A 57,671-nucleotide genomic window follows, 5' to 3' on the forward strand; every position below is an offset into this window, starting at 1 on the left:
CGACGGTCAGTTCGAAGGCATCGACATCGATCTCGCGGAAAGCCTCGTAAGGTCGCTCGGCGCGAAGGCGGAATACGTGAAGACGTCGTGGTCGAACCTGATGAACGATTTCGTCGCCAAATGCGATATCGCCGTGGGCGGCGTCTCGACCACGCTCGAGCGGCAGAAGCGCGCGTTCTTCACCGCGCCTTACATGGAGGATGGGAAGACGCCCATCGTGCGTTGCGACGACGTCGAAAAGTATCAGACGGTCGCGCAAATCGATCAGCCGAACGTGCGCACGATCGTCAATCCGGGTGGCACCAACGAGCGCTTCGCGAAGCAGTTCTTCCCGCGTTCGCAGTTGATCGAGTATCCGGACAACGTAACGATCTTCAAGCAGATCCTCGAAGGCAAGGCCGACGTCATGGTCACCGACGCCTCCGAAACCTTGCTTCAGCAGAAGCTCAATCCCGGCCTGTGCTCGGTGCATCCCGACAAGCCGTTCCAGTTCGGAGAGAAGGCGTATCTGCTGCCGCGCGGCGACGTGCCGTTCCAGCAGTATGTCGATCAATGGCTGCACCTCGCCCGTTCGTCGGGCGAGTTCCAGGCGGTGTACGACAAGTGGCTGAAATAACGCGTCAGGTCCTGCCGTCAGCGCACCGCGCGCACGAGCTCACCCGTGCGCTCGCCGATCCTGCGCAGCCAGCCCAGCGCGGCTTCCGATTGCGAATACACGCGCGCGAATCCGTGCGCCATGTCGCGGGCGTCGATCAATTCGACGCGGCCGCCGTTGGCGCCTAGAAAGCGTTCGAGTTCGAAGGCGTCGTCGTAGAGCGGATCGTAGGCCGCCGCGACGATGATCGCGGGCGCCGGCGTGCGCTCGAACGGCTCGGAGAGCGGAAACGCGCGCACGTCGTGATCGCGCGGCGTCTCGCCCGACAGAAACTGAGCCCAGTACCATTTCAGTTCGTCGTTCGTGAGGCCGGGCCCGTTCGCGTTGGCGACGCAACTCGGGCTTTCGAACTGGCGGCGCATCACCGGGTAGAGCAGCAATTGCGCGCTGACGAGGCCAGCCACGCGTTGATTCGCTTCGCGCGCCGCAACGACCGCCAGATGCGCGCCCGCGCTGTCGCCACCCACCGCCAGCCGGTCGGTCGCAAAGCCGAGCCGCGAGCGATGTTCCGCGAGCCAGATCAGCGCATCGATGGCGTCATCGCAAGGCGCCGGAAACGGATGCTCGGGCGCGAGCCGGTAATCGACGCTCGCCACCGCGCATTGCGAATCCTGTGTAAGCCGTTCGACGAGACCATCGTGCGTGTCGAGGTCGCCGACCACCCAACCGCCGCCGTGAAAATAGACGATGAGCGGCAGCGGTCCACGCGCCGCTCTCGGCTTGTAAACGCGCGCGGCGAGCGTGCGGCCTTCGAGCGGAATGGCGATATCTTCGGCGGTCACGGCGTCGCCGCGGGCCTGCGCGTATGCTTTGGCAATGTCGCTGAAACGCGCTCGCACCGCTTGCGCATCGGCGTTTGAGCTCAGCGGCGGATAAGTCTCCGCGATAGCGCGGTGGTAGCCCAGCAAAGCTGCATCGATGGTCATGCGTGTCTCCATAGCTTTTTGTCGAAGAAATTTTTGACGGGAAGAGGTCTGCACTTCGATTTCATGCGTCCGCCCGTTCGCTTTTTCGCATATTTAGAATCATCGCACTAGTGCGAAAAAACGGCATTTGTGTGTCAGGTCATTCCGAACGGATAAATCATCTGACTAGCAGACAATATATTCTCGGAATTTACCCATTTCTCCGGAGATAATTTCCTCTGAGCCTTATGGGACGGGGGTTACAACCTGAAACACTTTGTTACGGCGACCCGGAATCAATTCGCCCACAATCTGTTCAAACGGTTTCAACACGGATGTATTCGGGCGCGCTGTGCAAAAGCCGCGTGTCCGGTGGCGGATTTGGTCAAAGCTCTCTTGTTGGGGCATCCGTGTTGGGATCGTTCTTCGGATGGAAACATTCGAAACATCCCACGATTGGTCTCCTCGCGCTAACCCCGTAGCGTGTGGTTTTTAGCGGGCTCCAGGCCCGCTTTTTTTTCGTCTGGACAAACGTTTGCGGTTCCTGAGGACGCGGAGCAGCGACGTTTCTTCCAATCACAAAGGGAGCGCCACGGCGCTCCCTTTGTCGTTTCATGGCTGCTGCGCCCTGAACGTCACGCAGTTTTCGCTTCGGCGAGCTTCAGTTCATCGATCATGCGCGCGCGCATCACGAACTTTTGTGCCTTGCCGGTGACGGTCATCGGCAACTCGTCGACGAAGCGGATGTAACGTGGAATCTTGTAGTGCGCGATTTGTCCTTGGCAAAACTCGCGGATTTCCTCCTCGCTCGCCTGCTCGCCGGGCCGCACGACGATCCACGCGCACACCTCCTCGCCATATTTCTGGTCCGGTACGCCGAACACCTGCACCGACTGCACCTTCGGATGCCGGAACAGGAATTCCTCGATTTCGCGCGGGTAGATGTTCTCGCCGCCGCGAATCAGCATGTCCTTTAGCCGTCCGACGATATTGCAGTAGCCTTCGGCGTCGAGCGTCGCAAGGTCGCCCGTATGCATCCAGCCGTCGATGATCGCCTCGCGCGTCTTGGCTTCATCGCCCCAATAACCCTTCATCACCGAATAGCCGCGCGTGCAGAGTTCGCCAGTCTCGCCGACGGGGACGATATTCCCCAGCGGATCGACGATCTTCACCTCGAGATGCGGCTGGATGCGTCCGACGGTCGTCGTGCGCTTGTCGAGCGGATCGGTCGTCGAGCTCTGGAACGACACGGGGCTCGTCTCCGTCATCCCGTAGGCGATCGTGATTTCGCTCAGATGCATCTTCGACACGACGCGCTTCATCGTTTCGATGGGACACGGCGAACCAGCCATGATGCCCGTGCGCAAGCGGCTCAGATCGTACTTCGCGAAGTCGGGGTGATCGAGTTCTGCGATGAACATGGTCGGCACACCATGCAGCGCGGTGCAGCGCTCCTCGTGAACGGCGGCCAGCGTCGCGCCCGGATCGAACGCTTCGCCAGGGAACACCATCGTGCAGCCGGTCGACACGCACGCGAGCACGGCCAGCACCATGCCGAAGCAGTGATAGAGCGGCACCGGGATGCAGAGCGAGTCCTGCTCGGTGAGGCGCATCGCCATCGCGATATAACGCGCGTTATTGACGATGTTCCGATGCGTGAGCGTCGCGCCCTTCGGGTTGCCGGTCGTACCGCTCGTGAACTGGATGTTGATGGCATCGTCCGGAGCGAGCTTGGCTTCGAGGGCGTCGAGCTTCGTCGCGTCCACTTGCGCGCGGCCGGTGCGCATCACTTCGTCGAAATTGAGCATGCCGGGCGTCTTGCCGTCGCCCATGCGGATGACAGCACGCAGTTCCGGAAGCTTCGCGGCGTTGAGCGCGTTCGGTGCGGCGTCGGCAAGTTCCGGCGCGAGCACTTGCAGCATCTCCAGGTATTTCGACGTCTTGAACTGCTCGGCCGCGATGATCGCCTTGCAGCCGACCTTGTTGAGCGCGTACTCGAGTTCGGCCAGCCGGTATGCCGGATTGATGTTCACCATGACCGCGCCCATGCGCGCGGTCGCGAATTGCGTCAGCAGCCATTCGATGCGGTTCGGCGACCATATGCCGACGCGATCGCCCGCCTGAATGCCGAGCGCGAGCAGGCCGCTCGCGAGCACGTCGACTTCGTCCACGAATTCACGCCAAGTCCAGCGGATGTTTTGCTCGCGGAATACAACTGCGGGTCGCTCCGGAAATCGGCCCGCGGTTTCGAGAAGAAACCGCGCGACGGTCGCGTCGCTCAGGGGAATGTCGGTCGCGCCGCGAACATAGGAAACGCCGTCGCGCGGTTCGATCTGCGCGCCGGCCTGCGTCGGTTCAGTTGCCATCGATGGTCTCCGCCAATAGGAATCGCCGCCCGATGAAGGCTCAAATGGAGGCCATTGTGCATCGCGGAGTCGAATGGGGACATTGAGTGTTTCCCCGCAATGCCATTTGCGAGAACACGCAAAAATGTGCGCAAAATCAACGCGTTAGACGACATCAGCGGGCGCAGCACACAACCGATATGCAGATATGCGCGCGCGATTTGCCGATTTGGAGCATAAAAAAAGCAGCCCGAAGGCTGCTTTTCCTGAACTGCTGAACGCCGCCCGCGTAGGGCGTTGCGCACTCAATGCTTCGCGTGCGCCTTGCGCAGACGCTGGATCGCCGCGAGCTGAGCCGTCGCGTAGGCGAGTTCCGCTTGCGCGGTCGCGTACTCGAGCTCCGAGGTGTTGTTTTGAATCGCTTCCTCGGCACGCTTCTTCGCTTGCTCGGCTTTCGCTTCGTCGAGATCGGCGCCGCGGATGGCCGTATCGGCAAGAACGGTCACGATGCCCGGCTGGATTTCGAGAATCCCGCCAGCAACGAACACGAACTCTTCCGATCCGTCTTCCGCCTCGATGCGCACCGCGCCCGGACGAATGCGCGTGATGAGCGGCGTGTGGCCGGGCAGAATGCCCAGTTCACCCGCTTCGCCCGGCAGCGCGACGAACTTCGCCTGGCCCGAGAAGATCTGCTCTTCCGCGCTGACGACGTCTACCTTGATGGTTGCCATATGTGTCGACTCCTGTCGGTCAGTATTTCGAGGACGCCAGTGCACTGCATTGGCGTCCGCCTGAAAACACCCGACCTTTACTGGATCTTCTTGGCCTTTTCGAAGGCTTCGTCGATCGTGCCGACCATGTAGAACGCCTGCTCCGGCAGATGATCGCACTCACCTTCGACGATCATCTTGAAGCCGCGGATCGTTTCCTTCAGCGGCACGTACTTGCCCGGCGAGCCCGTGAACACTTCAGCGACGTGGAACGGCTGCGACAGGAAACGCTGGATCTTGCGCGCGCGCGAGACCGACAGCTTGTCTTCCGGCGACAGTTCGTCCATGCCCAGAATCGCGATGATGTCGCGCAGTTCCTTGTAGCGCTGCAGCGTCTGCTGCACGCCGCGCGTGATCGAGTAATGCTCTTCGCCGATCACGTGCGGGTCGATCTGACGCGAGGTCGAATCGAGCGGGTCCACTGCCGGATAGATACCGAGCGAAGCGATGTCACGCGACAACACGACGGTTGCGTCCAGGTGGCCGAAGGTCGTAGCCGGCGACGGGTCGGTCAAGTCATCCGCAGGGACGTACACGGCCTGAACCGACGTGATCGAACCGGTCTTGGTCGACGTGATGCGCTCTTGCAGCTTGCCCATTTCTTCAGCCAGCGTCGGCTGATAGCCCACTGCCGAAGGCATACGGCCGAGCAGAGCGGACACTTCCGTACCCGCCAGCGTGAAACGGTAGATGTTGTCGACGAAGAACAGCACGTCGAGGCCTTCGTCACGGAAGTGCTCGGCCATCGTCAGACCGGTCAGCGCGACGCGCAGACGGTTGCCCGGCGGCTCGTTCATCTGGCCGTACACCAGCGCGACCTTGTCGAGAACGTTCGAGTCCTTCATTTCGTGATAGAAGTCGTTCCCTTCACGGGTACGCTCACCCACGCCCGCGAACACGGAGTAACCGCCGTGCTCCTTCGCGATGTTGTTGATGAGTTCCATCATGTTCACGGTCTTGCCGACGCCAGCGCCGCCGAACAGACCGACCTTGCCGCCCTTCGCGAACGGGCAGATCAGGTCGATAACCTTGATGCCGGTTTCGAGCAGTTCCGTCGACGGCGACAGCTCGTCGAACGCAGGCGCGTGCTGGTGAATCGAGCGCGTCGTGTCCGCTGCGATCGGGCCAGCTTCGTCGATCGGACGGCCGAGCACGTCCATGATGCGGCCCAGAGTCGGCTTGCCGACCGGCACGCTGATGGGCTTGCCGGTGTTCTTGACCACCGTGCCGCGGCGCAGGCCGTCGGATGCACCCAGACAGATGGTGCGAACCACGCCGTCGCCCAGCTGCTGCTGGACTTCGAGCGTCAGTTCGGTGCCTTCCAGAATGAGCGCGTCGTAAATCTTCGGCATTTGCGCACGCGGAAATTCCACGTCGATAACGGCGCCGATGCACTGTACGATCTTGCCTTCTACCAAAGCAGTAGTACTCATCGCATTTCCTTTAGATACTGTGTTCTTTCACGCGGTCAGCAAAATCAGACCGCTGCGGCGCCACCGACGATTTCCGACAACTCTTTCGTAATCGCGGCCTGGCGGCTCTTGTTATAGACGAGCTGCAGTTCGTTGATCACGGTCTTCGCGTTGTCGGACGCGGCTTTCATCGCGACCATGCGCGCGGATTGCTCCGACGCCATGTTTTCCGCGACCGCCTGATAGACGAGCGCCTCGACGTAGCGGACCAGAAGCTCGTCGACCACGGTTTGCGCATCCGGCTCGTAGATGTAGTCCCACGAGGTCTTCGGCATGGCGCCTTCTTCGTCCTTCGCGTGGAGGTCATCCACCGACAACGGCAGCAGCTGCTCGATCACGGCTTCCTGCTTCATCGTGTTGATGAAGCGCGTGTACGCCAGGTACACCGCGTTGATCTTGCCTTCCGAGTACAGGTCGAGCTGCACCTTGATCGCGCCGATCAGCTTTTCCAGATGCGGCGTGTCGCCCAGTTGCGTGACTTGCGACACGACCTGCGCCTTCAGCCGGTTCAGGAAGCCCAAGCCCTTGCCGCCGATCGCCGACGCCTCGATCTTCACACCGCTCTGATCGAGTTCCTTGATCTTGCCCAGCGACGCACGCAGGATGTTCGTGTTCATGCCGCCGCACAGACCCTTGTCGGTCGTGACGAGGATCAGACCGGCCGTATTCACGCCCTTGTTCTCCACCATGAACGGGTGGCGATACTCGGGGTTCGCCTTGCTCATGTGCGAGGCGATTGCGCGGACCTTGTCGGCATACGGACGGGCGGAACGCATACGCTCCTGAGCGCGGCGCATCTTCGATGCGGCGACCATTTCCATCGCTTTGGTGATCTTGCGCGTGTTCTGCACGCTCTTGATCTTGCCGCGAATTTCCTTCATTCCAGCCATTGCTTACTCCTTGATCGAAGCCGCGCGGCGCCTTTGAACGCCGCGCGATGCCTCTCTATCCCGATCAATAAGCGCCCGACTTCTTGAAGTCCTTCAGCGCGGCATGCAATGCGCCTTCGTCGTCCTTCGACAAGTCTTTGTTGTCTTCGATGCGCTTAATCAGATCGCCGTGGCTCGTCTTCAGGAATTCGCGCATGCCCTTTTCGAACGGCAGCACTTGCGAGACTTCGAGGTCGTCGAGGTAACCGTTGTTGGCCGCGAACAGCGCAACCGACAGTTCCCACACTTGCAGCGGCTGATACTGCGGCTGCTTCAGCAGTTCCGTCACGCGGCGGCCGCGCTCGAGCTGCTTGCGGGTGGCTTCGTCGAGGTCCGATGCGAACTGTGCGAACGCCGCCAGTTCACGATACTGCGCGAGGTCGGTACGAATACCGCCCGACAGCTTCTTCACGACCTTGGTCTGAGCCGCGCCACCGACGCGCGACACCGACACGCCCGCGTTGATCGCGGGGCGGATACCGGCGTTGAACAGGTCGGTTTCGAGGAAGATCTGGCCGTCGGTAATCGAGATCACGTTGGTCGGAACGAACGCGGTCACGTCGCCGGCTTGCGTTTCGATGACGGGCAGCGCCGTCAGCGAGCCGCTCTTGCCCTTCACTTCGCCGTTCGTGAACTTTTCGACGTACTCTTCCGAGACGCGAGCCGCGCGCTCGAGCAGACGCGAGTGCAGATAGAACACGTCACCCGGATACGCTTCACGGCCCGGCGGACGGCGCAGCAGCAGCGAAATCTGGCGATACGCCCACGCTTGCTTGGTCAAATCGTCATAGACGATCAGTGCGTCCTGGCCACGATCGCGGAAATATTCGCCCATCGTGCAGCCGGCGTACGGCGCGAGGTATTGCATCGCCGCCGATTCCGAAGCCGAAGCCGCCACGACGATGGTGTAAGCCATCGCGCCGGTCTCTTCGAGCTTGCGCACCACGTTCATGATCGACGAAGCCTTCTGGCCGATCGCGACGTAGATACAGAACAGGTCTTTGCCCTTCTGGTTGATGATCGCGTCGACGGCCACCGCGGTCTTGCCGCACTGACGGTCGCCGATGATCAGCTCACGCTGGCCACGGCCGATCGGCACCATCGAGTCGATCGACTTCAGACCCGTTTGCACCGGCTGCGACACCGACTTACGCCAGATCACGCCCGGCGCGATCTTTTCGATCGCGTCGGTTGCTTTCGCGTTGATCGGGCCCTTGCCGTCGATCGGGTTGCCGAGCGCATCGACCACGCGGCCGATGAGTTCCGGTCCGACCGGCACTTCGAGAATGCGGCCCGTCGTCTTGACGATGTCGCCTTCCGAGATGTGCTCGTACTCACCGAGAATAACGGCGCCGACCGAGTCGCGCTCGAGGTTCAGCGCGAGGCCGAAGGTATTGCCCGGGAATTCGAGCATTTCGCCCTGCATCACGTCCGACAGGCCGTGGATACGCACGATACCGTCGGTCACGGAGATCACGGTGCCCTGGTTGCGAACGTCCGCGCTCGCTTCAAGGCCCTGGATCCGGCTCTTGATCAGCTCGCTGATCTCAGAGGGATTGAGTTGCATTATTCGCTCCTGATAGTCAATTCTGTTGCGTGCCAGCTTCAGACACGGTTGAGCGCCTTATTTGGTCATTTAGGCGGTCAGAGCCGTCTGCATGCTGGCGAGGCGCGCGCGGACCGAGGTATCGAGCACTTCGTCGCCAACCGTCACGCGAACGCCGCCGATCAGCGACTGATCGACGGAAACGATCGGTTTCAGCTTGCGCTTGAACTTGCGTTCGAGGCTTGCAACGAGGTCGTTCAATTGTTCGCCTTCGAGGGGAAACGCGCTCACGATGTGAGCGTCGGCAGCACCTTCACGGGCGTTCTTCAGCTCGTCGAACTGAACGGCGATTTCCGGCAGCAGCGGCAGGCGATGGTTCTCGACCAGCATGCCGACGAAGTTCTTCGCCTGTGCATTGCTCTGCGCGAGCGGCGACTTCACTGCGGCGAGCAGGAGATCGACGATTTGCTGACGATTCACCTTCGGGCTCGAAGCGACCGATTCCACTTCGGGCAGACGCGCAACCTGTGCCAGCTCCTCGACGAAGGTGGACCAGCCCGCGAGATCGCCGGTTTCGGCCACGCGGAACAGCGCTTCTGCGTAAGGACGAGCGATGGTTGCAAGTTCGGCCATGATCAGAGCTCGGTTTTGAGTTGATTCAGCAGAGCGGCGTGAGCCTTCTGATCGACTTCGCGCTTCAGAATCTGCTCGGCGCCTTTGACAGCCAGCGCCGCGACTTCCGAACGCAGCGATTCGCGAGCCTTCACGATCTGCTGGTCGGCGTCGGCCTTGGCCTGCGCGACGATGCGCGCGGCTTCGGCTTGCGCGTTGGCCTTGATTTCTTCTGCGACTGCGGCAGCGCGCTTTTCAGCGTCGGCGATACGTTGCTGGCCGTCGTTACGTGCTTGGGCGAGCTCCTGGTCGACGCGCTTGTGCGCTGCTTCGAGTTCCGCTTTGCCCTTGTCGGCGGCGGCGAGGCCGTCGGCAATCTTTTTCGAGCGCTCGTCGAGGGCGTTGATCAACGGCGGCCACACGAACTTCATCGTGAACCACGCGAGGATCAGAAACACGACCATTTGCGCAAACAGGGTTGCGTTGAGATTCACGGTGTTTCCTTAAACGTTGCTTGGTCGGAGGTGAAACGGTTAAAAGGCGCTCATCGGCTTGTTGAGCTCGATCAGCGCCTCACCCGTTCCGTTCAGCGTCCTGTCAAAAGATCAGGCGCAAACTTCCGAGGAACCTCAGCCTGCGAGCTTCGAGAGCAGCGGGTTCGCGAACGCAAACAGCATTGCCACACCAACGCCGATCAGGAACGCCGCGTCGATCAGACCAGCCAGCAGGAACATCTTGGTCTGCAGCGGGTTCATCAGTTCCGGCTGGCGGGCGCATGCTTCAATGTACTTGCCGCCCATCAGACCGATACCGATACAGGCGCCGATTGCACCCAGGCCGATGATGATGCCGATACCGATGGCGGTCAGACCTTGGATGTTGGCGATGAAAGCTTGCATGATCACTCCTTTGATTAAAGACTTTGGAACTGGATTTATAAAAAACGAAAACTTGAAACTCGAACGATTCCGGAACTACCGCGAGGCGTCAGTGCGAGTCATGCGCCTGGCCGAGGTACACCAGCGTCAGCATCATGAAAATGAACGCCTGCAGCAGCACGATCAGAATGTGGAAGATCGCCCAAACCGTACCCGCGACGATATGGCCGATGAAACCGAGCACCGATGTGTCCGCACCGAACGTCCACATGCTGCCCAGAAGGGCGATGAGGAGGAACAGCAGTTCGCCTGCGTACATGTTGCCGAAAAGCCGCATGCCGAGCGAAACCGTCTTGGCGACGAACTCGATGATATTCAGCGCGAGGTTCGGAATCCACAGGAGCGGATGCGCGCCGAACGGAGCGGACAGCAGTTCATGCACGAAGCCGCCGGCGCCCTTGATCTTGAAGTTGTAGTAGATCATCAGCACGAACACGCCGAGCGCGATGCCGATGGTGCCGTTCAGGTCGGCGGTCGGCACGATGCGATGATGCGGGAGCACGTTTTCGAGACCCAGCCAGCCGATGATGCGCGGCGGCAGATCGACAGGGATGAAGTCGAGCGAGTTCATCAGGGCGACCCAGACGAACACGGTCAGTGCGAGCGGAGCGATGAAGCGGCGGCTGCCGTGGATCATCGACTTCGACTGGTCTTCGACCATCTCGACCAGCATTTCGATAGCGCACTGGAAACGGCCGGGCACACCGGACGTCGCCTTGCGTGCAGCAAGACCGAGAATGAAAATGGTGAGGACGCCGCACACGATCGACCAGAACAGCGTGTCGAGATTCCAGACGTGGATATCGAAGATCGACGTCTGTGCGTGCGTGGAAAGATTCTGCAAGTGGTGCGCAATGTACTCGGACGGATCCAGAGCGTGCGTTCCTTCGCTAGCTGCCATATCGTTAAAGCCACCCAAATTGTCAAAAATCTTTCGCCGCCTGCACGTCCGAGCCGGCGCTTCGCGCTGCAGCTCCGGACCGCGCGGCCCGCGTGCGGAACATGATCCGCACCTGTTCATTCGTGATGCTACTTACAACCCGTGCTGCAGGCACTTACCTGGGACGTCAAGAATTGTCACCGCAGCGCCATTGCAACCCAGTAAGTCTTCAGGGCGACGATGTACGTAACGAGGAGCGGCAGCCACAACGCGCTCTTGTACCAGTACGCGACCGCCACGAACATAGCAATCGTCGCTCCCATCTTGAGCGCCTCGCCGATCATCCAGCTCATGATCGTCTCTGCGCCGCTCTTCGCCTTCAGACGCGCGGCGAACAAAGCGCTCGGCACCCAGCAGATTGCGCCCCCCAGGAACGCGGACAGCGCAGCATCGCCCGGCGGCTTGTAGAACAGCCACCACAGTAGCGTCGCACCCAGGGACAAAACCATTTGCGCTGCCACTACCCGATACGGCGTGACACGCGATGGACGACTCACCTCAGGGCCAAACAGCTTCTCTGCCTGATCCCGCGTGAGCGGAACGATATTGTTATCTTGCGCTTCGGCGTCCCACGATTCGCTCGACGAACTGCGCGGCTGATTTCCGGAGGCCTTCGCGTTGCCGGTTGCGTGAGCGTCCGGCGCTCGATTTTCCTCTCGCACCGTCTTCAAACCTTCAACCAAAAGTCCGGGGAAATCACCTTGCGCTTTCGCGGCGCTTTCGAGGTGGCCTAGCTGATAAATCCGGGCGATTGTAAGCGATTGTTGTCACGGATTCAATAGTTTAGGTGTGTCAAAAGCCAAGCGGACGAACCTTAAAAAATGGTCTCGAAAGCGAGACTTTTCTTGCAATTGCAAGGAGATTCTCAGTTGATACCCGAGGCTTGGCGGGACGTCAGACGAGCGCCCAACCGATGATCATCGCCACGATCCAGAACGGGATGGACACGATGTGGAACGGCATCCACATGCCCTTTTCACCCGACAGCCGCACTGCGATCAGATTGGCCAGCGAACCGATCGCCAGGCCGAAACCGCCGACGCTCACGCCGAACGCGAGCGCGCGCCAATCCTTGGAGAACTCCGCGAGGACGATCGCCGCCGGCACGTTGCTGATCCCTTGCGAAAGCACCGCTCCGGCCGCGTACGCGCGCACCGCAGAGCCGATGCCGAGATGCGCGATCGTCGAGTGGATCGACGGCAACGCGGCGGCGCTGCGCAACACGATGAACATCATCACGAAGACGAGCAGCAGCAGCCAGTCGATCTTGAACACGACTTCGCGACGCCACAGCAGGAACACCAGCGCAAGCGCGGCGAGCGCGGGTCCGGCGTGATGTGCATCGGCGAGCGCGACGAATACCGCGAAAGCAAGGACGCTCACGCCACACAACACGCGATCGACGCGATGCTCTTCGACATCGCCCGATAGGTCGAGCGGCGCGGCGCGGAACATCGCGAACGTCACGAGCCCGAGCAGCGCCATCAATGCGGCGCACAGCGGCAACAGCGCCCATACGAAGGCGGGAAACCCGACGCCGCCCGTCTGCCATAGAAAGAGGTTCTGCGGATTGCCAAGCGGCGTCAGGATGGAGCCCGCGTTGACCGCTAACGCGATCACGATGACTAGCCGCTTGATCGGCAGCGGCGCGAGTTTGTGCAGCGATAGCGCGAGCGGCACGACGGCAAAGAGCGCGACATCGTTGGTGAGCACCGTCGACAGCCCCGCTGCCAGCGCGACGAGGAGAAGCGCGAGCGTGCGTTCGCCATGAATGTGATGCACGAGCCGATGCGCGGCCCACATCAGGAATCCTGATAATTCGATCGCCTTGGTCAGGATCAGCAACCCGGCGAGCGTGAGCACCGTTTGCCAGTCGACGAGACCAGGCAGCGACATCCACGGCCGCGGATGCGCGATCTGCAGCACGATCAGCGCGACGACGAGAATCGCGAGAACCGGCTCTTTGGAGACGGCTCGCCACAGTCGCGCGAACAACTCGGTCCGCGCGCGATTGATGTTGTATTCGGACAAGTGATGCGCAGGTCAGGCCGTGGGCGTCGGTGTCTCGATGCTGCCGCGCAGCTTCGTCAGGATGCCTTCGAGCGCGTCGAGATTGCCAAAATCGATCAACACCTTGCCGCGCCCTCTTCCGCCGAGCTTTATCTTCACGTTCGCGGCGAGCAGGTCCGACAGTTCTTCTTCGAGTCGGCGCGTATCGCGGCCACCGTCGTTCGCGACGCGCGCCTTGGTCGCGGGCGCTTCCTTGGTCGTCGCGGCGACGAGCCGTTCGGTTTCACGCACCGACAGGCGGCGATTCACGACGTGGTTGGCGAGCTGGATCTGCGTCGCCGCATCGACGGCCAGCAGCGCGCGCGCGTGGCCCATATCGAGATCGCCGGCGAGCAGCATCGTTTGCACGGGCATCGCGAGGTTCAAAAGGCGCAGCAGGTTCGATACCGCGCTGCGCGAGCGTCCGACCGACTCGGCCGCCTGTTCGTGCGTGAAGCTGAATTCGTCGAGCAGACGCTGAATGCCCTGCGCCTCTTCCAGCGGGTTCAGATCCTCGCGCTGGATATTTTCGATCAGCGCCATCGCGGCCGCGGCCTGATCTGGCACGTTTTTCACGAGCACCGGTACTTCATCGAGTCCGGCGATGCGAGCGGCCCGGAAACGTCGCTCGCCCGCGATGATTTCGTAGTGGTCATCGCCGACCGATCGCACGAGGATCGGCTGCATCAGACCTTGCGCGCGGATGCTCGCGGCGAGTTCCTGAAGCGCGCCTTCGTCCATGCGAGTACGCGGCTGGTACTTGCCTGCCTGCAATTTATCGAGCGACAGCACCGATGGCATGCCTTCGCCGCGCACGGCTTCCGTAATGTCGACGCTGCCGCCGAGCAACGCATCCAGACCACGGCCCAGACCCTTCTTCTTCATTACAGCGCTCATTTCGGTTCCTCCGTCGGCGTTCTCTGCCGCATCGAATGGGTTGGCTTAGCTGACCTCGAGCGCGCGCACACGCTCCATCATTTCAGTGCCGAATTGGATGTAAGCCTGCGCACCGCGCGACGACTTGTCGAACACGACGCCCGGCAGCCCGTAGCTCGGCGCCTCGGCAAGGCGCACGTTGCGGGGAATGACGACGTCGAACAGCTTGCTGCCGAAGTGTTCCTTCAGTTGATCCGACACCTGTTGCTGCAAGGTGATTCGCGGATCGAACATCACGCGCAACAGACCGATGACCTTCAGATCGCGATTCAGATTCGCGTGGACCTGTTTGATGGTGTTCACCAGATCCGACAGGCCCTCGAGCGCGAAGTACTCGCACTGCATCGGAATGACGACGCCATGCGCCGCGCACAGGGCGTTGAGGGTCAGCAGCGAGAGCGCAGGTGGGCAATCGATCAGAACGAAGTCATAGTCATCGACTACCTCGGCGATCGCAGTGCGGAGAATCCGCTCGCGATGTTCCATCTCCACGAGTTCGACCTCGGCGCCCGCGAGTTCGCGATTCGCCGGGAGCACATCGTATTCGACGGCCGATGGGCGCACGCGCGCCTCGCGCAGCGTGACGCCATCGACGAGCACTTCGTAGACGGTGTTCTCGCACGCCGACTTGTCGATGCCGCTGCCCATCGTCGCGTTACCTTGGGGGTCCAGGTCGATCAGCAGCACGCGCTGGCCGAGCCCCGCGAGGCTCGCCGCGAGATTGACCGCTGTCGTGGTCTTTCCAACGCCGCCCTTCTGATTTGCGACGCAGAAGATTTTTGCCATCGTTTAGTGTCCTCGTTATCTCGCTGTCAGAAGATCAGCGTACCCGGATGCCGGATGAAAACCGTACGGCGGACCGTCAAACTGGCGCAACGGCAATCTCGACGAGATGCCGCTCGGCGTCGAGCATCGGCACCATCAGACGCTCGATGCCAAGCACCGTCGCGCCGGCCGGCAGGCGCGCGGCTTCGGTGTCGGGCTTTACGCCCTTCATCGCCAGAATCCGTCCATCGTTCGAAACCAGATGACGCGAAAGTGTAACGAAATCGGAGAGCTCTGCGAACGCGCGCGACACGATTACATCGAATTTTTCCGGGACATCAATGCCCGGACGCAAATTTTCGACACGACCCGTCACAACAGACAGATTGCTTAGACCTAACTGCACTTTCGCCTGCGACTGGAATGCCGTTTTCTTGTGAACGATATCGTTCAACGTGACACTCAATTCCGGCAGAACGATAGCCAGGACGATGCCAGGCAACCCGCCTCCCGAGCCGACATCCAGCGCAGTCTTCGGCTTTCGCGCCGACACCGCCGGCACGATTGCGAGCGAATCCAGAATGTGCTGGATCACCATCTGCCGGGGATCGCGGATCGCCGTCAGGTTGTAGACGCCGTTCCACTTCCCGAGCAGCGCCACATAATCGAGCAACTTTTGCGTCTGCGAGCCCGTCAGCGCAAGACCGAGTTCGGCGACGCCCTCATCGAGCGTCGTCGCCAGGGATTGATTGCGCTCCGTCATTGAACCGCCGTCGTGTTGCCGGTCGCGGAATCATCGCCGGTCGAATTGCGGCCGCGACGACCTGCACCGCGTTTCAGATGAACCATTAGCAGCGAGATCGCTGCCGGCGTGATCCCCGAGATGCGTGACGCTTGCCCTATCGTTTCAGGGCGATGCTGGATCAGCTTCTGCCGTGCCTCGAAGGACAAGCCGCGAACGTCGTTGTAGTCGAGGCCCTCGGGCAGGCGCGTGTTTTCCTGTGCGCCATTTCGCTCGATTTCGTCCGCTTGTCGGTCGATATAGCCCTGATACTTCACACCGATCTCGATTTGTTCCGTGATTTGCGCCAACAGAACGGGATCTTCCGCGAGCGGCGCGTCGGGACCGCACGCGCCCTCGCGCAGTGCACAGATTCCATCGTACGAAACCCCCGGGCGTCGCAAGAGATCGGCCAAACTATATTCGTGGTCGATGGGCTTGCCCAGCAACGCAGTCGCCTCTTCGGCGGGCAGCGTCTTCGGATTCACCCAGGTCGAGCGGAGCCGCTGTGTTTCACGTGAAACAGCATCGCGCTTGCGGCTGAACGCGTCCCAACGCACGTCATCGACGACACCCAGCTCGCGCCCGATCTCAGTCAGACGCATATCCGCATTGTCTTCACGCAGCGAAAGACGATACTCGGCGCGGCTCGTGAACATCCGATAGGGTTCCGACACGCCACGCGTCACCAGATCGTCGACGAGCACGCCCAAATATGCCTGATCCCGACGCGGCGACCACGCGTCCTTTCCTTGAACCTGCAAACTCGCGTTGATACCCGCGAGCAGGCCTTGGGCAGCCGCTTCTTCGTAGCCTGTCGTACCGTTGATCTGCCCGGCAAAGAACAGACCGTTGATCGCCTTTGTCTCTAGCGACGCCTTGAGCGCACGCGGGTCGAAGTAGTCATACTCGATTGCATAGCCAGGACGAAGGATGTGCGCGTGCTCGAGACCCCGCATCGAGCGGACAAGTTCGAGCTGGACATCGAACGGAAGGCTCGTGGAGATGCCGTTCGGATAGAACTCATTCGTTGTCAGCCCTTCCGGCTCGAGGAAGATCTGATGCGCGTCCTTCGATGCAAAACGATGAATCTTGTCCTCGATCGACGGGCAATATCGCGGCCCAACGCCCTCGATCACGCCCGTGTACATGGGCGAACGGTCCAGCCCCGAGCGGATGATGTCGTGCGTCTGCGCGTTCGTATGCGTGACCCAGCACGGCATCTGACGCGGATGCTGCTCCACTCGTCCAAGAAACGAGAACACCGGAATCGGATCGAGATCGCCCGGCTGTTCTTCGAGTTTCGAGAAGTCGATCGTGCGGCCATCGATTCGCGGCGGCGTGCCTGTCTTGAGCCGGCCTTGGGGAAGCTTCAATTCCTTCAAGCGCGCAGACAGCGACACCGCGGCCGGATCGCCCGCGCGTCCACCGACGTAATTATTCAGGCCGACGTGAATCTTGCCGTCCAAGAAAGTGCCCGCCGTAAGGACGACGGCGCGCGCCCGAAAACGCAGACCAACCTGCGTTACCGCGCCAACGACGCGATCGCCTTCGACCATCAGGTCATCGACGGCTTGCTGGAACAGCCACAAATTCGGCTGATTCTCCAGCCGATGACGAATGGCCTGCTTGTACAGCAGCCGGTCCGCCTGCGCGCGCGTAGCCCGCACGGCCGGCCCTTTCGAGGAATTGAGAATGCGGAACTGGATGCCCGACTCGTCGGTAGCGGCGGCCATTGCCCCGCCGAGCGCGTCAACTTCTTTGACGAGATGGCCCTTGCCGATTCCGCCGATCGACGGATTGCAGCTCATCTGGCCCAACGTCTCGATGTTGTGGGTCAAAAGTAGCGTTCTGCAGCCCATCCGCGCGGAGGCAAGCGCGGCCTCAGTGCCCGCGTGACCGCCGCCGACGACGATCACATCAAATTCTGTGGGATAAAACATTGGAGATTTCGTGCACGAACGACACGAACCTGAAGAGAGAATAGCTTTGAATTATAACGGTTTCTTCTCTGTCTCGAATTCGACCGATTGGCTAATGGCGAAAAAAATGGCGTGTTTCACGTGAAACACGCCATCGTCTGAGCCGGTCCGCGCCTCGTTTAAGCGCTTTTCTTCGTCAGACCAAGATAGGTTTCGATGACTTGCGGGTTATGTTGGAGTGCGTCGGCATTGCCTTCCAGAGCGAACTCTCCCGTTTCGAGCACGTAGCCGTAATCGGAAATCTGCAACGCGGCACGCGCGTTCTGCTCAATCAGCAGCGTGGCGACGCCCGTCTGACGAAGCGCGCTGATGATGTGAAAAATCTCCTTCACGATCAGCGGCGCGAGACCGAGGCTCGGTTCATCGAGCATGAGCAACTGCGGCTTGCCCATCAACGCACGGCCAACGGCGAGCATCTGACGCTCCCCGCCAGAGAGCGTGCCGGCCGCCTGCTTCCATCGCTCCTTCAGCCGAGGGAACAACTCGAAGACGTGATCGAGTTGATCGAGGAAATTGCGTTCCCCTGCTCTCTTTCGCCGATATGCGCCGAGCACGAGATTGTCCTCGACCGCCATCGTCGAGAACAATTCGCGCTTCTCCGGTACGAGGCACATTCCACGTGAGACGCGACGTTCAATCGCCAGCGCGGAGACATCCTCGCCGAGATAGCGCACGAGGCCCTTTGCGTGTCCCGTCTGCGGTAATGCTCCCATGATCGCGTTGAGCAGGGTCGACTTACCCGCACCGTTCGGCCCGATCACCGAGACGATTTGCCCTGCTCCGACCGTCAGTTTTCCGTCGTGCAGCGCTTCAACCTTCCCGTAGCGCACCGACAAGCCTTGCACCTGCAAGATCGGCTCTCGCACAGCATTCGATTCGTTCGCCATCATTCCACCCCGCCCAGATATGCCTCGAGAACCGCCGGATCTTTCTGGACGTCCGTTGGCAATCCTTCCGCGATCTTCGTGCCAAACTCCATCACGACGAGCCGATCCGTGAGGTTCATCACGAAATCCATGTCGTGCTCGACCAACAAAATGCTCATGCCCTCCGCGCGCAGCTTCCGCAGCAAATCGGCGAGCTGCACCTTTTCCTGATAGCGCAGACCTGCGGCCGGTTCGTCGAGCAGCAGCAAAGTCGGATCGCAGCACAGCGCACGGGCAATTTCGAGAATCCGCTGCTGACCGAGCGCGAGACTGCCGGCCTCGCTGTAGATGTGCTTTTCCAGGCCGACGCGTGCGATCTGCTTCGCCGCCTCCGCCATCAACCGCGCTTCCTCCGGCGCGTTCAAGCGGGCAATGCTCCGCCAGACACCCGTAGTGCCACGCAAATGCGCGCCGATCGCGACGTTCTCCAGCACAGTCATACCGGGGAGCATTTTGACGTGCTGGAACGTGCGCCCAATGCCACGCTTCACGATTTCACGTGAAGTGAGCTTCTCGATGCGCTCGCCGTGGAAACTGATCGCGCCACTGGTCGCCTGGAGCACGCCGGTCACGAGATTGAACGTCGTCGACTTGCCCGCGCCGTTCGGCCCGATTAGTCCGATGATCTCGCCCGCTTTCACGTCGAAACTTACGTCGTTCACCGCGACGAGTCCGCCGAACTGTTTACGCGCCTTCTCGACAACGAGCAGGCGCTCACCCGCCGCAGGTTTGCTGCGCTGCGGCAAAGCCTCGCTGTGATTCGATACATGAGCACGCGGCCCACGCGGGAAAATCCGTGCGACGAACGGCCACACGCCCTGCCGCGCGTATTGGAGCAGGAGCACCATCAAGACACCGAAAACGATAATCTCAAAATTGCCGTTCGCACCGAGCAGCTTCGGCAACAGCGTCTGCAGATAGTCCTGAAGCACGGTGAGAATCGTTGCGCCGAGAATCGCGCCCCAGACATGCGAAACTCCGCCGACCACCGCCATGAACAGGAACTCGATGCCGTGATTGAGACCGAAAGGCGTCGGATTCACCGCGCGCTGCAAGTGCGCATACAAAAAGCCCGAAATCGCCGCCAGAACCGCTGCATAGATGAAGATGACCACGCGCATCCAGGCGGTGTTGACGCCCATCGCTTCGGCCATCGTGCCGCCGCCACGCAGCGCGCGAATCGCACGCCCCGGCCGACTGTTAAGCAGGTTTTGAACAGACACTACGGCGAGCAGCACAACGACCCAGATCAGGTAGTAGATGCTGCGGCCCGACTCGAGCTCCCAGCCGAACAGATTGAGCACAGGAATGCCGTTGATGCCGTCGTACTTGCCGAGCAGTTCCATGTTGCCGAACAGGTAGAACAGCGACAGCCCCCACGCGATCGTCCCGAGCGGCAGGAAGTGCCCGGAGAGACGCATTGTGATGAGCCCGAGCAAGAGCGCAATGAACGCCGTCAACACGACGCCAGCGATCAACGCAAGCCACGGCGAGACACCGTAGCGCGTCGTCAGGAAGGCTGTCGCATAAGCGCCTACGCCAACGAACGCGGCCTGTCCGAAGCTCGTCATGCCGCCGATGCCCGTCAGCAGCACGAGCCCGATCGCGACGATCGAATAGAGGCCGATGTAGTTCAGCAGCGTGATCCAGTACTCGGGCACGGCGACCGGCCCCGGCAGCACGGGCAGCGCGAAGACGACCAGCAGGAAGATCCAGAAAGAACGGAATTTCATCGGCTTACTCCTCGTCTTCATCCGAATGCGGGCTTGCGAGACTTCGCCACAGCAAGACCGGAATGATCAGGGTGAAGACGATCACCTCCTTATATGCGCTCGCCCAGAACGACGAATACGATTCGAGCAACCCGACCAGCAGCGATCCTGCCGCCGCCAGCGGATAGCTCACCAGACCACCGACGATGGCCCCCACGAACCCCTTCAGACCGATCAGGAAGCCCGAGTCGTAGTAGATGGTCGTGATCGGCGCCACGAGCACGCCGCACAGCGCGCCGAGGCCGGCAGCGAGCGTGAACGCGAGACGCCCCGCCTGCGTCGTGCCGATGCCAACCAGCCGCGCACCCAGCCGGTTCACCGACGTCGCACGCAACGCCTTTCCGGAAATGGAGCGATCGAAGTAGAAGTACAGCGCGACGATCAGCACGACAGCCGTGCCGACGACCCACAGGCTCTGCCCCGAGATCGACACATCGCCGAGATTGAAGGTGGCGTCGGAGAACGCGGTCGTGCGCGAGCCTTCCGCGCCGAACATGACGAGCCCGAGGCCGACCATCGCGAAGTGCACCGCTACCGCGACGATCAGGAGCAAAAGCGTGCTCGCCTCCGCGATCGGCTCATACGCGAGCCGATAGACGAACGGTCCCATCGGCACGACGATCAGCAGCGTCAGCGCGATTTGCGCAATCATCGGCAAGGGCTGCGCGGCAACCGCCTGCGTAATGCCCCAGACTGCGACAGGAAAGAGAAGATACTTGCCCGCAAGCACCGCGAGCAATCGGCCGATCTGGTGATATCGCGCGGGATGGCGCACGATGCCTGCCAATTCGGCGACGAAGCAGCCCACGCCCATCGCGATGAGCAGATAGCAGGTCGCCGGCAGTTTCTGCGTTTGCAACGCGGCCAGCGTGAGCGCGCCGTACGCAACGAACTCGCCCTGCGGAATGAAAATAACGCGTGTCACGGAGAACACGAGCACCAGAGCGAGTGCGAGCAAGGCGTAGATCGCACCCGTGGTGATCCCGTCCTGCGCGAGGATCGCCGCAATCGATAAGTCCATACTTCCTCTTCGAAGCTTCGGTGAAACATGGTCAAACGGCGCGCCGTTGCCGGTGCGCCGTTTGTCTTGAAAATAAGGCGAGAAAGCGTCGTGCGATGATCAGTCGTTCAACAGCTTCCACTTGCCATCGACGATCTGCACCATCACGCGCGCGCGAGTGTCGAAGCCGTTGTGATCGTTCGGCGTCGTGTTCATGATGCCGTGCGACACCGGCAGATCCTTCAGGTTTTCCAGCGCGGCGCGCAGCGCCTCGCGGAACTCCGGCGTGCCCGGCTGGCCCTTCTTGAGCGCCTCGGGAATCGCCCGCTGAAGCATCTGGCCCGCGTCCCACGCGTGGCCGCCGAAGGTCGAGAGCGAACCCGCGCCGAACGCCTTTTCATACGCGTCCTTGTATGCCGCCGACGATTTCTTCACCGGATTGCTCTCCGGCAACTGCTCTGTCACGAGCACCGGACCCGCGGGCAGGATCTCGCCCTCGCAATCCTTGCCGCAGACCCGCAGGAAGTCGTTATTCGCGACGCCGTGCGTCTGATACACCTTGCCCTTGTAGCCGCGCTCCTTCAGCGCCTTCGCCGGCAGCGCGGACGGCGTGCCCGCACCCGCGATCAGCACCGCGTCCGGATTCGCGCCCATCGTCTTCAACACCTGACCGGTCACGGACGTGTCCGTGCGGTTATAGCGTTCGTTCGTGACGATCTTCAGCTTGTGCGCGTTCGCGGCCGCGTTGAAGACGTTGTACCAGCCGTCGCCGTAGGCATCCGCGAAGCCGATGAAGCCCACCGTCTTCACGCCGTGCTTCTCCATGTAGCTCGCGATCGCATCGGCCATCAGCGCGTCGTTCTGCGGCGTCTTGAAGACCCACGCCTTTTTCGCGTCCATCGGCGAGATGATCGCGGCCGATGCAGCCATCGAGATCATCGGCGTCTTGCCGGCGGCGGCCGGATCGATCATCGCGAGCGAGTTGGGCGTGACCGTCGAACCGACGATCGCATCGACATGATCTTCATCGATCAGCTTGCGCGTGTTCTGCACGGCGCGGCTCGTGTCCGAGCCGTCATCGAGCACGATCCATTCGACCGACTTCCCGCCGATTTCCTTCGGCAACAGCGTGACGGTATTTTTCTCGGGAATCCCGAGCGATGCCGCCGGCCCCGTCGCCGAGAGCGTCACGCCGATCTTCACTTGCGCGAACGCCGCGCCCGCGCCTGCGAACATGCTGCCCGCGACGGCGAGCGCGATGCCCGTCCTGATCCATGCCTTCTTCGTTTTCATTGCTTGTCTCCAAACGCGACTTGCCTGTTTTGCCAACACGCACCCGTGCGGTGCGCTGCTGCGAGCTGTTATCGATGCGCGCCCCCGAAGCCAGATCGAAAGGCCGCCCCAATCTATGTACCGCGTTAATGCGTGCCAAGGGTGGATTTCCCTGACTGTTGCGCGGCTGCATGCGAGGCTTCGCGCCCTCTTCTTTCGCCGCCGTTCTCTTACTGCACAGCACAGAAAAAAAGGCGCGTTATCTTGCGACGCGCCTTTGTTCTCCGATCAGTTCACATGCGTTTTGCCGTCAGTTGCCCGAGAGCTTCCACTTGCCGCCGACGATCTCCACCATCACGCGCGCGCGCTGGTCGAGTCCTGCGTGATCGTTGGGGCTCATGTTGAAGATGCCGTGCGACGCGGGCAGATTCTTCGTCTCTTCGATAGCCGCGCGCAACGCATCGCGGAACGCCGGCGTGCCGGGCTGGCCCTTCTTCAGCGCGACGGGAATCGCGCGCTGCAGAATGAGACCCGCGTCCCACGCGTGACCGCCGAACGTCGACACCGAACCCGCGCCATACGCGCCTTCATACGCCTTCTTGTACGCGAGAGCGGCCTGCTTCGCGGGATTGCTGTCGGGCAACTGCTCGGCGACCAGGAGCGGCCCCGCGGGCAGGAACGTGCCTTCGCAATCCTTGCCGCACACGCGCAGGAAGTCGTTATTGGCAACGCCGTGCGTCTGATAGATCTTGCCCTTGTAGCCGCGCTCCTTGAGCGTCTTCTGCGGCAGCGCGGCCGGCGTGCCCGCGCCGGCGATCAGCACCGCGTCCGCGTTCTGCGACATCATCTTGAGCACCTGGCCTGTGACCGATGCATCGTTGCGCGCGAAGCGCTCGTTAGCGACGACCTTCAGCTTCGCGAGATCGGCGGCTTTGCCGAACTCCTTGAACCAGCTCTCGCCATAGGCATCGGAAAAGCCGATGAACGCCACCGTCTTCACGCCGTGATTCGACATGTGCTGCGCAATCGCGGTCGCCATGAGAATGTCGTTCTGCGGCGTCTTGAAGACCCACGCCTTCTTGGCATCCATCGGCTCGACGATGCTCGCGGCCGCGGCCATCGAGATCATCGGCGTGTGCGTTTCGGCGGCGATATCGATCATCGCGAGCGAATTGGGCACGACGGTCGATCCGACGAGCGCATCGACATGATCTTCGCTCGTCAGCTTGCGCGCGTTTTTCACGGCCTGAGTGGAATCGGTGGCGTCGTCGAGGACGATGTACTCCACCTTCTGCCCCGCGATTTCCTTCGGTAATAGTGCGATCGTGTTCTTTTCCGGAATGCCGAGCGACGCCGCCGGACCCGTCGCCGAGACCGTCACGCCGATTTTCACGTCCGCCAAAACCTGATTGCTGAATGCCGCCGAGAAACTGACACACATACTCGCGACGGCCATTGCGACCGTCTTACCGCGTAAAGCCAACTTCATTGATTTGCGCCCCGTAAATCGTGTTTCTGCGTGATGGACTGCTTGCGACAAATGCCCGTGATTCGCGCCTGATCCGCGCCCCGAAACGAATCGCCGACCAACGGGTCGGGAAATGCAGTTTAGCGGACGGAAGCGCCGTGCAGCAAGCGTTTTGAAGGGTTTCCGGTGCGCGTCGGCGTTGCGTTGTAAATGCGCTCGCAATGCGGCGACTCGAATCCCGAAACCCTCGGGAAAACCCGCTTAAAATGCGCCGCGGGATTATTCGTATTATCGACGGGCAATAAAAAAAGCGCTGTTGGACTCATCCAACAGCGCTTTTCGGTCGGGCACTTTGTGCCTCATGTCTCCTCGTTCTCCACCTCAAAAATCTGGGTGCAACAGAACTAGGACGCATGTTAAAGACTGCAACACTGCCCGACAACCTAGCATTTACCCTAGTGGTGCACAAAAGCACCTCATCGGGGCGTATTTCTTGCAATACAGCGCGCATCTCGCAATCGCCCGCTTCGCTCATTTCCGTTCGGATTTCGAACCAAATCGCGTCAGCCTTGCAGCGGCCGAACCCGCGCGACGATCTCCCCGACGATGCCGCGCCGGAACGCCAGCACGCACGCGATGAAAATAACGCCGGTCACGATCGTCACCGATTCGCCGAGCGAGTTGAACCTCGACACGCCCGTCAGCCGCGCAATGCCGCTGCCGATATCGCCGAGCCGGTCTTCCAGCGCGACGATGATCGCGGCGCCGAGCAGCGGCCCGAACATCGTGCTCATGCCGCCGACGAGCGTCATCAGCACGACGAGACCGGACATCGTCCAGTAGGCGTCGCCGAGCGTTTCGAAGCCGAGAACGACCGTCTTCAGCGAACCCGCGAATCCCGCGAGCCCAGCGGACAGCACGAACGCCAGCAGCTTGTAGCGCGACGTGTCGTAGCCGAGCGAAGTCGCGCGCGGCTCGTTTTCCTTGATCGCGATGAGCACCTGTCCGAACGGCGAATGTACGATGCGTACGATCAGCGCGAACGCCAGCAGTGTCACGACGAGCACGACGTAGTAAAGCGTCATGTCGCTGCCGAGATCGACGACATTGAAGAGCTTGCCGCGCGGAACGCCTTGCAGACCGTCTTCGCCGTGCGTGAAGGGCGCCTGCAGGAACACGAAGTAGACCATCTGCGCGAGCGCGAGCGTGACCATCGCGAAATAGATGCCCTGGCGGCGAATCGCGATCAGCCCGGCGACGAGCCCGAGCAGCGTCGCCGCCACTGTGCCCGCGATCACGCCGAGCTCCGGCGTGACGCTGAGCGTCTGGATCGCGTAGCCGGTGACGTAGCCTGCGGTCGAAAGAAACATCGCGTGCCCGAACGACAGCAGCCCCGTATAGCCGATCAGCAGGTTGAACGCCGCCGCGAACAGCGCGAAGCACAGCACCTTCATCATGAACACGGGATACACGCCGACGAACGGCGCCACGATCAGGCCGATCAGCAACAGGCCATAGAGCGCTTTTCTCTGCATCATTTTTCCTTGCCGAAGAGTCCTGCCGGGCGAATCATCAACACGATCGCCATGATGACGAAGACGACCGTCGCGGACGCTTCCGGATAGAACACGCGCGTGAAGCCTTCGATCACGCCGAGCAGCAGGCCCGTCAGGATCGAGCCCATGATCGACCCCATGCCGCCGATCACGACGACCGCGAACACGGTGATGATCATCGACTGGCCCATCAGCGGCGAAACCTGGATGACAGGCGCCGCCAGCACGCCCGCGAACGCCGCCAGCGCGACGCCGAAGCCGTAGGTGAGCGTGATCATCATCGGCACGTTGACGCCGAAAGCCTCGACGAGCTTCGGGTTCTCCGTGCCCGCGCGCAGATAGGCGCCGATGCGCGTCTTCTCGATCACGAACCACGTCGCGAAGCACACTGCGAGCGACGCGACGACCACCCACGCGCGATAGTTCGGCAGGAACATGAAGCCGACATTGGTCGCGCCCTGAAGCAGCGACGGCACGTCATACGGCTGCCCCGACGATCCGTAGATCGAGCGGAACACGCCTTCTATCACGAGCGTGAGGCCGAAGGTGAGCAATAGCCCGTAGAGATGATCGAGCTTGTACAGCCAGCGCAGCATCGAGCGCTCGACGATCACGCCGAACAGCCCGACGATGATGGGCGCCGCCACGAGCATCACCCAGTACGGAACGTTGAAGTACGAGTAGCCCATCCACGCGAGCATCGCGCCCAGCATGAAGAGCGCGCCGTGCGCGAAGTTGATGACGTTGAGCAAGCCGAAGATCACCGCGAGCCCGAGGCTCAGGATCGCGTAGAACGAGCCGTTCACCAGCCCGAGAAGCAGCTGGCTCATCATTGCGGCGAGCGGGATGCCGAATATTTCCATTGAACCTGCCGTCAGAAACGGGTTGACGCGGTTGCGACGGCAAGCGGCCTTTCACGGCCGCCTGCCATCCGCACGCGCTGAATCACTGCCGAACGCTTACTTCCAGAGCTTGCAGCGCGACTCCGCCTTCGTGCCGAACGCCTGGTCGCCCGGAATCGTCGCGGTGATCTTGTAGTAGTCCCACGGCTCCTTCGATTCCGACGGCTTCTTCACTTCCATCAGGTACATGTCGTGGATCATCGAGCCGTCTTCGCGGATATAGCCCTTCGCATAGAAGTCGTCGATCTTGGTCTTGCGAAGCTGCGCCATGACCTTGTCGCTGTCCGTCGTGCCGGCCGCCTTCACCGCGTTCAGGTACGTCATCACGGCCGAGTAGTCCGCGGCCTGCAGGCTCGACGGCATCTTCTTCATCTTGCCGAAGTAGCGCTGCGCCCACTTGCGCGTGTTCTCGTCCTTATTCCAGTACCAGCTGTCGGTCGCGACGAGGCCTTGCGTCGTTTCGAGCCCGAGGCTGTGGATATCGTTGATGAAGATGAGCAGCGCGGCGATCTTCATCGACTTGGTGATGCCGAATTCCTTCGCGGCCTTGATCGAGTTGATCGTGTCGCCGCCCGCGTTCGCGAGGCCGAGCACCTGCGCCTTCGATCCCTGCGCCTGCAACAGGAACGACGAGAAGTCCGACGCCGACAGCGGATGGCGCACTTCGCCGAGCACCTGGCCGCCGTTCGCCTTCACGACGTCAGCAGTGTTCTTTTCGAGCGCCTTGCCGAACGCGTAGTCGGCCGTCAGGAAGTACCACGTCTTGCCGCCCTGCTTCGTCACCGCGGAACCGGTGCCTTTCGCGAGCGCCATCGTGTCGTAGGCGTAGTGAACCGTGTACGGCGAGCATTGCTCGTTGGTCAGGTTATCCGCGCCCGCGCCGATGTTGATGTACGGCGTCTTCTTCTCCGCCGCGACTTGCGCGGTGGACAACGCCGTAGCCGAGTTCGTGCCGCCGATGATCACGTTCACGCCATCGCGGTCGATCCATTCACGCGCGCGCGACGCCGCGATATCGGCCTTGTTCTGGTGATCCGCATAGACGAGCTCGATGGGCTTGCCGTTCACCTTGCCGCCGAAATCCGCGATCGCCATGCGGATCGCTTCGAGTCCGCCCGGCCCGTCGATGTCGGCATAAAGGCCCGACAAGTCGGTGACGAAGCCGATCTTCACGCTGTTGCCGTCGGCGGCGCTGGCGCTCGTGCTCATCACCGCCACACTCGCCGCCGCAGCCGCAAAGCAAAGAGTAGAGAGGCGCGCGAGGGTCTTCTTTTTCATTCCAGTCTCCATGAGTTTTGATTTGATGCGGTGTTACTGGTGTTGCCCTTCAACCTGCAAACCCGACATGCCGCGCGACGCTCAGACACCGAGCAATTCGTGCAGCACCGGCATCTTCGCTTCGAGTTCCCCCGCGCCGAAATGCTCGACGATGTTTCCGTGCTCCATCACGTAGAAGCGGTCCGCGAGCGGCGCCGCAAAACGAAAATTCTGTTCGACCATGACGATGGTGTAGCCGCGCGATTTCAGCATCAGGATCATGCGCGCGAGTGTCTGCACGATGACCGGCGCGAGACCTTCCGATATTTCATCGAGCAAAAGCAGGTTCGCGCCCGTGCGCAGAATGCGCGCGACGGCCAGCATCTGTTGCTCGCCGCCCGAAAGACGCGTGCCCTGGCTGGCGCGGCGCTCTTTCAGATTCGGGAACATCGAGTAGATCTCGTCGAGCGACATCGCGTCCTTCTGCTTGCCGATGAGCGGCGGCAGCAGCAGGTTCTCTTCGCACGACAGGCTCGAGAAAATGCCGCGTTCTTCCGGGCAATAGCCGATCCCGTAATGCGCGATCTTGTGTGTGGGCAGACCGATGGTTTCCTGTCCGGCGACGCGAATCGAGCCCGTGCGACGCCCGGTCAGACCCATGATCGCGCGCAGCGTCGTTGTGCGGCCCGCGCCATTGCGGCCCAGCAGCGTGACCACTTCGCCGCGATTCACCTTGAGATCCACGCCGTGCAGAATGTGGGATTCCCCGTACCACGCCTGCAGACCCGAGATTTCCAGCGCGGGCGCATTGTTCGCCCCGCCGTTCGCGTTCAGCGAGCGGCGTTCCTCCACGATCGTACTCATGCATGCGCTCCGGTGAGCGCCGCATCGGCGCTGCCCATGTAGGCTTCCATCACGAGCGGATTCTTCGACACTTCCGCGTAGCTGCCTTCGGCCAGCACTTCGCCGCGCTGAAGCACGGTGATGGTGTCGGAGATGCCCGCGATCACGTTCATGTTGTGCTCGACCATCAGGATGGTCCGCCCCGCCGACACTTTCTTGATGAGCGCCGTCACGCGATCCACATCTTCGTGGCCCATGCCTTGCGTGGGCTCGTCGAGGAGCATGAGCTCGGGCTCCATCGACAAGGTGGTCGCGATTTCCAGTGCGCGCTTGCGGCCATAGGAAAGTTCGACCGTTTTGGTGTCGGCGAAATCGGTGAGGCCGACTTGCGTGAGCAGATCCATCGCGCGGTCGTTGAGCGTGTCGAGCGAACGTTCGCTGCGCCAGAAATGAAACGATGTGCCCAGTTGACGCTGCAAGCCGATGCGCACGTTTTGCAGCACCGTCAGATGCGGAAACACGGCGGAAATCTGAAACGAGCGGATGATGCCGCGCCGCGCGATGTGCGACGGCCGCTCGCGTGTGATGTCCGTGCCGTTGAAAACGATCTGTCCGGCCGTAGGTTCGAGAAACTTCGTGAGCAGGTTGAAGCAGGTGGTCTTGCCTGCGCCGTTAGGTCCGATCAGCGCATGGATCGAACCGCGGCGAACGCGCAGGTTCACGCCATTCACGGCCGTGAAGCCTTTGAATTCCTTGGTGAGCCCTCGCGTTTCCAGAATGGTGTCGCCGAGAATCATGTCCCCTTCCATGCGAAGTGAAGCGCTGGGCAAACCCCGTTCGCCTGCGCTTTGATTTTTTCTTTCCGCGCGCACCTGAACGCAATTGCCATTCCGGTACTGCTTCGCTTCGACCATCGCTGTTGCATATGCACAAAGCGTGCGCGAGATAAGCCGAGCATCGCGTGTTCCGGGGCCATTGTCGCCCCATTGATGCAGCGCAATCATTGGGATTTGCACTAACTAACGAATGGCTTGGAATCGAAACGCATGCACGCAATAAGGGCATGAAAGCGCTTATCTGCGGCGTGTATAAGCAATGCATGAAACGACATCGTGCGACGTCGTCTCAATACATGACGCGTCATGCAGATGTCACGCAAGCGCGGTCGCGATCACTTCCTGCGTTTCGATACTGCGACGGTCTTCGCGGATCATGTCGCTCGCGCGCTCGGCGATCATCAGTGTCGGGGAGTTCGTGTTGCCCGACGTGATGGTCGGCATCACCGATGCATCGACCACGCGCAAGCCCCGCACGCCGATCACGCGCAAGCGGCTGTCGACGACCGCGCCGGGATCGTTGTCCGTGCCCATGCGACACGTGCCAACCGGATGAAAGATCGTCGTGCCGACCTTGCTCGCCGCTTCGACGAGTTCTTCCTGCGTCTGATACCGGATGCCCGGAAGAATTTCCTCCGGCGCGTATTGCTTCAATGCGGGCGCCGAAACGATGCGCCGCGTGAGACGCAACGAGTTCGCGGCGACTTCGCGGTCGCGCTCCGTCGACAGATAATTCGGCGCGATCAACGGCGCCGCATGCGCATCCGGCGATTCGATATGCACGCTGCCGCGCGATGTCGGCCGCAGATTGCACACGGACGCCGTGAACGCGTTGAACGCATGGAGTGGTTCGCCAAAGCGTTCGAGCGACAAAGGCTGCACGTGATATTCGACATCCGGCCGTTTGATCGATGCATCGTCCGGATTGGACTTCGCGAAGGCGCCGAGTTGCGAAGGCGCCATCGACATCGGGCCGCTTCGCATCAGCGCGTACTGCATGCCGATGAAGAGCTTGCCCCACCAGTGCGCGGACAACGTGTTGAGCGTACGCACGCCGTCGACCTTGTAGGCCATGCGCAATTGCAAGTGGTCCTGCAGATTTTCGCCGACGCCGCGCAAGCTCTTCACGACATCGATGCCGAGCCGCTGCAGGCGCGCGCCATTGCCGATGCCCGACAGTTCGAGAATCTGCGGCGAGTTCACCGCGCCCGCGCTGAGGATGACTTCGCAACGCGCCCGCGCAATGTAATCGACATCGCCGCCGCGATACTCCACGCCGACGCAGCGCGTGCCTTCGAACACGAGACGCTGCGTGTGCGCGCCGGTGATCGTCGTGAGGTTGGGGCGCTTCATGGCTTCGCGCAGGAAGGCCTTCGCTGCGTTCCAGCGAATGCCGCCACGCTGGTTCACTTCGAAATAGCCGACGCCCGAGTTGTCGCCACGATTGAAGTCATCGGTGGCGGGAATGCCGCTTTGCTGCGCGGCTTGCGCGAAGGTCTCGAGAATCTTCCACTTCAGGCGTTGCTTCTCGACACGCCATTCGCCGCCTGCGCCGTGCCATTGATTGCCGCCGCCGTGATGATCCTCGCTGCGCATGAAGACGGGCAGCACCGAATCCCACGACCAGTTCGGATCGCCGCTGATGTGCGCCCAGTCGTCGTAGTCTTCGCGCTGGCCGCGCATGTAGATCATGCCGTTGATCGACGAGCATCCGCCTAGCACGCGGCCGCGTGGGTAGGAGAGTGTGCGGCCGTCGAGGCCCGCTTCCGCTTGCGTCTTGTAGAGCCAGTCCGTGCGCGGATTGCCAATGCAGTATAGGTAGCCGACTGGAATGTGAATCCAGTGGTAGTCGTCCTTGCCGCCCGCTTCCAGCAGCAGCACGTTCACGTTCGGATCTTCGGTGAGGCGATTCGCAAGCACGCAGCCAGCCGTGCCAGCACCGACGATGATGTAGTCGAATTCGCCTTCGAGCTTGCGGGCGGTTTGTTTCATCGGGTTTGTCTCCTTGCGGCTTGTTCTTTCGGGGACGGCCTGTGTTCGTGTCGGTCTGTTAGCACTGCCCCTCCCCGGGGCGGGGGTAACTTTCTTTGCTGCTGCAAAGAAAGTCACCAAAGAAAGCAGCTTTCCCCATCCAAAGTGCCTCACGCCGGCCGCGGCACAGGCGATTGGTCTAATGGCCCCCGGAGTAGCGAGTGCCCTCAAAGGCCTAACCGGGCTTGGATCGCGCACGGTCTGACTCGCCAATCGTTCAAAGCATTTGGTTCGGCTCCGGTTGCTCCGCCCCTGCGCTTCGCGCGGGCGATCGGTCGTCTTTTTAGAGTACTTCTGGCTTTGCTTCCGAATCCAATGAGATATGTTCAATTGCGATATAAGGCGCGCTAATATCAGGCATGGACTACACCCTCCTGCGCGCTTTTCTCACCGTCGCTCGCGAAGGCAATCTCACGCGTGCCGCCGCCCAACTCCATCTCACGCAGCCGGCCGTCAGCCTGCAAATCAAGAATCTGCAGGAGATGCTCGGCGTCGTGCTGTTCTCGCGCACGTCGCACGGACTCCTGCTCACGCGCGACGGCGAAGCGCTCCTGCCGCACGCCGAACGCGCACTCGCCGCCGCCGCCGATGTCCAGCGCGCCGCTGCCGCGCTGCGCCACGAAGTAAGCGGCACGCTGCGCATCGGCACGATTCTCGATCCGGAGTTTCTGCGGCTCGGCGGGTTTCTGCGGCAACTCGTGGAGACGCATCCGCGCATCGAAACGTCGCTGCGGCATGGCATGTCGGGATGGGTGCTGGAGCGCGTGAAGGCACGCGAACTCGACGTCGGCTATTACATCGGCGATCCCGCCATCGACGGCACGCGTGACGGCGATCGTTTTCATGTCGTCAGGCTCACGCCGTTCGTGTATCGCGTGCTCGCGCCGGCCGGTTGGCACAGCCGCGTCAACAAAGGCAAGCGCAGCTGGGCCGGGCTCGCCAAGCTGCCGTGGATCTGGACACCGCCCGAATCCGCGCACAACCGGCTGCTGTCGCGCATCTTTCGCGAAGCAGGCGCGATGCCGGTGATCGTCGCGGAAGTGGATCAGGAGCCGTCGATGCTCGATCTCGTCAAATCAGGCGTCGGTCTCTCGCTCGTGCGTGATTCGATCGCGCTCGGTGAAGCGCACGCGCACGCGCTGACGATCGTCGAAGGCGTCACCGTGCCGACGCAGTTGTCCTTCGTCGCGCTCGCGGAGCGTCGCGAGGAACCGGCGATCGCGGCGGCGCTGCGGCTGATCGACGCACAATGGTCCGTCTAGGTGAAAGTCCCGAGCGGGCGCGCAAGGGCGTTCAAGCGCGCTTCATCGATTGTTTGCTAGGCTCATCGCTTGGTCATTCATCCAACCGGGTTAGAGGGAGTCTTCATGGCACGCAACATCGAAATCAAGGCGCGCGCGCATCAGTTCGAGCAATTGCAGGAGCGGGCGGCCGCGCTCGCCCCCGACGCGCCGCTGGTGTTCCGCCAGCAAGACTTCTTCTACGACGTGCCCACCGGCCGCCTGAAGCTGCGCCAGTTCGACGACGGCACGCCGTCCGAGCTGATTTTCTATCAGCGCGACGACCGCGACGGCCCGACGGTTTCGTATTACTCGCGCAGCCCGGTCACGAATCCGGAAGCAATGCACACGCTGCTCGCGCAAGCGCTGACGACGCGCGGCATCGTGTCGAAAGAGCGGCACGTGTATCTCGTCGGGCGCACGCGCATTCATCTGGATCGCGTCGATGGCCTCGGTGACTTCATCGAGCTGGAAGTCGTGCTCGGCCAGGACGACGACGAAGCCGGCGGCGAGAAAGAAGCGCACGCGATGTTCGCGCATCTCGGCGTAGCGCAGACGGATCTCGTGCCGCTCGCTTATGTGGATTTGCTCAATCCCGAAGCGTCATCGGAGAGATGAGAAAGAGGTAAAGGGCCGTTGCGCTTGAACGTCGTCAGCACGATGTTCGAGCGCACGCTGTCGACGCCCGGCACGCGCATCAGTTTCTTCATCACGAAGCCCGACAGCGCGTTCAGATCCGGCGCAACGATGCGCAGCAGGTAATCCGCGTCGCCCACCGTCGCGTGGCATTCGAGCACTTCGGGCAGGGTTTCGATCTGCTGCTGAAACTGCTCGATGACCGAATCGCCGTGATGCTTCAGCTTCAGGCTCGTGAACGCCGTCACGCCGAGGCCGAGCTTTTCCGGCCGCAAGACCACCCGATACCCTTCGATTACCCCCGTCGCTTCCAGCCGCTGAAGACGCCGCCCGATCTGCGACGGCGAAAGCGGCACCTGCTCGCCCAGTTGCTGATGCGTGGCACGCCCGAAACGCTGAAGCACGTCGAGCAGGGCAAGGTCGAAATGGTCGAGTTCGAGCATGAGGCGGATACGCGCAGAAACCGTTACGAATGCGACTTTATCGCATAGCATCCGTCATGCTCACAAACCCCTCGCGCAAAAGGGACGTTCGGCGCACACTTGACGAATGCCTTACGGCAGCCAACAAGGTAACGCGCGTGTTACCAACCATGACATCACCGAAAGGAGAAATTCGCGTCGTTTCGGTTAAAACGGCAAGAATGCAAGCTTTCGAACAGGCAAAGGAAAGCTTGTTCGTCAGGTATCTTTCAGTCGCGAATGTCTTTCTTGAAACGCTCGTAAGCTTCCCAGGCGGCACGCGCCTCGTCGTCCAGTTGCTCGATGGGCACGCCGGACTGACGCTGTACAATCAGCAGCGCATAGGGCCTGGACAACGCGCTCGCCTCCTTGCAGAGGCTGAGTTCGTCGCCGCTAGACGGGGAATGCCCGCGCCAGTAGTTGATCGCGGCTTCGAGTTCGTTGATCGGGATGATGGCCATGTCCGGGCAGAATCATTCGGTGTACGGCCGCTCGCGGCTTTTCGAAAACGGGCGCGCACCGCCGCATGAGATGTGAGATTTGAACCGGCTCGAGCCCGCGCCGCCCCGTCGTGCATGTCACCGCACATGTGACCGACCGCCCCGCCCGCTAGAGCTCAACCCATTGTACTTGAGCGACTCCATGCGAATCCTTCTGATCGAAGACGACCGCCCCATCGCGCGCGGCATTCAAAGCAGCCTCGAACAATCCGGCTTCACGGTCGACATGGTGCACGACGGCATCTTCGCCGAGCAGGCGCTGGCGCAGAACCGCCACGAACTCATCATTCTCGATCTCGGCCTGCCCGGCATCGACGGCATGACGCTGCTTTCGCGCTTCCGCCAGAGCAACCGTCATACGCCGGTGATCATCCTCACCGCGCGTGACGAACTGCACGACCGCGTGCAAGGCCTCAACAGCGGCGCGGACGACTACATGCTGAAGCCTTTCGAGCCGCAGGAGCTCGAAGCGCGCATTCGCGCCGTGATGCGCCGCAGCGGCCCGCATGGCGACGTGCCGCGCCCGGAAGTGTCGCTGGGCGGCTTGCGTCTGTCGGGCGTCGATCGCCGCATCTTCAACGACGAGCGTCCGCTCGAACTGTCGCCGCGCGAATTCGCCGTGCTCGAAATGCTGCTGCTGCGCCACGGCCGCGTCGTGAGCAAGGCGCAGTTGCAGGATCATCTGACGCATTTCGGCGGCGATCTCGGCGATACGGCCATCGAAGTGTATGTGCATCGCGTGCGCAAGAAACTCGAGAACACGCGCGTCGAGATCGTGACGGTTCGTGGCTTCGGCTATCTGCTTCAGGAGATCCGGCAAGCGGCGTAAAGCTTCTGCCGTAGAACGCCTTGCGATTTCCCTCCCGCCGTGCGGGCGACCAGCGTTTCGCCCGCGAAGACTGGCTCGATCTGGCGCGCTCGAAGCCCGCCGAAACGCCCACGCGGAGCCTGCGGCGCACGCTGCTGCGGCGCCTCGCCGCGCCGCTGTCCCTGCTCGCGCTGATGAGCGGTCTGATGGCGTACTGGCTCGCGTGGCAATACACGCAGCACGTAGTCGACCGCTCACTCGCGGATCTCGCCACCGCCATCTCCAAGCAGATCCAGCTCGCGGGCGTCGATGCGCCCGTCACCGTGCCACCGCTCGCGCAGGCGATGTTCTCCGATCCCGTCGAGCAGCTCATCTACCGCATCAGCACCGGCGACGAGGAAATCGCCGGCGAGCCCGATCTCCCGCTTACGGGCACCAACGTGCGGCGCATCCACTACGCGTATGTCTTCGAGACGCACTTCGAGGGCGTCTCCGTGCGCGCTGCGCAGGTGCGCGTGCCCCAGCCGACCGGCAATCCGATCGTCGTGGAAGTGGCGCAGCGCGTGGGTTCGCGGTACCGGATCGCGGTGGAATTCCTGATCGCGATCATGATGCCGCTCCTGTTGCTGCTGCTCGCCGGCTGGGTGATCGTATGGCGCGTCGTGAATCAGCAGTTGAACCCGCTCACGGATCTCGCCGACGCGCTCAACCAGCAGACGCACATCTCGCTCGAACCTGTCGATGAAACCTACGTGCCGAGCGAAATCCGCCCACTGACGAGCGCGATGAACGCCCTGCTCGTGCGCCTGCAGACCGCGCTCGATGCGCAGCGCAAGTTCATCGCCGATGCGGCGCATCAGTTGCGTACGCCGCTCACGGCGGTCAAGCTGCACGCCGAGCAGGCGCTCAGTTCGCGCGATCCCGCGAAAGCGGTCGAAGCGGTGAAGGAATTGCGCGCATCGGCGGATCGCGCGGTGCGTCTGTCGAATCAACTGCTTTCGCTCGCGCGCGCCGAGCCGGGCGAGCAGGCCGCGCGCTTTTCCGATTTCGACCTCGCCGCGCTCGCGTTCGAAACCGGCGCGGAATGGGTGCCACGCGCACTCGCCGCACGCGTCGATCTCGGTTTTCAGCGGCTCGACGATCCCGACAACGAACATCCGATGATCGTGCGCGGCAACGTCGTGCTCACCCGCGAAGTGCTCGCGAATCTGATCGACAACGCGCTCAAGTACATTCCGCCGTTTCGCATCGAAGGCGCGCGCATCACGCTGACGGTTTCCGATTGGCGCGACGGCAACGGCCGGCGCTTCGGCGAAGTCGTCGTGGAAGACAACGGGCCGGGCGTGCCGCCGGATCAGCAAGGCGATCTCTTCAAGCGCTTTTTCCGTGGCGACGGACAAAACGTGGAAGGCGGCGCGGGCCTCGGGCTCGCGATCGTGCACGACATCATGGTGCTGCACGGCGGCACCGTGCACTACGAAGATGCGCCCGAAGGCGGCGCGCGCTTTATCGTGCGCATGCCGCTCAAGGAAGCGCCACCCGTCGCGGAATAAAAAAGAGCCACGGCATTCGATGGCGTGGCTCTTCTCATTCGATACGCGGCTTACTTTTTCTTCTTCTCCTTCTTCACCGCCAGCATCGTGCCGCGGCATTTTTTCGCGCCGCACCGGCACTCGTATTCCTTCTTGAGCTTCTTCGTGATGCGCCCGTCGATGACGAGCCCGTAGTCGTAATTCAGCTCTTCGTCCGGCTCGATGTCGCGCAACGCGTGAATGAACACACGCCCTTCGACTTCCTCGGCCTCGCAGTTCGGCGCGCACGAATGATTGATGTACTTCGCGCTGTTGCCTTCGATCTTGCCGTCGATCACGCGGCCGTCGTCGAGCGCGAAGTAGAACGTGTGATTCGGTTCGTCGGGATCGTGCGGATGGCGCCGCAGCGCTTCCTTCCACGAAATGCGCTCGCCCTTGTACTCCATCACCTGCTCGCCCGCGGCGATATGCTTAACGGCAAACACGCCCTTGCCATGCACGCCTGAGCGGCGAACGGTGACCCTGCGTGAACTCATCGACTGAATCCTTAAATGACGCTTCGCTCCCGCGCGCTCGGGATGAACTTCGGGATGAAAAAAAACGCGGTGGCCTCGACGGCGCCGCGTTGGCTCGGTTGAACGCACGCGCTCAAACCACCGGTATCCTACACTCCCGGCGCGCGTATGCTCAACCGTCCGGGCGATGTGCGCACTTTTTCAGCGCTCTTTCAACGTTGACCGATCGTGATTTCGCCGAACAGATTCTTCTGGTCTCGCGGCTGCGAGCGCCAGTATTGCGGCGGCGCCGTGACGGTCGCGCCCAGCTCGGCCGCGGCATGCCACGGCCAGCGCGGATCGTAGAGCATCGCGCGCGCCATCGCGACGAAATCCGCCTGGCCGCTCGCGACGATCGCTTCCGCTTCCTTCGCCTCGGTGATCAGCCCGACCGCGACCGTGTTCACGCCGGTCGCTTCCTTCACGGCCTGCGCGAACGGCACCTGATAGCCGGACGACAGCGGAATCTTCTGCAACGGCGATACGCCGCCCGACGAAACATCGATCCAGTCGACGCCGCGTTTCTTCAGCTCGGATGCGAACGCGATCGTGTCCTCGATGCCCCATCCGCCTTCCACCCAATCGGTCGCCGACACGCGCACGCCGACCGGTTTGTCGGCGGGAAACGCAGCGCGAACGGCGTCGAAGATTTCGAGCGGATAGCGCATGCGATTCTCGCGCGAGCCGCCGTATTCGTCGGTGCGCTGGTTGGCGATCGGCGAAAGAAACTGATGCAGCAGATAACCGTGCGCGCAGTGCACTTCGATTCCGTCGATGCCGAGCCGCGCCGCACGCTTCGCCGACGCGACGAACGCTTCCTTCACGCGGATGAGTCCAGCGGCATCGAGCGCGAGCGGCGGGGTTTCTTCGGGCTTGTGAGGAATGGCCGAGGGCGCGTAGGTCATCCAGCCGCCATCGGCGACAGAAATCAGCTGGCCGCCTTCCCACGGCTTGTGGCTCGATGCCTTGCGGCCGGCATGCGCGAGCTGCATCGTCACCGCGATGTTCGAATACTGACGAATGGCGGCCAGCACCGGGCGCAGCGCGGCTTCGGTGACGTCGTCCCAGAGACCGAGGTCGCCGGGCGTGATGCGTCCGTCCGGCTCGACGGCCGTCGCCTCGATGAACAGCATGCCCGCGCCGGACAATGCGAGCTGGCCGAGATGGATCATGTGCCATGCCGTCGCCTCGCCGCGCTCGGCGGAGTACTGGCACATCGGCGACACGAAAATGCGGTTCGGGATCTGGAGACTGCGTAAAGTCGTGGGAGTGAACAGCGCGCTCATGGCGAAGGCTCGTCGCTAGAAAAGGAGCGATCGAGAATAGCACCGCGGTTTCTTCCCTGCAGGGACGCCCGCCGCCGATGCTTCATACCATCACACGTCAGCGCGCGTCTCCGTCGACTTGCCGTTGAAGCGGTCGAGCCACTCGCCGAACATCGCGCGTGCCGCGCGTTCGAGATTCGCGCCGTGGCGCGCGGTTTCCTCGCGCAGCGCGGCGACCGTCGTGCCGCTCCTCACGATATCGCCCGGGTACGCGACGAGCCAGCTCTCGAAGCGCTCCACGAGCACTTCCGGATGACATTGCAGTGCGAGCACGTGCTCGCCCCAGGTGAACGCCTGATGCGCGCACGCGTCCGTGGAGGCGAGCAGGGTCGCGTCTTTGGGGAGATCGAAGGTATCGCCGTGCCAGTGGAAGACGGGTACGGGCGCGCCGTCGGCTTCGAGATGACGCAGTGCGGACGCGCGTCCCGCATCGGTCAGCGTGAGCGGCGCCCAGCCGAGCTCCGGCTTGCCCGACGGATACACCCGCGCACCGAGCGCCCGCGCGATCAGTTGCGAGCCGAGACAGATGCCGATGGTCGGCAAGCCCGCCGCGATGCGCTTCTCGAGCATCGAAAGCAGCGGCGCGAGATGGGGATAGTGGGCGTCCTCGTAAGCGCCGATCGGCCCGCCGAGCACGACGAGCAGCGATGGATCGAGCGGATTGGGCGCATCGATGCGGCCGCGCCCGACGTCCAGATAGCGCACCAGGTGGCCGCGGTCGCCGAGCACGTGTTCGAGACAGCCCAGATCTTCGAAATAGACGTGGCGAATCGCCAGGACTTCATGTTTCATCGGCGGCATTCCGTAAGTCGACTGCGCATGGCTCGGAACCAGATTGGGACGAGCCGCGCCTCGCGGCGAGGCGCGACGGGCACAGTCTAACCGACTCGCCGCGGCCTCACAGCACGAGATGACGCCAAATGCGTCTTGACCGATGAACCTGCCTGTCAGGCGATCTGCGCGAAGATCTTCCAGCTCTTCTTCTGCGTGGCGACGTCGGCTTCTTCGTATACCGAACAGTCGAGACGCAGATCGGTGTCCGCCATGTCGATCTGGAGAAGCGCGCAGTGATGCGGCGTCTTCTTCGGATTCTTGCTTGCTTCGAAATGCGAGCAGGACAGGCACATGCGGTGCGCCGGAATCTGCTGCTGCGATTCGAGCTGACGGATGGTCTTCAGCAGCGTGCGATAGAACGCCGTCTGCTCGTCTTCGCGCAGCGTGCCGACCGCCTTCGCGAGGAAGTCCGGCCATTGCAGCGCCTTCTTCGCAGCCGTGCGGCCGCGGGCGGTCAGACGCACCGCGAGCGCGCGGCCGTCATCGATCGCGCGGCGCTTCTCGACGAGACCCTTGCCCTCGAGCGTGCTCACCGCATCGCTCGTCGTGGCGGCGGTCAACGCCGTTTCACGCGCGATCTCGCCGAGCCGCATCGGCCCCTTGCGCTGCATCAGCAGAACGAGAATTTCACCCTGGGTAGGCGTGAGCCCCGCGCCTTCCGCCCATTCCCATGCCTGGCTGCGCATCGCCGTGCTCAGCCGCAGCAGGCCGTGGGTCACCCGCCCCGTCGCCTGCTCTCCGTAAACGCCTTCACTCATAGTCTTTCGCTTGTTGTTCCGCTTATGTGTTCTGACGGCACGTTCGCGCTACCGCCGCGAACACCTCGTTCGAAACGCCGCTCGCAGAATACTCCGAACCCCTTGCGAACTGCACTTCGTTCTCGGTCCCCACCGTCTCAAAATTCAGGCGTGCCAAGCCAATTAGCAGTGCCTGAATGGGGGACTTTGCAACCCTCTTCGTTATGCGCCTTCTTATGGCCCTGCGCGGCGCTGTTTTCCTGCCGACTATAACGCTACATCAGCAAAGTCGCCATTCTAAGCGACATAGAACAAACGTACACCTTAATTATCCACGCAGAACTGTGGATAACCCGTGGAAAAGCGTCTTCTTTGTTTGTGGACGTATTCTTGATAACACTGCCGAGCATCTCGGACGCCTTTGCGTTGTCCCAAGGTTCACTTTCCGGCGCACACGCGGGCCGCATGCTTATCCTCGCGCTAGCGCGTTGACTCCGCACCTTTTTTTGACGTTGTCCACAGCAAGACACAAGGCTTGTTAACTACTATTACGGATGTATACGGATTTTTGGAAGTAAACCTTAGGGCGACCGAATCGATTCCCGTCAAACGTTGCAAAGAGTGGCTTTATTCCTGCCGTTCGTCTGCACGTGTTTCATACGGACCAACGGACAAAAGGCCGCTTCGAAGTGAATCGAAGCGGCCTTTCGTCATCATTCGTTGATCTTTGTCAGCGTAAGTGTTCCGTTACCGGCGCCATTGCAAGCATTGCTGGCGGACGGCCTCATGTAACGATTTTTCCTTGTCGACGACGCCGCGCAGCCACGTTGCATCGTTGATGCCGCGGGCGATATCCGCGACTTCCGCGAGCGCGGCCTGCGAGCCGAGCGCTTCGGCGTGCGGAGCGAGCACGTCGAGCGTCGCGAGGATGTCTTCGCCGATGGTCCGCCGCTCGCCCGTCTGCGGATGGATACACGTGCCTTCCAGCCCGAAACGGCACGCCTCGAAGCGGTTGAAGGTGTACACGAGGTAGTCGTCCTCGCGCGGCGTGAGCGGCTTGTCGAGCAGCAGATAGCGCGACAGCGTCTGGATGTAGCAGGCGATCGCCGCGGCTCTGTCGACGGAAAGCGGCGTGTCCATCACGCGGACCTCGATGGTGCCGAAACCCGGCTTCGGCCGGATATCCCAGTAGAAGTCCTTCATGCTATTCACGACGCCCGTGTTCACCATCTTCGAGAAGTATTCCTCGAAGCCGTCCCAGGTCAGCACGAACGGCGCGCGGCCCGACAGCGGAAATGCAAACACCGAATTCAGGCGCGCGGAATGGAAACCCGTATCGACGCCCTGGATGTACGGCGACGACGCCGAAAGCGCGATGAAATGCGGGATGTAGCGCGACATCGAATGCAGCAGGAACAGCGCACTGTTCGGATCGGGGCAACCGATATGCACGTGCTGACCGAACACGGTGAACTGTTTGGCAAGGTATCCGTACAGTTCGGAGATGTACTGGAAGCGCGGCGCGTCGTAGATCTGCCGGTCGCTCCATTGCTGGAACGCATGCGTGCCGCCGCCGGCGAGGCCGACGTTGAGTTGATCGGCCGCGGAGACGAGCGTGTCGCGGATCTTGCGCAGATCGGCGACGGCCTGCTCGTGCGTCGTGCAGATGCCGGTCGACAGCTCGATCATGCTCTCGGTGATTTCGGGCGTGATATTGCCCGGAATTTTTTCGTCCTTGATGAGACGCATGAGGTCCGACGCGGCGCGGGTCAGATCGTAGTCGTGCGTATTGACGACCTGGATCTCCAGCTCGACGCCGAACGTGAACGGTTCGGAGTTGATGAAAGGTTCGAGTGCCATGACGCCTCTTGAATGATCAATGCCTGGGGGCAGGGGCGGGCGCGCTTATTCGCGCCGTTCGCCCACCGCCGACAGGCTACGGTACACGAGGAAAGGCGACACGATCTGCAGCACGACGATCGAGCACATCACGATCGCGCGCAGCTTGGGATCGTAGTCCGGATAGAGCACGTACATGTCGTCGACGAGCACGTACGCGAGCGCCGACATCGGCGTCAGCGCGACGCCGAGCGCCGCGCCCTGCTTCCAGTTCAGCCCGCTGGGTTTCGCGAAAATCAGCACGCCAACCAGCTTGCCGATAAAGCGCGCGACGATCAGCCCGAGCGCCGCCACGCCGCCCAGCGCGATGTCGCGCCAGTGGAACGACGTCAGCGTCAGCGCAAAAAGGATGACAGTGAGCAGCCATCCGGCGGAGCCGAAATGCGACGGCCAGAGCTGCGGCCGCTCGTCGGCGTTCTTCACGATGATGCCCGCGGCGAGCAGCGCGAGAATCGTCGACAGCTTGAAGAGGTGCGCGACCGCGATCGCCAGCAGCACGAGCCCGAAGAGCGCGACGAACGAATGCTCGTCGTTCGCGGGCAGGCGCCGCACGAGCAGGTTGCACGCGCGCGCGAGCAGGAATGCCAGCACGAGCGAGCCGATCAGCAGATACAGCGGCTGCAGGATCGTCGCCAGCGCATTGCCGTAGATTTCCTGATGCAGCACGCCCGCCGCGAGTTTTTCGACGACCACCGCGTACATGCTGTTGAGCGCGGTCAGCGTCAGAAGGCGCTGCGTGACCTGGCCTTCCGCGCGCAGCTCGGTTTTCAGCTGGATGACCATCGCGGGCGAGGTGGCCATCGCGATGGCCGCGATCACGACCGATGGCATCGTCGGCACGTTGAGCAGCGTCAGCGCGATCAGCACGAGGACGAAGGTGAGCGTCGATTCCGCGATGCTCGACAGCACCAGATGCGGATTGCGGCGGATCCAGCGCAAGTCGAGCCGCCCGCCGAGTTCGAACAGCAGCAGCCCGAGCGCGACATCGAGCAGCGGCCGCGACAGGCCGCCCGCGCTGGCGTCGATCACGCCGAGGCCGGCGTTGCCGGCGATCAGGCCGATCACCGCAAAGCCGGTGATGCGCGGCAGCCGCCAGGCGCGCCACAGCAGCTCTCCGGCGAGTCCGGCCGTGACGAGCGCGAGACCGGCCCAGAGAATGGCGTCGGGTTCGAGCGGCCAGGCGGGCAGAAATGAAAATGCCGAATTCATCGTGTTGGCTTCTCCTTCGTTGCTGCAAGTGCGATGCGTGCACGTTCCGTTGCGAGACTCGCACCCGCGACGCGCGCTCGCGGACGAGGCGCATCCGCCCGGGCAGACGAGCGTGGGTTCATTCAGGTGATACCGAAATGCGAACGAACACGGCGTCACGGCCGGGCCGTGCACGAATTAGACGACGTGTCCGGCTGGCGGCGATGCGCCTTGCACGCTCTCAATGTCGCATCGGAGATGGCGGATCCGTGTGACAAAGGGAAGGCGTGCGGCGCCCGCTGGGATGCCGGGCCGAACACAGCAAACGACGGTGCGGCTTCGTGATCAGATTCTTGGCGCGCAGCCATCGTTCCGTTGAAGCGGTCGCCGTCTGAACGGCGCGACGCAGGAAGAAGCGCGATTGTGCCATACCTCGGAACCCCTGACAGAAAGTCCAAGCTTCTGATTCTTATGAAGTAAAAGCGACAGCCGAGCTGGGACCTGGATGGAAAAGCTGACCGGTTGCCGTTTTCGCGGCGTCCGGACTTTTTGTTTACGGCCGCACCGATGGCCTCGCCGTTAGATGTTTACAGGTTTACTTTATATAAACGTAGTAGTGGTTAACAAGGGGCATCTTCTTCTGTGGATAACAACGCTTTCGTCTTTCCATTCAAGCAGTTGAGGAAAGCAGAAGCGGACCGTAAACATGTTGGCGCGGCGCCGTTAACACGGAACAACTTTTCGGAGTCAAGGACGCGCGTCGAGTTGTCCCGTTTACGTGCACAACGCGTGCACATGACTTTCGCCTGCAATCCGACGGCTTATCCACAATGTCACGGGGATAACTACGCCGCGCCGATTTCGCCGTGCCGCAAAGCGCGTAGCAAAAAGCGGGCGGGGTCGATGGCTTCGGCGAGTTCGCGCTCGATGGGCCACGGCTCGCCTTCGATCTGCGATGCGATCAGCTCCGCCGCGAGCGTCGCCCAGACGAGGCCGCGCGAGCCGAACGCGAATGCGCCATAGAGACCCGGCATGCGCGGAAGGTCGAGCGGCCACGCGCCGGAGAGTTCGCGCGCGTCGCGGCGTGCGGCGTTTTCATCGGCGAGCTGGCCGATCATCGGCATGCGGTCGCTCGTCACGCAGCGGAATGCGACGCGGCCTGCGCGGACGCTCGTCGCCGTCTTCGCGAGCGCCGGCAACATGCCCCCGACGCGCTCGATATTCTCGCGATGCCCGGCTTCGCGGATCTCGCGATCGGGATCGTCGATATCGTAGGTCGCACCGATGAGCGCGCCGTCGTGGCCGAGCGGCACCGCATAACCTTCGCCGATCACGGGCATGCGCAGTGCATCGAGCGCGCCGGGTTCGAGCAACGTGAGCTGGCCGCGCACGCTGCGCGTCGGCTCGCCGTAGAGACCGGCGAGCCGCTCGGCGTCATGCGCGTTGGCGAGCACCATGACGGGCGCCTGGGCGATCTCTTCGCCGCTTGCGTCGAATGCGCGCCAGAGGCGGCCGTCGTGCGCGATGCGCGTCACTTCGGTGTTCATGCGCGGCGTGATGTTTGCCGAGGCATCGGCGAGTTGCGCGGCGCAGACCGCCGCAGGCGAGATGGCGCCGCCATGCGGAAAGAGCCAGCCGCCGCGCGCGACGTGGACGCCGGCTATGCGCGATGCTTCGTCGCGCGTCATCGGCTGCACGTAGTCGGACGGATACGCGAAGCGCGCGATGGCGTCGGCGAGTGCGTCGGCATCTTCGGCGGTATCGGCGATCTGGAGCAGGCCCGCGTCGCTGCGTCGCAAGTCTCGATGCGCCAATTCGAGCGCTTGCCATCGACGTAACGCGTAGAGAAACCCCGCGCGCGTGAGGCGTGCGGCGACGCTGTCGTCGCGCCAGACGATCGGATGAAACACGCCCGCCGGATTGCCCGATGCATCGCGCGCAGGCAACGCGTGGCGATCGATCAGCGTGACGCGCCAGCCGCGTTCGGCGAGCCGCGAGCTCACCGCGCAACCCGCCAGCCCCGCGCCGATGACGATCGCTTCGCGCGCGTTCGCGTCGAAGGGAAGCGGCGGCTCGTGACGGCGCACGCGCCAGCGCGGCGCGAAGCGTGCGGTCACGGGCGCATGCGCGGCGTGCGGCGCGCACTCGAAGCCCGATGCCTTTAACGCGCGCTCGAGTTGCGGCTGATCACTTGCGATCGCGCAGACCGTCGCGTTATCGCCGGCGAAGCGCGCGAGCGATTTGCACAGCTTGCGCGGGTCACCGGTCGCGGTGAGATCGAGATGGAACGCATCGGCGCGCAGCCAGAGTTTCGACAGCAGCGTTTCGATATCTTCGCCGATGGCGAGCGTCAGCACGACACGCCCCGCATCGAACTCCAGCCGATGGAGGCCGGCCACGCGCATCGGCCATGCGCGCGCGAGCTCGGCGGCGAGCGGCGAAGCGTCATCGGGCGAAGGCGGAGAGTCGAGTGCGGCGAGCGGCGCAAGCGCCACGACATGCAGCCGCTCGCAACGTTCTTCGTCGTCGCGCCAGCGTTGCCAGAGCGCGAGAAAGCTGCTGAACGTCGTGTCGACGAACGTAAAGGCGCGTCTGCGCCGCCAGCGCGCGGGAAGATCGTGCGGCGCGAAAAGCTGGGATTCGGTCATGCGATATGAGAAGAGACTGCGCGCCCGCTCGATCGGACGCGCAAAGAAAAATCAGGCGGAAGACGAATTGGCGACGCCATGCGCCGCAGCGTTCGCGCGGCCTTCGATCATCAACGGCTCGAGCGCGTGGCCGGCCGCGCGCCACGCTTCGAGTCCGCCGAGCAGCGGCGCGATGTCGGTGAAGCCATGTGCGGCCAGTTCCTTCGCCGCGAGCGCCGCCGACACTTCGTTCGGACAATCGCAATAGGTCACGAGCTTGCGGTCGCGCGCGATGCCGGCAAGCTGCGATGCGGCATCGTCGTGCAGGAGCAGTGCGCCGGGAATCGCGTACGGGTCCATTGCGCGGCGTTCGCGGCGGCGCACGTCGATGACGAGCGGCGGCGGCTCGCCCGCGAGCAGCGCGCGCAACGTCGCGATATCGATACGCGCCATGCGAAGCCTGCGCAACAGCGACACGCGCTGCCACCAGCGCACGGCGAGATAGAGCGCCAGCGCGATGACGGCGATCGCGATCACGCCGCGTCCGAACAGGTCGAGCCAGGCGAGCGCCTTATCAACGAGATCCGCGAACACCGCGCCGAACGCGACACCGACGCCGGACCACAAGAGCGCGCCGAGCGCGTCGTAGAAGAGAAAGCTTCCGAAGCCGATTCCGGTCGCGCCCGCGACGGGAATCGCGAGTGTCGAGAGTCCGGGGATGAACTTCGATACCGCGAGGATGCGCACGCCGAAGCGCCCGAAAAAGCTCGCGCTGCGGTTCACGCAGGTATCGCGCGAAATGGAGAGCCTGCACATGAAGGCGAGCACGCGGCTGCCATAGCGGCGCCCGAGCCAGAACCAGAGCGTGTCGCCGATGAGCGCGGCGAGGCTCGCCGTCACGACGATCGCAGCGAGAGGCGCAATGGCAGGCGATGGAAACAGCGTCGAAAAACCGGCCGGAACGAGGCTTGCCGAGACCGTGATCGCACCCGTCAAAGCCAATGTGGGCAAGGCTGGGAGCGGCAAGCCGAGGCACTCGAGCAGAACGTTGGCAAAAACCAACGGCAGGCCGTATTCGATGATCAGCTCGCGTAGCATGGATCGGACCCAGGTGGTCTACGCCAAAAAAACGGCCGGAAGCCCCGGAAATTAAGGGTAAATCTTTGAAACCCTTGTCCAGATTGGGTTTGCGCTGCGCTATCATACCAAGCGCCACGTGTAGAGGCGGCGTGAAGGCGACGAAGTCAGCAGCGCCGGAGACATGGCCGAAGTCACGCCGATTCGTCGGGCAGGCCCGCCACAAGGCCGTCCCTACTCGACTGCACGGCTTGCGCACGTATAATCGGCGCGTTCGCGCTGTTCGTGTCAACCTAAACTGATAAAGGAACCTTAATGAACAAACAGGAATTGATCGACGCCGTAGCCGCTCAGACCGGCGCCAGCAAGGCTCAAACCGGCGAAACGCTGGACACGTTGCTCGAAGTGATCAAGAAGGCCGTATCGAAAGGTGACGCAGTGCAGTTGATCGGCTTCGGCAGCTTCGGCTCGGGAAAGCGCGCAGCGCGCACCGGCCGCAATCCGAAGACCGGCGAATCCATCAAGATTCCGGCCGCAAAGACGGTCAAGTTTACGGCTGGCAAGGCATTCAAGGACGCAGTGAACAAGCGGTAAGCATCTTGCCGATTGTGCGGCTACCGGTGGTAGCCAGTTGTACATGACCCGCCTTCGGCGGGTTTTTTTCGGCTTGCCGGAATGCTTCGCGGCAAGCCGTTCGTCCATCAATGCCGGTGGTCGTCACAATCACAGTCGGAACCGTGATCGTGGTCATGGTCATGATCGTGCTCCTCGATGTCCCATGCCGGAAACGGATCGGTGAAGCGTTGCCATGCCTCGGGGCCGAGCGCCCATTCGTCGTCGGTGAGAAGGCAGGCATCGAAGCTGTCCTGCCATGCGGCCGGATCGAAATTCACGCCGATCAGCACCAGCTCCTGCCGACGATCGCCGATGCTGTTGTCGTCCGGATCGCCGTACCATTCCGCGACGATCTCCGCTTCGAGCTCCGGATCGTCGGTCGGCCATTCGCTGCGGTCCTGCGCCGCCCACCACACGCCCGCCGGACCGTGCCGGCACGTGCCTCCCGCTTGCGACAGCGAACCGCCAACATCGCTTCTCGTCGCGAGCCAGAAGAAGCCTTTCGCGCGCAGTACGCCCGGCCATTCCCGATGCAGCAGGCTCCACAACCGTTCGGGATGAAACGGCCGGCGCGCGCGATACACGAAGTGACCGACCCCGGATGCGTCGGGTTCGTCGCTCGCCGGCTGGTCGCCGTTAAGTATCGTGAGCCAGCCGGGCGCGCTCGCGGTTGCATCGAAATCGAAGCGGCCCGTGTCGAGCACGTCGGTTGAGCGCACGTCGCCCGATTGCGCCTGAAGCTGAATCGCTCGCGGGTTGAGGCCGTGCAGAATGCGCGCGACTCGCTCGACTTCATCTGTGCTGGCGAGATCGATCTTGTTGATGACGATGACATCGCAGAATTCGATCTGCTCGACGAGCGTCTCCACGACCGTCTTGCCGTCTTCTTCGTCGTGGCCTGCCTGCGCGAGTCCGCGTTCGGCCAGCGAGTCCGACGAGGCGTAGTCGCGCGCGAAGGTCGCGGCATCGATCACGGTGACGAAGGTATCGAGAAGCGCGCGGCCCGCGAGCGCCGCGTCGTCGTCGTCGCCGAATGCGAGATCTTCCGCGATCGTCATCGGATCGGCGACGCCCGACGATTCGACCACGATCGCATCGAATCGCTGCTGCTGCTGCGCGATCCATGTGATCGCGCTTTCGAGCGCTTCCATCGATTCGTCGGCGAGCGTCACGCGCATGCAGCCGTTGGGCAGCTCTGTCGTTTCGCGATCCGCGCCGGACGCGGCCTGGCCGTTCGTCACGGCGCCGATGCGCAGACCTTCGGCGTTGGCGAGCAGGGCATCGACGAGTGTGGTTTTACCCGCGCCGGTGAACCCCGAAAGCACGGTGATTGGCAGTGGCGTGTCGTTCATTGCAAGGATGCGTGACGGGGAAAGGGCGCGCGCGAGCGCGAGCCCGCGCTGCGGTGTGCGCGACGCGGGCGATCGAATTAGGGATTTTGCATCAATTGCGCCGGACGCGGCGCGCGTGCGGGAAGAACCCGCGAAGGTCAGCGCGCGGCCTGCGTGGTTTGCGTGTTTTGCAGCAACTTCCAGCGGCGCAGGATCTCGATGATCTGGGCCGAATACTTGTCGCGCAGCGCAGGTGTTTCGGAATGGTAAGCACCGACGGCCTGCCACGAATTGCCGTACTTGTTCATTTTCTGGCGCAGATGCCACGCGGCGACATAGACGCTCTTGCAGGGCTCCATCAGTGTGCCGCTCGAGATGCCGTACTGCGCCAGCGTGCCCAGATGGATGGAGTTGATTTGCATCAGCCCGTAGTCGGTCGAGCCGTTGGCGTTCTTGTTGATGGCGTCGGGCTTGTTGTGCGATTCGTTCCAGGCGATGGCGCGGAGGATGAGCGGATTGACCTTCTGATACTTCGCCGCTTCGTCGAAGCAGTCTGCGTGTGCGGAGGCGGCCGCCAGCAGCGGCCCGCATATCGCAAATAGTCGCACGATTTTCTTCATCTTCTTTCTACTCCATCCGCCCTATGCGGAACGTCCATGCCGCCGTTGCAGCGCCTTGGCGCCAACGCCAACGAATCAACGTCCGCGACCGAAATTTGCTCGGGGAAAACCCACCCTTTTTGCAACGCCCGGAATGCGGAACCGACCGTATCATACCGGCTGACGATTCCGGCCTTAAGTTGGCGATCAGACATAAGTCCTTTGGACCGGACTGAAGGCCGCTCACGCGCGGGCGGCTTGACGCGTCAATCGGTATTATCCTAAATGTATGAATAATAAGGCTTCTGGTCGGGGTACAATTCGGCTCCCGCGTGCATCGGCCTGCTCTGGAAACCGCCCAGATACGGTCTATCGGCAAGTTATTCGAAAGCTTGAGAGCGCTGGAAATTTGTATCGTACGAGCAGCGGATGGGCGGTTTGATCCGGAACGAATTGGCACAATTTCGTTACATAAAGCTGTTATCGTCACATTTTTTAAAATGATCGCGATGGATCGGGGTTGCCCTTTCCACACCGCGGTCGGCGGCGCTCTCGGCTGACGAGCGGTGCAGCCTTGGCCGGATCTTCCAGGACCGGCCCTGACATCACATCCATGAGAAGACAACCTATGGCACTGCGTCGCAGAGCGACGGCACTGCTGGCGGCGGGACTTATCGTCGCGCAAGCCGCGCATGCGCAAGTGACGTTGAATTTCGTCAACGCGGACATCGACCAGGTCGCGAAAGCGATCGGCGCCGCCACCGGCAAAACCATCATCGTCGATCCCCGCGTCAAGGGGCAGCTGAACCTCGTCTCCGAAAATCCCGTTCCCGAGGACCAGGCGCTGAAAACGCTCCAGTCTTCGCTGCGCATGCAGGGCTTCGCGCTCGTGCAGGATCACGGCGTCCTGAAGGTCGTGCCCGAAGCCGACGCCAAGCTCCAGGGCGTGCCGACTTACGTGGGCAACGCGCCGGCCGCGCGCGGCGACCAGGTGATCACGCAAGTCTTTCAGTTGCGTAACGAATCGGCGAACAATCTGCTGCCGGTCCTGCGCCCGCTGATCTCGCCGAACAACACGATCGCCGCCTATCCGGCGAACAACACGCTCGTGGTCACGGATTACGCCGACAACGTGCGCCGCATCGCGGGCATCATCGCCGGCGTGGATACCGCGGCGGGCCGCGAGGTCGATGTCGTCAACCTGAAGAACGCGAACGCCATCGACGTCGCCGAGCAAATGAGTAAGCTGCTCGATCCCGGCACGGTCGGCAGCACCGACGCGACGCTCAAAGTCACCGTCACGCCCGATGCGCGCACCAACTCGCTGATGTTCCGCGCCTCGAGCAGCGCGCGTCTCGCGGCGGCGAAGGCGCTGGCGAAGAAGCTCGACGCGCCCACGGGACAGCCCGGCAACATGCACGTCGTGGCGCTGCGCAACGCCGATGCGACGCGCCTTGCCAAGACGCTGCGCGGCATGCTCGGCAAGGGCAGCGGCTCGGACAACACGTCTTCGTCCAATCAGAATTCGAACTTCGGCCAGAGCGGCGGCGGCCTCAGCAATTCGTCGACGTCCACCGGACAGTCCGGCATGCCGCCGCTGCCGGGCGGACTCAGCGGCAGCTCGGGAACCGGCAATAACCCGATGACGGGCGGCTCGGGCGGTCGCGATTCGAGCTTCTCGTCGAACAAGGACAACGAAAGCGGCAACGAGCAGGGCGGCGGCATGATCCAGGCGGATGCGGCGACGAACTCGCTCATCATCACCGCGCCCGATCCGATGTACCGCAACTTGCGCTCCGTGATCGACCAGCTCGACGCGCGCCGCGCGCAGGTGTACATCGAGGCGCTGATCGTGGAACTCTCCGCGACGAGCGGCGCGAATCTCGGCATTCAATGGCAGGGCGCGCTGCTTTCCAACGGCGGCAACAACGCGCTGTACGGCAGCTCGAGCTTCGGCTCCGGCAATACGAACATCGTCGATCTGACCTTGCAGGGCAATGCGATCGCGCAGAATCCGTCGTCGCTGACGTCGACGTCCGGTCTGCTCGCGCAAGGCCTGAACATCGGCCTGCTGCACCGCTTCGGCAGCCTCTTCGGGCTCGGCGGGCTGGTGCAGGCGCTTGCGAGTTCGGCGGATGCGAACATTCTTTCCACGCCGAACCTGATTACGCTCGATAACGAAGAAGCGAAGATCGTCGTTGGCCAGAACGTGCCGGTGGTGACCGGTTCGTATGCGACGCCGACCGCGAACGCCGCCACGTCCGTCACCGCGTTCAATACGTTCGACCGCCGCGACGTCGGCGTGACGCTGCACGTGAAGCCGCAGATCACCGACGGCGGCGTGCTCAAGATGCAGATCTATCAGGAAGATTCATCGGTCGACAACACCACGATCAACAACCCGGGCGGCGTGACGATCAACACGCGCTCGGTGCAGTCCACCATCCTGGCCGACAATGGCGAGATCGTCGTGCTCGGCGGCCTGATGCAGGATCAGTACAACAGCAACAACAGCAAGATTCCGCTGCTCGGCGACCTCCCGTTCATCGGCAGCCTGTTCCGAAGCGAGAGCAAGACGCGCACGAAGACCAATCTGATGGTGTTCCTGCGGCCGGTGATCGTGCGCGACCAGGAAACCGCCTCGCAGATCGCCAATACGCGTTACGACTATCTGCGTCAGCAGCAGTACGGTTCGACGACGGACAACCGGATCATCAAGGATCAGAATGTGCCGGTGATGCCGCCGAGGCCGCTCGGCCCGAGCGAGGGCGGCGGCCCCCCGGCGCAAAATCTGCTGAACTGGAGCGATACGACGCGCGGCACTGGCCCGAGCACGACGCTGCCGCAGAATCCCGACGCGGGTCGGGCGCCGCAAGACAGCAACCTGTACCCGACGCCCTCGAACGGCGCGACCAACGCCATGCCGCCCAACGGCGCGACGAACGCGATGCCCGGCAACGCCGCGACGAACGGCAACGGGGTTCCGAACACCCAGCAAGGAGTCAGGCCGTGAGTGCGGTCAACGATGCAGTCGAGAGCGCGAGCAGCGCGGCGTCGCCGCTGGCGGCCCGGCTCGTGCCCTACGGCTTCGCGCGCAGCGGGCAGATTCTGCTCGCGCACCAGCACGCGGACAGCATCGAGGTATGGATCAGCGAGCGCACGACCGATGCGGCGCTCGCCGAAGTCGCGCGCAATTTCGGCGCGCTGTCGATCGTGCGCAAGCCGGCCGACGAGCTCGCCGCTGCGATCAATTCGGCATACGCGCGCAACGACGGCAGCGCGGCGCAAGTGGTCGGCGAAGTGGAAGGCGAAGTCGATCTGTCGCGTCTGATGCAGGACATTCCGGAAGTCGAGGATTTGCTCGAATCCGAAGACGACGCGCCGATCATCCGCATGATCAACGCGCTTCTTACGCAGGCGGCGCGCGAGCAGGCGTCGGATATCCACATCGAGCCGTTCGAGAACGCGTCGGTCGTGCGCTTTCGTGTCGATGGCACGCTGCGCGATGTCGTGCGTCCGAAGAAGGCGCTGCACGGCGCGCTGATCTCGCGTATCAAGATCATGGCGCAGCTCGATATCGCCGAAAAACGCCTGCCGCAGGACGGGCGCATCACGCTGCGCGTCGGCGGCCGTCCGGTCGATGTGCGCGTTTCCACGCTGCCGACCGGCCACGGCGAGCGCGCGGTGCTGCGTCTGCTCGAAAAAGACGCACAGCGCCTGAATCTCGAAAAGCTCGGCATGGCGCGCGACACGCTCGTCAACTTCGACAAGCTGATCGGCCGCCCGCACGGCATCGTGCTCGTGACCGGGCCGACCGGCTCCGGCAAGACGACGACCCTGTACGCGTCGATGTCGCGGCTCGAGACGACGACCACCAACATCATGACGGTGGAAGATCCGATCGAATACGATCTGTCGGGCATCGGGCAGACGCAGGTGAACGAGCGCATCGGCATGACCTTCGCGCGCGCGCTGCGCTCGATTCTGCGTCAGGACCCGGACATCATCATGATCGGTGAAATCCGCGACCTCGAAACGGCGCAGATCGCGGTGCAGGCGTCGCTGACCGGCCACCTTGTGCTTGCCACATTGCACACGAACGATGCCGCGTCCGCCGTCACGCGTCTCACGGACATGGGCGTGGAGCCGTATCTGCTGGCGTCGTCGCTGCTCGGCGTGCTCGCGCAGCGGCTCGTGCGGCAACTGTGTCCGGTGTGTAAGGAAGAGCGCGTCGAGGAAGACGGCGCGAAGCACTGGCATCCGGTCGGTTGCGACCGATGCGGCCAGTCGGGTTATGTCGGCCGTCGCGGCGTGTACGAACTGCTGCTGATCGACGATACGATCCGCCCGCTGATCCATCGCAACGCGGCGGATGCCGAGATTCTCGAAGCGGGCCGCAAGCAGGGCATGCGCACGCTGCGCGAGGACGGCGACCGCTGGCTCGCGGCGGGCGTGAGTTCGCTGGAAGAAGTGCTGCGCGTGACAGGCGGGGATTGAACGTATGCCGGCTTTCCGTTTCGAAGCGATCGACCACGCGGGCAAGACGCAAAAAGGCGTGCTCGATGCCGACAGCGCCCGCGCCGCGCGCAGCCAGTTGCGCACGCAAGGGCTGACGCCGCTCGTCGTCGAGGCGGCGGGCACGCGCACGCGCGGCGAGCGCAATCAGCGGCTTTCGCTCGGGCGGCGTCTGTCGCAGCGCGAACAGGCGATTCTCACGCGCCAGCTCGCGAGTCTTCTGATCGCGGGCCTGCCGCTCGGCGAGACGCTCTCGGTCCTGACCGAGCAGTCGGAGCGCGATTACATCCGCGAACTGATGGCCGCGATCCGCGCCGAAGTGCTCGGCGGCCACTCGTTCGCCAACGCGCTCGCGCAGCATCCGAAAGATTTCCCCGAGATTTATCGCGCGCTCGTCGCGGCGGGCGAGCACACCGGCAAGCTCGGTCTCGTGCTCTCGCGTCTCGCGGATTACATCGAAGAGCGCAACGCGCTGAAGCAGAAGATCATTCTGGCCTTCACGTATCCGGGCATCGTCACGCTGATCGCGTTCGGCATTGTCACGTTCCTGCTGAGCTATGTCGTGCCGCAGGTCGTGAACGTGTTCGCGAGCACCAAGCAGCAGTTGCCGTTCCTCACCGTGATGATGATGGCGCTTTCCGCCTTCGTCCGGAGCTACTGGTGGGCGGTGCTGATCGGCGTCGCGCTGTTTGCCTGGATCGTGAAGGGCATTCTCGGGCGGCCCGGGCCGCGCATGTCCTTCGACCGCTGGCTGCTCACCGCGCCGCTCGTCGGCAAGCTGGTGCGCGGCTACAACACCGTGCGCTTCGCCAGCACGCTCGCCATTCTGACCGCCGCCGGCGTGCCGATCCTGCGGGCGTTGCAGGCGGCGGGCGAGACGCTGTCGAACACGGCGATGCGCAATAACGTCGACGACGCCATCGTGCGCGTGCGCGAAGGCTCGTCGCTGTCGCGCGCGCTCGGCAACACGCGGACGTTCCCGCCGGTGCTGGTTCACCTGATCCGCTCCGGCGAAGCCACCGGCGACGTCACCACGATGCTCGACCGCGCCTCCGAAGGCGAAGCGCGCGAACTCGAACGGCGCACGATGTTCCTCACGAGCCTGCTGGAGCCGCTGCTCATTCTCGCGATGGGCGGCGTCGTGCTGGTGATCGTGCTCGCGGTGATGCTGCCGATCATCGAACTGAATAATCTGGTGCAGTGATGAACGTCCTTCAAACTCGCTTGCTGACGCTGGCCGCGCTCGCGCTTTTCTGCGTGACGATCACCTACTGGGTCGTCACGCTGACCTCGCGCGAGACCGCGCCGCTGCCCGCCGCGGCCGCGACGCGCGCGCCGTCGGTCGAGCAGGCCGCGACCATTTTCGGCGGACGGCTGGAACGGCAGGCCAATTCGGATGTGCATCTGTTCGGCATTCTCGCGCTGACGGGCGGCGCGGCGGCCATCGTCAGCTACGGCGGCGAACCGGCAAAGGCCGTGTCGCTGGGCGGCCCGCTCACGCAAGGCGTGAAGCTTTCGGAAGTGCGCGCGCGCTCGATCATCATCGAGCGTAACGGCGTGAAATCCGAAGTCTTCCTGCCGCAGAATCCGCCGGGGCCGACCGTCTGGGTGCGTTGAGCGCGACGCGATGCCTCGCGCGCGTGCGCGTCGCGCGGCGAACCGGCATCGCTAGAATGAGCGGCGGTTTTTTCGATCACCACGGGCACGAGGCCCGGAACGTACTTTCAATTCAAGAGGTAAGCAGTCATGCAACTGATGCAACGCCGCATCGAAATCAACAAGGCACGCCGCCAGCGCGGCTTCACGCTGATCGAAATCATGGTCGTGATCGCGATTCTCGGCATTCTCGCCGCGCTGATCGTGCCGAAGATCATGAGCCGCCCGGACGAAGCGCGCCGCGTTGCCGCGAAGCAGGACATCGGCACCGTGATGCAGGCGATGAAGCTGTATCGCCTCGATAACGGCCGCTATCCGACGCAGGAGCAGGGCTTGCGCGCGCTGGTCGAAAAGCCGTCGACCGAGCCGATCCCGAACAACTGGAAGGAAGGCGGTTATCTCGAGCGCCTGCCGGCCGATCCGTGGGGCGGCCAGTATCAATATCTGAATCCGGGCGTGCACGGCGAAATCGACGTGTTCAGCTACGGCGCGGATAACAAGGCGGGTGGCGAAGGCAACGACGCCGACGTCGGCTCCTGGCAGTAAGCCTTCGGTCATAGATATCGTGAACGGGCATTCGTCGGCGCGTCGTCAGGCAGGTTTCACGCTGCTCGAAATGCTCGTCGTGCTGGTGATCGCGGGCCTGCTCGTGTCGCTCGCGTCGTTGCAACTCACGCGCAATCCGCGCACCGATCTGAACGAGGAAGCGCAGCGTCTCGCGCTGCTGTTCGAATCGGCGGGCGACGAAGCGCAGGTGCGCGCGCGGCCGATCGCGTGGCAGCCGCTCGACGGCGGCTTTCGCTTCGATATCCGCACCGAAGACGGCTGGCGCCCGCTGCGCGACGACCTGCTGCGCGCGCGCCGCTGGGAAGGCGGCGTGACCGCAGTGACGATCCAGTATCTCGATTCCGACAAATCGGTGAGCCGGCTCGTGTTCGGCACCGAGGCCATCGACACGCCGATGGAAATCACGCTGATCTCGGCGGCGGGCCGCGCGACGATCATCGGCAGCGGCAACGGCCGCTTTCAGGTCCGATGATGCGCGCGCGCCGTTCACATCAACGCGGTTTCACGATGATCGAAGTGCTCGTCGCGCTGGCGATCATCGGCGTAGCGCTCGCGGCGTCGATCCGCGCGGTCGGCTCGCTCGCGACGGGCGAAGCGGATCTGCATCGGCGGCTGCTCGCGGGCTGGAGCGCGGACAACGAGCTCGCGCAACTGCGGCTCTCGCGCCAGTTTCCGCAGATCGGCTCGCGCACGTTCGACTGCTCGCAAGGCAATCTCAAGCTCATGTGCACGCAGCGCGTGAGCCAGACGCCGAACCCGATTTTCCGGCGGGTCGAGATGCTCGTCACGACGCCGGGCCGCTCGGGTTATCTGGCGCAAATGGTCACGGTGGTGGCGAATGAAACGAACCGCTCGCTCTGACCGGAACCGGAAGCATCGAACGCAGCGCGGCTTCACGCTGCTGGAAATGCTGATCGCGATCGCGATTCTCGCGGTGATCGCGGTGCTGTCGTGGCGCGGTCTCGATTCGGTGATCCGCGCACGCAGCACGATCGAGAATTCGATGGAAGACGAGCGCATCGTCGCGCAGTTGTTCGACCAGATGCGCATCGACGCGCGCCAGGCCGCAACCGACGACGAAGCCGGTCAGCCCGCCGTGCAGATCGGCAACGGCTCGCTGCAGATCGTGCGGGGCGTGTTCGCGTCCAACACGGCGCCGCGTTTGCAGGTAGTGCGCTATCGGCTCTCGAACGGGCGGATCGTGCGCTCGGCGTCGCCGCCGCTGCAAAACATCGGTGAAGTGCGGCGCGCGTTGTCGTCGGGCGACCCGGCGGAGGGCTGGAGCTCGATTCCGCTGATGGGCGGCGTCGCCTCGCTCGCGACGCGCGTCTACATCCCGGAAAAAGGCTGGACAACGAGAATGGCCGACGTGCTCTCGCAGATCCGGCAGAACGACAACAACCTGAAGGTGCCGCAACTGGGCAACGCGCCGCTGGCGCGCG

Annotated in this window: 53 protein-coding genes (2 of these 53 cut by a window edge); 14 read left to right on the top strand and 39 right to left on the bottom strand. The window is 62.7% G+C overall.

The genetic code is table 11. The features are described 5' to 3' along the window. Window positions 1-616 carry the 3' portion of a transporter substrate-binding domain-containing protein gene (locus AWB74_RS07935; protein ID WP_200821942.1) on the top strand. The gene continues 233 nt to the left of window position 1, outside the view, so only the last 616 of its 849 coding nucleotides appear in the window; its start codon lies beyond the left edge, outside the window; its stop codon occupies window positions 614-616. A gap of 17 nt (window positions 617-633) precedes the next feature. On the opposite strand, the gene AWB74_RS07940 is transcribed toward AWB74_RS07935, so the two are convergent. The 27 genes from AWB74_RS07940 to AWB74_RS08070 all read right to left on the bottom strand — a co-directional run bounded on the left by AWB74_RS07940 (window position 634) and on the right by AWB74_RS08070 (window position 31,449). Beyond that, on the bottom strand, window positions 634-1,581 hold the full coding sequence (locus AWB74_RS07940) for an alpha/beta hydrolase (protein ID WP_061146421.1): 948 nt from the start codon (window positions 1,579-1,581) through the stop codon (window positions 634-636). 614 nt (window positions 1,582-2,195) lie between these two features. Further along, complete coding sequence (locus tag AWB74_RS07945; protein ID WP_061146239.1) at window positions 2,196-3,926, bottom strand: AMP-binding protein; 1,731 nt, start codon at window positions 3,924-3,926, stop codon at window positions 2,196-2,198. Window positions 3,927-4,210: 284 nt separating this feature from the next. Continuing rightward, window positions 4,211-4,636, bottom strand: a complete 426-nt coding sequence (locus tag AWB74_RS07950; RefSeq protein ID WP_029672474.1) for a F0F1 ATP synthase subunit epsilon — start codon at window positions 4,634-4,636, stop codon at window positions 4,211-4,213. A gap of 77 nt (window positions 4,637-4,713) precedes the next feature. Then, the gene (atpD, locus tag AWB74_RS07955; protein ID WP_061146240.1) at window positions 4,714-6,108 is read right to left on the bottom strand and encodes a F0F1 ATP synthase subunit beta; all 1,395 of its coding nucleotides are present in this window, start codon (window positions 6,106-6,108) and stop codon (window positions 4,714-4,716) included. Between the two features lie 44 nt (window positions 6,109-6,152). After that, window positions 6,153-7,037, bottom strand: a complete 885-nt coding sequence (gene atpG / locus AWB74_RS07960) for a F0F1 ATP synthase subunit gamma (RefSeq protein ID WP_061146241.1) — start codon at window positions 7,035-7,037, stop codon at window positions 6,153-6,155. 64 nt (window positions 7,038-7,101) lie between these two features. Beyond that, window positions 7,102-8,643, bottom strand: a complete 1,542-nt coding sequence (gene atpA, locus AWB74_RS07965; RefSeq protein ID WP_061146242.1) for a F0F1 ATP synthase subunit alpha — start codon at window positions 8,641-8,643, stop codon at window positions 7,102-7,104. A 69-nt stretch (window positions 8,644-8,712) separates the two neighbouring features. Beyond that, window positions 8,713-9,255 (bottom strand): F0F1 ATP synthase subunit delta, encoded by a 543-nt coding sequence (locus tag AWB74_RS07970; RefSeq protein ID WP_061146243.1) that lies wholly within the window; start codon window positions 9,253-9,255, stop codon window positions 8,713-8,715. Between the two features lie 2 nt (window positions 9,256-9,257). Next, the gene (locus AWB74_RS07975; protein ID WP_061146244.1) at window positions 9,258-9,728 is read right to left on the bottom strand and encodes a F0F1 ATP synthase subunit B; all 471 of its coding nucleotides are present in this window, start codon (window positions 9,726-9,728) and stop codon (window positions 9,258-9,260) included. 135 nt (window positions 9,729-9,863) lie between these two features. Then, window positions 9,864-10,133 (bottom strand): F0F1 ATP synthase subunit C, encoded by a 270-nt coding sequence (gene atpE / locus AWB74_RS07980; protein WP_007180033.1) that lies wholly within the window; start codon window positions 10,131-10,133, stop codon window positions 9,864-9,866. Window positions 10,134-10,221: 88 nt separating this feature from the next. Further along, entirely contained in the window at window positions 10,222-11,073 is an 852-nt protein-coding gene (gene atpB / locus AWB74_RS07985; protein WP_061146245.1) for a F0F1 ATP synthase subunit A, read from the bottom strand. A 176-nt stretch (window positions 11,074-11,249) separates the two neighbouring features. Continuing rightward, window positions 11,250-11,795, bottom strand: coding sequence for an ATP synthase subunit I (locus AWB74_RS07990; RefSeq protein ID WP_087038892.1), 546 nt, complete (start codon window positions 11,793-11,795; stop codon window positions 11,250-11,252). Between the two features lie 211 nt (window positions 11,796-12,006). Next, window positions 12,007-13,143, bottom strand: coding sequence for an SLC13 family permease (locus AWB74_RS07995; protein WP_061146247.1), 1,137 nt, complete (start codon window positions 13,141-13,143; stop codon window positions 12,007-12,009). Between the two features lie 12 nt (window positions 13,144-13,155). Continuing rightward, entirely contained in the window at window positions 13,156-14,058 is a 903-nt protein-coding gene (locus AWB74_RS08000) for a ParB/RepB/Spo0J family partition protein (RefSeq protein WP_061146248.1), read from the bottom strand. 45 nt (window positions 14,059-14,103) lie between these two features. Next, on the bottom strand, window positions 14,104-14,883 hold the full coding sequence (locus AWB74_RS08005) for a ParA family protein (protein WP_061146249.1): 780 nt from the start codon (window positions 14,881-14,883) through the stop codon (window positions 14,104-14,106). A 76-nt stretch (window positions 14,884-14,959) separates the two neighbouring features. Further along, the gene (rsmG, locus tag AWB74_RS08010; protein ID WP_061146250.1) at window positions 14,960-15,625 is read right to left on the bottom strand and encodes a 16S rRNA (guanine(527)-N(7))-methyltransferase RsmG; all 666 of its coding nucleotides are present in this window, start codon (window positions 15,623-15,625) and stop codon (window positions 14,960-14,962) included. Beyond that, entirely contained in the window at window positions 15,622-17,586 is a 1,965-nt protein-coding gene (gene mnmG, locus AWB74_RS08015) for a tRNA uridine-5-carboxymethylaminomethyl(34) synthesis enzyme MnmG (protein ID WP_061146251.1), read from the bottom strand. Before mnmG ends, rsmG begins: the two co-directional genes overlap by 4 nt. Before the next feature lie 158 nt (window positions 17,587-17,744). Then, window positions 17,745-18,512, bottom strand: coding sequence for an ABC transporter ATP-binding protein (locus tag AWB74_RS08020; RefSeq protein WP_061146252.1), 768 nt, complete (start codon window positions 18,510-18,512; stop codon window positions 17,745-17,747). Continuing rightward, window positions 18,512-20,284: a branched-chain amino acid ABC transporter ATP-binding protein/permease gene (locus AWB74_RS08025; protein WP_061146253.1), complete on the bottom strand. Its 1,773-nt coding sequence runs from the start codon at window positions 20,282-20,284 to the stop codon at window positions 18,512-18,514. The genes AWB74_RS08020 and AWB74_RS08025 overlap by 1 nt, the downstream gene beginning before the upstream one ends. Before the next feature lie 4 nt (window positions 20,285-20,288). After that, window positions 20,289-21,344, bottom strand: a complete 1,056-nt coding sequence (locus AWB74_RS08030) for a branched-chain amino acid ABC transporter permease (protein WP_061146254.1) — start codon at window positions 21,342-21,344, stop codon at window positions 20,289-20,291. Between the two features lie 99 nt (window positions 21,345-21,443). Beyond that, on the bottom strand, window positions 21,444-22,616 hold the full coding sequence (locus tag AWB74_RS08035; protein ID WP_061146255.1) for an ABC transporter substrate-binding protein: 1,173 nt from the start codon (window positions 22,614-22,616) through the stop codon (window positions 21,444-21,446). Window positions 22,617-22,905: 289 nt separating this feature from the next. Next, a complete protein-coding gene (locus AWB74_RS08040) occupies window positions 22,906-24,084 on the bottom strand; it encodes an ABC transporter substrate-binding protein (protein WP_061146256.1) in 1,179 nt (392 codons plus the stop codon). Between the two features lie 542 nt (window positions 24,085-24,626). Then, window positions 24,627-25,598, bottom strand: coding sequence for a branched-chain amino acid ABC transporter permease (locus AWB74_RS08045; protein WP_061146422.1), 972 nt, complete (start codon window positions 25,596-25,598; stop codon window positions 24,627-24,629). After that, window positions 25,598-26,482: a branched-chain amino acid ABC transporter permease gene (locus tag AWB74_RS08050; protein WP_061146257.1), complete on the bottom strand. Its 885-nt coding sequence runs from the start codon at window positions 26,480-26,482 to the stop codon at window positions 25,598-25,600. The genes AWB74_RS08045 and AWB74_RS08050 overlap by 1 nt, the downstream gene beginning before the upstream one ends. A 96-nt stretch (window positions 26,483-26,578) precedes the next feature. Then, a complete protein-coding gene (locus AWB74_RS08055; protein ID WP_061146258.1) occupies window positions 26,579-27,799 on the bottom strand; it encodes an ABC transporter substrate-binding protein in 1,221 nt (406 codons plus the stop codon). An 81-nt stretch (window positions 27,800-27,880) separates the two neighbouring features. Further along, the gene (locus AWB74_RS08060; RefSeq protein WP_061146259.1) at window positions 27,881-28,642 is read right to left on the bottom strand and encodes an ABC transporter ATP-binding protein; all 762 of its coding nucleotides are present in this window, start codon (window positions 28,640-28,642) and stop codon (window positions 27,881-27,883) included. Further along, window positions 28,639-29,418 (bottom strand): ABC transporter ATP-binding protein, encoded by a 780-nt coding sequence (locus tag AWB74_RS08065; protein ID WP_061146423.1) that lies wholly within the window; start codon window positions 29,416-29,418, stop codon window positions 28,639-28,641. Before AWB74_RS08065 ends, AWB74_RS08060 begins: the two co-directional genes overlap by 4 nt. 354 nt (window positions 29,419-29,772) lie before the next feature. Then, a complete protein-coding gene (locus AWB74_RS08070) occupies window positions 29,773-31,449 on the bottom strand; it encodes a GMC family oxidoreductase (RefSeq protein WP_061146260.1) in 1,677 nt (558 codons plus the stop codon). A gap of 398 nt (window positions 31,450-31,847) precedes the next feature. On the opposite strand from AWB74_RS08070, the gene AWB74_RS08080 reads away from it, so the two are divergent. Together AWB74_RS08080 and AWB74_RS08085 are read left to right on the top strand one after the other, a co-directional pair. Next, window positions 31,848-32,750, top strand: coding sequence for a LysR family transcriptional regulator (locus tag AWB74_RS08080; protein WP_061146261.1), 903 nt, complete (start codon window positions 31,848-31,850; stop codon window positions 32,748-32,750). A 105-nt stretch (window positions 32,751-32,855) separates the two neighbouring features. Beyond that, window positions 32,856-33,386 (top strand): class IV adenylate cyclase, encoded by a 531-nt coding sequence (locus AWB74_RS08085; RefSeq protein ID WP_061146262.1) that lies wholly within the window; start codon window positions 32,856-32,858, stop codon window positions 33,384-33,386. Here AWB74_RS08085 and AWB74_RS08090 read toward each other — a convergent pair. Next, window positions 33,344-33,847 (bottom strand): Lrp/AsnC family transcriptional regulator, encoded by a 504-nt coding sequence (locus AWB74_RS08090; protein ID WP_061122101.1) that lies wholly within the window; start codon window positions 33,845-33,847, stop codon window positions 33,344-33,346. The two genes, AWB74_RS08085 and AWB74_RS08090, sit on opposite strands and share 43 nt — an antisense overlap. Window positions 33,848-34,095: 248 nt before the next feature. Further along, window positions 34,096-34,326: a DUF3717 domain-containing protein gene (locus tag AWB74_RS08095; protein WP_061146263.1), complete on the bottom strand. Its 231-nt coding sequence runs from the start codon at window positions 34,324-34,326 to the stop codon at window positions 34,096-34,098. A 181-nt stretch (window positions 34,327-34,507) separates the two neighbouring features. Between AWB74_RS08095 and AWB74_RS08100 the strand changes: the two genes are divergently transcribed. Both AWB74_RS08100 and AWB74_RS08105 read left to right on the top strand, forming a co-directional pair. Next, on the top strand, window positions 34,508-35,194 hold the full coding sequence (locus AWB74_RS08100) for a response regulator transcription factor (RefSeq protein ID WP_061122103.1): 687 nt from the start codon (window positions 34,508-34,510) through the stop codon (window positions 35,192-35,194). Window positions 35,195-35,214: 20 nt separating this feature from the next. Beyond that, the gene (locus tag AWB74_RS08105; protein ID WP_407642410.1) at window positions 35,215-36,726 is read left to right on the top strand and encodes a sensor histidine kinase; all 1,512 of its coding nucleotides are present in this window, start codon (window positions 35,215-35,217) and stop codon (window positions 36,724-36,726) included. Window positions 36,727-36,776: 50 nt separating this feature from the next. Here the strand turns inward: AWB74_RS08105 and AWB74_RS08110 are convergent, their stop codons facing one another. From AWB74_RS08110 to AWB74_RS08145, 8 genes are all read right to left on the bottom strand, one after another. Beyond that, window positions 36,777-37,241, bottom strand: a complete 465-nt coding sequence (locus tag AWB74_RS08110; RefSeq protein ID WP_061146264.1) for an SET domain-containing protein — start codon at window positions 37,239-37,241, stop codon at window positions 36,777-36,779. A 191-nt stretch (window positions 37,242-37,432) separates the two neighbouring features. Further along, window positions 37,433-38,545, bottom strand: a complete 1,113-nt coding sequence (locus AWB74_RS08115) for an NADH:flavin oxidoreductase/NADH oxidase (protein WP_061146265.1) — start codon at window positions 38,543-38,545, stop codon at window positions 37,433-37,435. Between the two features lie 90 nt (window positions 38,546-38,635). Further along, window positions 38,636-39,376: a glutamine amidotransferase gene (locus AWB74_RS08120; protein WP_061146425.1), complete on the bottom strand. Its 741-nt coding sequence runs from the start codon at window positions 39,374-39,376 to the stop codon at window positions 38,636-38,638. 155 nt (window positions 39,377-39,531) lie between these two features. Next, window positions 39,532-40,176 carry a MarR family winged helix-turn-helix transcriptional regulator gene (locus AWB74_RS08125; RefSeq protein WP_061146266.1) on the bottom strand — a complete coding sequence of 215 codons (645 nt, stop codon included), beginning with the start codon at window positions 40,174-40,176 and terminating at the stop codon, window positions 39,532-39,534. A gap of 726 nt (window positions 40,177-40,902) precedes the next feature. After that, window positions 40,903-42,015, bottom strand: coding sequence for a YbdK family carboxylate-amine ligase (locus AWB74_RS08130; protein WP_061122107.1), 1,113 nt, complete (start codon window positions 42,013-42,015; stop codon window positions 40,903-40,905). A gap of 45 nt (window positions 42,016-42,060) precedes the next feature. Then, window positions 42,061-43,263 carry a cation:proton antiporter gene (locus tag AWB74_RS08135; protein WP_061146267.1) on the bottom strand — a complete coding sequence of 401 codons (1,203 nt, stop codon included), beginning with the start codon at window positions 43,261-43,263 and terminating at the stop codon, window positions 42,061-42,063. Window positions 43,264-44,087: 824 nt separating this feature from the next. After that, entirely contained in the window at window positions 44,088-45,890 is a 1,803-nt protein-coding gene (mnmC, locus tag AWB74_RS08140; protein ID WP_061146268.1) for a bifunctional tRNA (5-methylaminomethyl-2-thiouridine)(34)-methyltransferase MnmD/FAD-dependent 5-carboxymethylaminomethyl-2-thiouridine(34) oxidoreductase MnmC, read from the bottom strand. A 51-nt stretch (window positions 45,891-45,941) separates the two neighbouring features. Next, window positions 45,942-46,967: a VTT domain-containing protein gene (locus tag AWB74_RS08145; protein WP_061146269.1), complete on the bottom strand. Its 1,026-nt coding sequence runs from the start codon at window positions 46,965-46,967 to the stop codon at window positions 45,942-45,944. A gap of 294 nt (window positions 46,968-47,261) precedes the next feature. Between AWB74_RS08145 and AWB74_RS08150 the strand changes: the two genes are divergently transcribed. Continuing rightward, a complete protein-coding gene (locus tag AWB74_RS08150; protein WP_008352404.1) occupies window positions 47,262-47,540 on the top strand; it encodes an HU family DNA-binding protein in 279 nt (92 codons plus the stop codon). A 107-nt stretch (window positions 47,541-47,647) separates the two neighbouring features. On the opposite strand, the gene AWB74_RS08155 is transcribed toward AWB74_RS08150, so the two are convergent. Beyond that, the gene (locus AWB74_RS08155) at window positions 47,648-48,913 is read right to left on the bottom strand and encodes a GTP-binding protein (protein WP_061146270.1); all 1,266 of its coding nucleotides are present in this window, start codon (window positions 48,911-48,913) and stop codon (window positions 47,648-47,650) included. Window positions 48,914-49,050: 137 nt separating this feature from the next. Next, window positions 49,051-49,512 carry a lytic transglycosylase domain-containing protein gene (locus AWB74_RS08160; protein ID WP_061146271.1) on the bottom strand — a complete coding sequence of 154 codons (462 nt, stop codon included), beginning with the start codon at window positions 49,510-49,512 and terminating at the stop codon, window positions 49,051-49,053. Between the two features lie 592 nt (window positions 49,513-50,104). On the opposite strand from AWB74_RS08160, the gene gspD reads away from it, so the two are divergent. The 8 genes from gspD to AWB74_RS08200 form a co-directional block, all read left to right on the top strand. Next, window positions 50,105-52,504: a type II secretion system secretin GspD gene (gene gspD, locus AWB74_RS08165; RefSeq protein ID WP_407642411.1), complete on the top strand. Its 2,400-nt coding sequence runs from the start codon at window positions 50,105-50,107 to the stop codon at window positions 52,502-52,504. Beyond that, complete coding sequence (gene gspE / locus AWB74_RS08170) at window positions 52,501-53,988, top strand: type II secretion system ATPase GspE (RefSeq protein WP_061146273.1); 1,488 nt, start codon at window positions 52,501-52,503, stop codon at window positions 53,986-53,988. Before gspD ends, gspE begins: the two co-directional genes overlap by 4 nt. Before the next feature lie 4 nt (window positions 53,989-53,992). Continuing rightward, entirely contained in the window at window positions 53,993-55,210 is a 1,218-nt protein-coding gene (gene gspF / locus AWB74_RS08175) for a type II secretion system inner membrane protein GspF (RefSeq protein WP_061146274.1), read from the top strand. Beyond that, on the top strand, window positions 55,210-55,623 hold the full coding sequence (locus AWB74_RS08180) for a hypothetical protein (protein ID WP_061146275.1): 414 nt from the start codon (window positions 55,210-55,212) through the stop codon (window positions 55,621-55,623). The genes gspF and AWB74_RS08180 overlap by 1 nt, the downstream gene beginning before the upstream one ends. Window positions 55,624-55,761: 138 nt before the next feature. After that, window positions 55,762-56,208: a type II secretion system major pseudopilin GspG gene (gene gspG / locus AWB74_RS08185; RefSeq protein ID WP_407642416.1), complete on the top strand. Its 447-nt coding sequence runs from the start codon at window positions 55,762-55,764 to the stop codon at window positions 56,206-56,208. A gap of 10 nt (window positions 56,209-56,218) precedes the next feature. Then, entirely contained in the window at window positions 56,219-56,701 is a 483-nt protein-coding gene (locus tag AWB74_RS08190; protein WP_235024523.1) for a GspH/FimT family pseudopilin, read from the top strand. Further along, window positions 56,698-57,090: a type II secretion system minor pseudopilin GspI gene (gene gspI / locus AWB74_RS08195; RefSeq protein ID WP_061122119.1), complete on the top strand. Its 393-nt coding sequence runs from the start codon at window positions 56,698-56,700 to the stop codon at window positions 57,088-57,090. The genes AWB74_RS08190 and gspI overlap by 4 nt, the downstream gene beginning before the upstream one ends. Then, window positions 57,068-57,671: the 5' portion of a PulJ/GspJ family protein gene (locus AWB74_RS08200; RefSeq protein WP_087038896.1), read on the top strand. 80 nt of this gene lie beyond the right edge of the window; the window shows 604 of its 684 coding nt (coding positions 1-604); it begins with the start codon at window positions 57,068-57,070; its stop codon lies beyond the right edge, outside the window. Before gspI ends, AWB74_RS08200 begins: the two co-directional genes overlap by 23 nt.

The organism is Caballeronia arvi (genome assembly GCF_001544695.2).
GTDB classification, from domain to species: domain Bacteria; phylum Pseudomonadota; class Gammaproteobacteria; order Burkholderiales; family Burkholderiaceae; genus Caballeronia; species Caballeronia arvi.

Bases quoted from the DNA above. Each gene is read 5' to 3' on its own strand.
- AWB74_RS07940 (WP_061146421.1), bottom strand. From the start codon at position 1,581: ATGACCATCGATGCAGCTTTGCTGGGCTACCACCGCGCTATCGCGGAG.
- AWB74_RS07945 (WP_061146239.1), bottom strand. From the start codon at position 3,926: ATGGCAACTGAACCGACGCAGGCCGGCGCGCAGATCGAACCGCGCGAC.
- AWB74_RS07950 (WP_029672474.1), bottom strand. From the start codon at position 4,636: ATGGCAACCATCAAGGTAGACGTCGTCAGCGCGGAAGAGCAGATCTTC.
- atpD (WP_061146240.1), bottom strand. From the start codon at position 6,108: ATGAGTACTACTGCTTTGGTAGAAGGCAAGATCGTACAGTGCATCGGC.
- atpG (WP_061146241.1), bottom strand. From the start codon at position 7,037: ATGGCTGGAATGAAGGAAATTCGCGGCAAGATCAAGAGCGTGCAGAAC.
- atpA (WP_061146242.1), bottom strand. From the start codon at position 8,643: ATGCAACTCAATCCCTCTGAGATCAGCGAGCTGATCAAGAGCCGGATC.
- AWB74_RS07970 (WP_061146243.1), bottom strand. From the start codon at position 9,255: ATGGCCGAACTTGCAACCATCGCTCGTCCTTACGCAGAAGCGCTGTTC.
- atpE (WP_007180033.1), bottom strand. From the start codon at position 10,133: ATGCAAGCTTTCATCGCCAACATCCAAGGTCTGACCGCCATCGGTATC.
- atpB (WP_061146245.1), bottom strand. From the start codon at position 11,073: ATGGCAGCTAGCGAAGGAACGCACGCTCTGGATCCGTCCGAGTACATT.
- AWB74_RS08000 (WP_061146248.1), bottom strand. From the start codon at position 14,058: ATGAGCGCTGTAATGAAGAAGAAGGGTCTGGGCCGTGGTCTGGATGCG.
- AWB74_RS08005 (WP_061146249.1), bottom strand. From the start codon at position 14,883: ATGGCAAAAATCTTCTGCGTCGCAAATCAGAAGGGCGGCGTTGGAAAG.
- rsmG (WP_061146250.1), bottom strand. From the start codon at position 15,625: ATGACGGAGCGCAATCAATCCCTGGCGACGACGCTCGATGAGGGCGTC.
- mnmG (WP_061146251.1), bottom strand. From the start codon at position 17,586: ATGTTTTATCCCACAGAATTTGATGTGATCGTCGTCGGCGGCGGTCAC.
- AWB74_RS08020 (WP_061146252.1), bottom strand. From the start codon at position 18,512: ATGGCGAACGAATCGAATGCTGTGCGAGAGCCGATCTTGCAGGTGCAA.
- AWB74_RS08025 (WP_061146253.1), bottom strand. From the start codon at position 20,284: ATGAAATTCCGTTCTTTCTGGATCTTCCTGCTGGTCGTCTTCGCGCTG.
- AWB74_RS08030 (WP_061146254.1), bottom strand. From the start codon at position 21,344: ATGGACTTATCGATTGCGGCGATCCTCGCGCAGGACGGGATCACCACG.
- AWB74_RS08035 (WP_061146255.1), bottom strand. From the start codon at position 22,616: ATGAAAACGAAGAAGGCATGGATCAGGACGGGCATCGCGCTCGCCGTC.
- AWB74_RS08040 (WP_061146256.1), bottom strand. From the start codon at position 24,084: ATGAAGTTGGCTTTACGCGGTAAGACGGTCGCAATGGCCGTCGCGAGT.
- AWB74_RS08045 (WP_061146422.1), bottom strand. From the start codon at position 25,598: ATGCAGAGAAAAGCGCTCTATGGCCTGTTGCTGATCGGCCTGATCGTG.
- AWB74_RS08050 (WP_061146257.1), bottom strand. From the start codon at position 26,482: ATGGAAATATTCGGCATCCCGCTCGCCGCAATGATGAGCCAGCTGCTT.
- AWB74_RS08055 (WP_061146258.1), bottom strand. From the start codon at position 27,799: ATGAAAAAGAAGACCCTCGCGCGCCTCTCTACTCTTTGCTTTGCGGCT.
- AWB74_RS08060 (WP_061146259.1), bottom strand. From the start codon at position 28,642: ATGAGTACGATCGTGGAGGAACGCCGCTCGCTGAACGCGAACGGCGGG.
- AWB74_RS08065 (WP_061146423.1), bottom strand. From the start codon at position 29,418: ATGATTCTCGGCGACACCATTCTGGAAACGCGAGGGCTCACCAAGGAA.
- AWB74_RS08070 (WP_061146260.1), bottom strand. From the start codon at position 31,449: ATGAAACAAACCGCCCGCAAGCTCGAAGGCGAATTCGACTACATCATC.
- AWB74_RS08080 (WP_061146261.1), top strand. From the start codon at position 31,848: ATGGACTACACCCTCCTGCGCGCTTTTCTCACCGTCGCTCGCGAAGGC.
- AWB74_RS08085 (WP_061146262.1), top strand. From the start codon at position 32,856: ATGGCACGCAACATCGAAATCAAGGCGCGCGCGCATCAGTTCGAGCAA.
- AWB74_RS08090 (WP_061122101.1), bottom strand. From the start codon at position 33,847: ATGCTCGAACTCGACCATTTCGACCTTGCCCTGCTCGACGTGCTTCAG.
- AWB74_RS08095 (WP_061146263.1), bottom strand. From the start codon at position 34,326: ATGGCCATCATCCCGATCAACGAACTCGAAGCCGCGATCAACTACTGG.
- AWB74_RS08100 (WP_061122103.1), top strand. From the start codon at position 34,508: ATGCGAATCCTTCTGATCGAAGACGACCGCCCCATCGCGCGCGGCATT.
- AWB74_RS08110 (WP_061146264.1), bottom strand. From the start codon at position 37,241: ATGAGTTCACGCAGGGTCACCGTTCGCCGCTCAGGCGTGCATGGCAAG.
- AWB74_RS08115 (WP_061146265.1), bottom strand. From the start codon at position 38,545: ATGAGCGCGCTGTTCACTCCCACGACTTTACGCAGTCTCCAGATCCCG.
- AWB74_RS08120 (WP_061146425.1), bottom strand. From the start codon at position 39,376: ATGAAACATGAAGTCCTGGCGATTCGCCACGTCTATTTCGAAGATCTG.
- AWB74_RS08125 (WP_061146266.1), bottom strand. From the start codon at position 40,176: ATGAGTGAAGGCGTTTACGGAGAGCAGGCGACGGGGCGGGTGACCCAC.
- AWB74_RS08130 (WP_061122107.1), bottom strand. From the start codon at position 42,015: ATGGCACTCGAACCTTTCATCAACTCCGAACCGTTCACGTTCGGCGTC.
- AWB74_RS08135 (WP_061146267.1), bottom strand. From the start codon at position 43,263: ATGAATTCGGCATTTTCATTTCTGCCCGCCTGGCCGCTCGAACCCGAC.
- mnmC (WP_061146268.1), bottom strand. From the start codon at position 45,890: ATGACCGAATCCCAGCTTTTCGCGCCGCACGATCTTCCCGCGCGCTGG.
- AWB74_RS08145 (WP_061146269.1), bottom strand. From the start codon at position 46,967: ATGCTACGCGAGCTGATCATCGAATACGGCCTGCCGTTGGTTTTTGCC.
- AWB74_RS08150 (WP_008352404.1), top strand. From the start codon at position 47,262: ATGAACAAACAGGAATTGATCGACGCCGTAGCCGCTCAGACCGGCGCC.
- AWB74_RS08155 (WP_061146270.1), bottom strand. From the start codon at position 48,913: ATGAACGACACGCCACTGCCAATCACCGTGCTTTCGGGGTTCACCGGC.
- AWB74_RS08160 (WP_061146271.1), bottom strand. From the start codon at position 49,512: ATGAAGAAAATCGTGCGACTATTTGCGATATGCGGGCCGCTGCTGGCG.
- gspD (WP_407642411.1), top strand. From the start codon at position 50,105: ATGAGAAGACAACCTATGGCACTGCGTCGCAGAGCGACGGCACTGCTG.
- gspF (WP_061146274.1), top strand. From the start codon at position 53,993: ATGCCGGCTTTCCGTTTCGAAGCGATCGACCACGCGGGCAAGACGCAA.
- AWB74_RS08180 (WP_061146275.1), top strand. From the start codon at position 55,210: ATGAACGTCCTTCAAACTCGCTTGCTGACGCTGGCCGCGCTCGCGCTT.
- gspG (WP_407642416.1), top strand. From the start codon at position 55,762: ATGCAACGCCGCATCGAAATCAACAAGGCACGCCGCCAGCGCGGCTTC.
- gspI (WP_061122119.1), top strand. From the start codon at position 56,698: ATGATGCGCGCGCGCCGTTCACATCAACGCGGTTTCACGATGATCGAA.